Source organism: Streptomyces sp. BL1, from assembly GCF_057628045.1.
This window is the reverse complement of the sequence record NZ_JBXYWZ010000002.1, coordinates 5,871,597-5,929,267: the sequence shown is the minus strand read 5'-3', so window position 1 is coordinate 5,929,267 and position 57,671 is coordinate 5,871,597. Positions and strand designations below refer to the sequence as shown.

44 protein-coding genes, 1 tRNA gene and 1 pseudogene (1 of these 46 only partly in view) are annotated in these 57,671 nt (G+C 70.8%); 23 read left to right on the top strand and 23 right to left on the bottom strand.

Annotation, left to right across the window (positions count from 1 at the left end):
• Positions 1-316: 316 nt before the first annotated feature.
• A complete protein-coding gene (locus tag AC3AGO_RS26010) occupies positions 317-3,682 on the top strand; it encodes a phosphodiester glycosidase family protein (protein WP_487824821.1) in 3,366 nt (1,121 codons plus the stop codon).
• Between the two features lie 108 nt (positions 3,683-3,790).
• Here AC3AGO_RS26010 and AC3AGO_RS26005 read toward each other — a convergent pair whose 3' ends face one another.
• The 4 genes from AC3AGO_RS26005 to uvrB all read right to left on the bottom strand — a co-directional run bounded on the left by AC3AGO_RS26005 (position 3,791) and on the right by uvrB (position 9,957).
• A complete protein-coding gene (locus tag AC3AGO_RS26005; protein ID WP_487822655.1) occupies positions 3,791-4,780 on the bottom strand; it encodes a TerC family protein in 990 nt (329 codons plus the stop codon).
• 241 nt (positions 4,781-5,021) lie between these two features.
• Entirely contained in the window at positions 5,022-7,046 is a 2,025-nt protein-coding gene (locus tag AC3AGO_RS26000; RefSeq protein WP_487822654.1) for a TerD family protein, read from the bottom strand.
• 41 nt (positions 7,047-7,087) lie between these two features.
• The gene (locus AC3AGO_RS25995) at positions 7,088-7,666 is read right to left on the bottom strand and encodes a TerD family protein (protein ID WP_487822653.1); all 579 of its coding nucleotides are present in this window, start codon (positions 7,664-7,666) and stop codon (positions 7,088-7,090) included.
• 149 nt (positions 7,667-7,815) lie between these two features.
• Entirely contained in the window at positions 7,816-9,957 is a 2,142-nt protein-coding gene (gene uvrB, locus AC3AGO_RS25990) for an excinuclease ABC subunit UvrB (RefSeq protein ID WP_487822652.1), read from the bottom strand.
• Positions 9,958-10,126: 169 nt separating this feature from the next.
• Between uvrB and AC3AGO_RS25985 the strand changes: the two genes are divergently transcribed.
• Positions 10,127-11,017 carry a glycerophosphodiester phosphodiesterase gene (locus AC3AGO_RS25985; protein ID WP_487822651.1) on the top strand — a complete coding sequence of 297 codons (891 nt, stop codon included), beginning with the start codon at positions 10,127-10,129 and terminating at the stop codon, positions 11,015-11,017.
• A 64-nt stretch (positions 11,018-11,081) separates the two neighbouring features.
• Complete coding sequence (locus AC3AGO_RS25980) at positions 11,082-11,681, top strand: methylated-DNA--[protein]-cysteine S-methyltransferase (RefSeq protein WP_487822650.1); 600 nt, start codon at positions 11,082-11,084, stop codon at positions 11,679-11,681.
• 83 nt (positions 11,682-11,764) lie between these two features.
• On the opposite strand, the pseudogene AC3AGO_RS25975 reads toward AC3AGO_RS25980, so the two are convergent.
• From AC3AGO_RS25975 to AC3AGO_RS25960, 4 genes and pseudogenes are all read right to left on the bottom strand, one after another.
• Positions 11,765-13,029, bottom strand: a pseudogene (locus AC3AGO_RS25975) (amidohydrolase).
• Between the two features lie 159 nt (positions 13,030-13,188).
• The gene (locus AC3AGO_RS25970) at positions 13,189-13,956 is read right to left on the bottom strand and encodes a PIG-L deacetylase family protein (RefSeq protein WP_487824820.1); all 768 of its coding nucleotides are present in this window, start codon (positions 13,954-13,956) and stop codon (positions 13,189-13,191) included.
• A 70-nt stretch (positions 13,957-14,026) separates the two neighbouring features.
• Positions 14,027-14,854 (bottom strand): MHYT domain-containing protein, encoded by an 828-nt coding sequence (locus tag AC3AGO_RS25965; RefSeq protein ID WP_487822649.1) that lies wholly within the window; start codon positions 14,852-14,854, stop codon positions 14,027-14,029.
• A gap of 154 nt (positions 14,855-15,008) precedes the next feature.
• Complete coding sequence (locus AC3AGO_RS25960) at positions 15,009-15,455, bottom strand: type II toxin-antitoxin system PemK/MazF family toxin (protein WP_487822648.1); 447 nt, start codon at positions 15,453-15,455, stop codon at positions 15,009-15,011.
• A gap of 122 nt (positions 15,456-15,577) precedes the next feature.
• Between AC3AGO_RS25960 and AC3AGO_RS25955 the strand changes: the two genes are divergently transcribed.
• Positions 15,578-16,447, top strand: a complete 870-nt coding sequence (locus AC3AGO_RS25955; protein WP_487822647.1) for a class I SAM-dependent DNA methyltransferase — start codon at positions 15,578-15,580, stop codon at positions 16,445-16,447.
• Between the two features lie 24 nt (positions 16,448-16,471).
• Here the strand turns inward: AC3AGO_RS25955 and AC3AGO_RS25950 are convergent, their stop codons facing one another.
• Both AC3AGO_RS25950 and AC3AGO_RS25945 read right to left on the bottom strand, forming a co-directional pair.
• Positions 16,472-17,305, bottom strand: a complete 834-nt coding sequence (locus tag AC3AGO_RS25950; RefSeq protein WP_487822646.1) for a transporter substrate-binding domain-containing protein — start codon at positions 17,303-17,305, stop codon at positions 16,472-16,474.
• A 175-nt stretch (positions 17,306-17,480) separates the two neighbouring features.
• Positions 17,481-18,113 (bottom strand): nucleoside/nucleotide kinase family protein, encoded by a 633-nt coding sequence (locus AC3AGO_RS25945; protein WP_487822645.1) that lies wholly within the window; start codon positions 18,111-18,113, stop codon positions 17,481-17,483.
• A gap of 135 nt (positions 18,114-18,248) precedes the next feature.
• Here AC3AGO_RS25945 and AC3AGO_RS25940 point away from each other — a divergent pair, with 135 nt between their 5' ends.
• The gene (locus AC3AGO_RS25940) at positions 18,249-18,767 is read left to right on the top strand and encodes an excalibur calcium-binding domain-containing protein (RefSeq protein WP_487822644.1); all 519 of its coding nucleotides are present in this window, start codon (positions 18,249-18,251) and stop codon (positions 18,765-18,767) included.
• Positions 18,768-18,822: 55 nt separating this feature from the next.
• On the opposite strand, the gene AC3AGO_RS25935 is transcribed toward AC3AGO_RS25940, so the two are convergent.
• Entirely contained in the window at positions 18,823-19,785 is a 963-nt protein-coding gene (locus tag AC3AGO_RS25935; RefSeq protein ID WP_487822643.1) for a hypothetical protein, read from the bottom strand.
• A 116-nt stretch (positions 19,786-19,901) separates the two neighbouring features.
• Between AC3AGO_RS25935 and AC3AGO_RS25930 the strand changes: the two genes are divergently transcribed.
• A complete protein-coding gene (locus AC3AGO_RS25930) occupies positions 19,902-20,450 on the top strand; it encodes an HAD domain-containing protein (RefSeq protein WP_487822642.1) in 549 nt (182 codons plus the stop codon).
• A 295-nt stretch (positions 20,451-20,745) separates the two neighbouring features.
• Here the strand turns inward: AC3AGO_RS25930 and AC3AGO_RS25925 are convergent, their stop codons facing one another.
• The 4 genes from AC3AGO_RS25925 to rpsA all read right to left on the bottom strand — a co-directional run bounded on the left by AC3AGO_RS25925 (position 20,746) and on the right by rpsA (position 24,812).
• Positions 20,746-21,123 (bottom strand): tetratricopeptide repeat protein, encoded by a 378-nt coding sequence (locus tag AC3AGO_RS25925; RefSeq protein WP_487822641.1) that lies wholly within the window; start codon positions 21,121-21,123, stop codon positions 20,746-20,748.
• Positions 21,124-21,373: 250 nt separating this feature from the next.
• On the bottom strand, positions 21,374-21,967 hold the full coding sequence (coaE, locus tag AC3AGO_RS25920; RefSeq protein ID WP_487822640.1) for a dephospho-CoA kinase: 594 nt from the start codon (positions 21,965-21,967) through the stop codon (positions 21,374-21,376).
• 89 nt (positions 21,968-22,056) lie between these two features.
• Positions 22,057-23,031, bottom strand: a complete 975-nt coding sequence (locus tag AC3AGO_RS25915) for a PAC2 family protein (RefSeq protein ID WP_487824819.1) — start codon at positions 23,029-23,031, stop codon at positions 22,057-22,059.
• 242 nt (positions 23,032-23,273) lie between these two features.
• Positions 23,274-24,812: a 30S ribosomal protein S1 gene (gene rpsA, locus AC3AGO_RS25910; RefSeq protein WP_487822639.1), complete on the bottom strand. Its 1,539-nt coding sequence runs from the start codon at positions 24,810-24,812 to the stop codon at positions 23,274-23,276.
• Between the two features lie 363 nt (positions 24,813-25,175).
• Here rpsA and AC3AGO_RS25905 point away from each other — a divergent pair, with 363 nt between their 5' ends.
• Both AC3AGO_RS25905 and hrpB read left to right on the top strand, forming a co-directional pair.
• Positions 25,176-26,015 carry a class I SAM-dependent methyltransferase gene (locus AC3AGO_RS25905; RefSeq protein WP_487822638.1) on the top strand — a complete coding sequence of 280 codons (840 nt, stop codon included), beginning with the start codon at positions 25,176-25,178 and terminating at the stop codon, positions 26,013-26,015.
• 14 nt (positions 26,016-26,029) lie between these two features.
• A complete protein-coding gene (hrpB, locus tag AC3AGO_RS25900; RefSeq protein WP_487824818.1) occupies positions 26,030-28,678 on the top strand; it encodes an ATP-dependent helicase HrpB in 2,649 nt (882 codons plus the stop codon).
• A gap of 80 nt (positions 28,679-28,758) precedes the next feature.
• Here hrpB and pgfA read toward each other — a convergent pair whose 3' ends face one another.
• The 3 genes from pgfA to AC3AGO_RS25885 form a co-directional block, all read right to left on the bottom strand.
• Positions 28,759-29,769, bottom strand: a complete 1,011-nt coding sequence (gene pgfA / locus AC3AGO_RS25895) for a cell envelope lipid trafficking protein PgfA (RefSeq protein WP_487822637.1) — start codon at positions 29,767-29,769, stop codon at positions 28,759-28,761.
• 19 nt (positions 29,770-29,788) lie between these two features.
• On the bottom strand, positions 29,789-29,923 hold the full coding sequence (locus tag AC3AGO_RS25890; protein ID WP_487822636.1) for an SPW_0924 family protein: 135 nt from the start codon (positions 29,921-29,923) through the stop codon (positions 29,789-29,791).
• A 944-nt stretch (positions 29,924-30,867) separates the two neighbouring features.
• A complete protein-coding gene (locus AC3AGO_RS25885; RefSeq protein ID WP_487822635.1) occupies positions 30,868-32,586 on the bottom strand; it encodes a lytic transglycosylase domain-containing protein in 1,719 nt (572 codons plus the stop codon).
• A 361-nt stretch (positions 32,587-32,947) separates the two neighbouring features.
• Between AC3AGO_RS25885 and AC3AGO_RS25880 the strand changes: the two genes are divergently transcribed.
• Complete coding sequence (locus AC3AGO_RS25880; RefSeq protein ID WP_487822634.1) at positions 32,948-33,730, top strand: SDR family NAD(P)-dependent oxidoreductase; 783 nt, start codon at positions 32,948-32,950, stop codon at positions 33,728-33,730.
• A 62-nt stretch (positions 33,731-33,792) separates the two neighbouring features.
• Positions 33,793-35,154, top strand: a complete 1,362-nt coding sequence (locus AC3AGO_RS25875) for an MFS transporter (protein WP_487822633.1) — start codon at positions 33,793-33,795, stop codon at positions 35,152-35,154.
• 124 nt (positions 35,155-35,278) lie between these two features.
• Here the strand turns inward: AC3AGO_RS25875 and polA are convergent, their stop codons facing one another.
• Entirely contained in the window at positions 35,279-37,939 is a 2,661-nt protein-coding gene (gene polA, locus AC3AGO_RS25870) for a DNA polymerase I (protein WP_487824817.1), read from the bottom strand.
• A gap of 266 nt (positions 37,940-38,205) precedes the next feature.
• On the opposite strand from polA, the gene AC3AGO_RS25865 reads away from it, so the two are divergent.
• The 8 genes from AC3AGO_RS25865 (at position 38,206) to AC3AGO_RS25830 (ending at position 47,884) form a co-directional block, all read left to right on the top strand.
• Complete coding sequence (locus AC3AGO_RS25865; protein ID WP_487822632.1) at positions 38,206-40,479, top strand: FdhF/YdeP family oxidoreductase; 2,274 nt, start codon at positions 38,206-38,208, stop codon at positions 40,477-40,479.
• Positions 40,480-40,582: 103 nt separating this feature from the next.
• Positions 40,583-41,056: a PaaI family thioesterase gene (locus AC3AGO_RS25860; RefSeq protein WP_487822631.1), complete on the top strand. Its 474-nt coding sequence runs from the start codon at positions 40,583-40,585 to the stop codon at positions 41,054-41,056.
• A gap of 105 nt (positions 41,057-41,161) precedes the next feature.
• Positions 41,162-41,803 (top strand): hypothetical protein, encoded by a 642-nt coding sequence (locus tag AC3AGO_RS25855; protein ID WP_487822630.1) that lies wholly within the window; start codon positions 41,162-41,164, stop codon positions 41,801-41,803.
• Between the two features lie 297 nt (positions 41,804-42,100).
• Positions 42,101-43,345, top strand: coding sequence for a branched-chain amino acid ABC transporter substrate-binding protein (locus AC3AGO_RS25850; RefSeq protein ID WP_487822629.1), 1,245 nt, complete (start codon positions 42,101-42,103; stop codon positions 43,343-43,345).
• A gap of 171 nt (positions 43,346-43,516) precedes the next feature.
• Positions 43,517-44,446: a branched-chain amino acid ABC transporter permease gene (locus AC3AGO_RS25845; protein ID WP_487822628.1), complete on the top strand. Its 930-nt coding sequence runs from the start codon at positions 43,517-43,519 to the stop codon at positions 44,444-44,446.
• A 5-nt stretch (positions 44,447-44,451) separates the two neighbouring features.
• Positions 44,452-46,248 (top strand): branched-chain amino acid ABC transporter permease, encoded by a 1,797-nt coding sequence (locus tag AC3AGO_RS25840; RefSeq protein WP_487822627.1) that lies wholly within the window; start codon positions 44,452-44,454, stop codon positions 46,246-46,248.
• Positions 46,249-46,256: 8 nt separating this feature from the next.
• Positions 46,257-47,171, top strand: a complete 915-nt coding sequence (locus AC3AGO_RS25835; protein WP_487822626.1) for an ABC transporter ATP-binding protein — start codon at positions 46,257-46,259, stop codon at positions 47,169-47,171.
• Entirely contained in the window at positions 47,168-47,884 is a 717-nt protein-coding gene (locus tag AC3AGO_RS25830; protein ID WP_487824816.1) for an ABC transporter ATP-binding protein, read from the top strand. Before AC3AGO_RS25835 ends, AC3AGO_RS25830 begins: the two co-directional genes overlap by 4 nt.
• Before the next feature lie 126 nt (positions 47,885-48,010).
• On the opposite strand, the gene AC3AGO_RS25825 is transcribed toward AC3AGO_RS25830, so the two are convergent.
• The gene (locus AC3AGO_RS25825; RefSeq protein WP_487822625.1) at positions 48,011-48,676 is read right to left on the bottom strand and encodes an ANTAR domain-containing response regulator; all 666 of its coding nucleotides are present in this window, start codon (positions 48,674-48,676) and stop codon (positions 48,011-48,013) included.
• 97 nt (positions 48,677-48,773) lie between these two features.
• On the opposite strand from AC3AGO_RS25825, the gene AC3AGO_RS25820 reads away from it, so the two are divergent.
• The 5 genes from AC3AGO_RS25820 (at position 48,774) to AC3AGO_RS25800 (ending at position 54,385) form a co-directional block, all read left to right on the top strand.
• Positions 48,774-48,847: transfer RNA gene (locus AC3AGO_RS25820), tRNA-Leu, on the top strand.
• A 109-nt stretch (positions 48,848-48,956) separates the two neighbouring features.
• Positions 48,957-49,727 carry a transcriptional regulator gene (locus AC3AGO_RS25815; protein ID WP_487822624.1) on the top strand — a complete coding sequence of 257 codons (771 nt, stop codon included), beginning with the start codon at positions 48,957-48,959 and terminating at the stop codon, positions 49,725-49,727.
• Between the two features lie 71 nt (positions 49,728-49,798).
• Positions 49,799-52,906: an endo-alpha-N-acetylgalactosaminidase family protein gene (locus AC3AGO_RS25810; protein ID WP_487822623.1), complete on the top strand. Its 3,108-nt coding sequence runs from the start codon at positions 49,799-49,801 to the stop codon at positions 52,904-52,906.
• A gap of 160 nt (positions 52,907-53,066) precedes the next feature.
• On the top strand, positions 53,067-53,972 hold the full coding sequence (locus AC3AGO_RS25805) for a helix-turn-helix domain-containing protein (RefSeq protein WP_487822622.1): 906 nt from the start codon (positions 53,067-53,069) through the stop codon (positions 53,970-53,972).
• 74 nt (positions 53,973-54,046) lie between these two features.
• A complete protein-coding gene (locus AC3AGO_RS25800; RefSeq protein WP_487822621.1) occupies positions 54,047-54,385 on the top strand; it encodes a chorismate mutase in 339 nt (112 codons plus the stop codon).
• 119 nt (positions 54,386-54,504) lie between these two features.
• Here the strand turns inward: AC3AGO_RS25800 and pyk are convergent, their stop codons facing one another.
• The 3 genes from pyk to AC3AGO_RS25785 form a co-directional block, all read right to left on the bottom strand.
• Entirely contained in the window at positions 54,505-55,947 is a 1,443-nt protein-coding gene (gene pyk / locus AC3AGO_RS25795; protein ID WP_487822620.1) for a pyruvate kinase, read from the bottom strand.
• A 140-nt stretch (positions 55,948-56,087) separates the two neighbouring features.
• Positions 56,088-57,542, bottom strand: a complete 1,455-nt coding sequence (locus AC3AGO_RS25790; protein ID WP_487822619.1) for a lysine N(6)-hydroxylase/L-ornithine N(5)-oxygenase family protein — start codon at positions 57,540-57,542, stop codon at positions 56,088-56,090.
• On the bottom strand, positions 57,539-57,671 hold the 3' portion of the coding sequence (locus tag AC3AGO_RS25785; protein WP_487822618.1) for a pyridoxal phosphate-dependent decarboxylase family protein. Its footprint extends 1,280 nt past the window's final position; only the last 133 of its 1,413 coding nucleotides appear in the window; its start codon lies off the right edge, out of view — the gene reads right to left on this strand; the stop codon is at positions 57,539-57,541. The genes AC3AGO_RS25790 and AC3AGO_RS25785 overlap by 4 nt, the downstream gene beginning before the upstream one ends.

Below are 57,671 nucleotides of genomic sequence, written 5' to 3'. Positions count from 1 at the left end.
GGCTCACCTGCGTGGCTGGGTTTGCGCAGTTCCCCGCGCCCCTTATCTCGCGCAGTTCCCCGCGCCCCTCGGAGCGCGCGGTTCCCCCTGCCCCTGATTCGGGCCGTCAACTTGCGTCGTCGGTACCGGCGTTCTTCGCCTGTTCTTGTCGATTTGTCGCGGGACCCCTGGTGCACCGGCGTCCCCCTTGGGACTCTGTGGCCCACTGTGCGCAGGAGCGCGCGGAACTGACGCATTTGTGGGGGATGCCGTGCACAGACATCGCGCACGCAGACGTTTCCTCGTACGGCCGCTGCTTCCGGCAGTGGCCGTTTCCATGCTCGCCGGCGGTCTGGTGGCACCGGCCGGCGCCGTGCAGCAGGGGCCGCCCGGCCGGTCCGCCGCCGCACAGCGGGCTCCGGCGGCCATCGCCGACGGCGACGGGATGGACCTGTCGCGCACCACTCGGCCCGTCGCACCAGGCGCCACCCTGACGTCGTTCGACAGGCTGGAGTCCGACAAATGGCTGCGCGCCGACGCGCTCAGCGTCCAACTGGGCAGCGGTACGGGCGGAGTTCAGTCCGACTATCTGTCCTCGGGGAAGGTCTCCCAGCGCCGTACTGTGAGCGATCTGGTCAAACAGCACGACCCCGGCAAGGGCCGGCGTACTGTTGCCGCGCTCAACGCGGACTTCTTCGACATCAACGAGACCGGCGCCCCGCTCGGTCCCGGGCTGCGCGACGGGAAGCCGCCGCACTCCCCCGCCACCGGTACGTCGGAGGCCGTCGGCGTCGGCCCGCAGGCGGCGGGGCGGATACTCGATCTGTACTTCGAGGGCAGTCTGACGCTGCCCGGCGGCAAGGAGCCGCTCGCCGCTTACAACGCGGCCAATGTGCCCGACGACGGCATAGGTGCCTACAACTCCCAGTGGGGCGAGGCCGACCGGGCGCTGACCACCGACGGCGCCACGGACACGGCCGAGGTCGCGGTGCGGGACGGCAAGGTGGTGTCGGTCTCCGACGGTCCCGGGACGGGGCCGATAGCGGAGGGCACCACCGTGCTGGTGGGCCGGGATGTGGGGGCGAAGGCGCTGGACACGCTGACGGTGGGCGATCCGGTCTCGTGGGAGTACCGGGTGCGGACGGACGACGGAAGTGCCGTGCCCCGTACGGCAGTCGGCGGGCGCGGTCTGCTCGTCGTCGACGGCGAGGCGCAGAACTGGGAGGGCCGGCCGAACAACGCGACGGCGCCCCGTACGGCGGTCGGCTTCTCGCGGGACGGCAGCACCATGCACGTGCTGACGGTCGACGGGCGGCAGGCCACGTCGGGCGGTGTCACCCTCACCGAGCTCGCCCTGATGATGAAGCAGCTCGGGGCGTACAACGCGCTCAACCTCGACGGCGGCGGCTCGTCCACGCTGCTGGCACGTGAACCGGGCGCCGCCGAGCCGCAGTTGGAGAACTCGCCGTCCGACGGCGGCGAACGCGAGGTGCCGAACGGTCTGGCGCTGACCGCACCACAGGGCAGCGGCCGGCTGACGGGCTTCCATGTGGAGACGGCGGCCGATCCGGCGAAGGCGCCCACGGCGGACAACGTGCCGGGCGGTCATCCGGAGCGGGTCTTCCCGGGCCTGTCGCGGAAGCTGACCGCCGCCGGGTACGACGAGACGTACGGTCCTGCGCAGGGCACTCCGGCGTGGCGCACCGCGCGGCCGGACATCGGACGGGCGGACGGTGACGGCGTGTTCCACGCGCGGCGGTCCGGCAGTACGAAGGTGACGGCCGTACGGGGCGGGGCGCAGGGGTCCACCAGTCTGACCGTTGCCGGTGCGCTGGACCGCATCCGTCCGACCAGTGAACGCGTCGCCCTGGCCGACGGGGACGACAAGGGCACCTTCGGTGTGCTCGGTTTCGACGCACAGGGCACCAGTGCACCCGTCGAACCGTCCGACGTGCGCCTGCAGTACGACACTTCACGGTTCACCATCACGCCCGACCCGGCGACCGGGAGTTTCACTGTGCGGGCGCGCCCGGGCCAGGGCGACACGGCGGACATCGTCACCGTGTCGGCAGGCGGCCGTACGGCGCATCTGGCGGTCAGTGTCGGGCTGAAGGAGCAGCGGGTCGCCGGTTTCGACGACGCGGCGGACTGGAAGTTCAGCGCGGCACGCGCCACGGGCGCCCTCGCACCGGAGCCGGCGGGCCACACCGGGACCGGGCTGCGGATGACGTACGACTTCACCCAGTCGACCGCCACGCGTGCCGCCTACGCGACGCCGCCCGCCGAACTGCCGGTCCCCGGGCGGCCGCAGGAGTTCGGTCTGTGGGTGAAGGGCGACAAGCAGGGCGCCTGGCCGTCGCTCCAGGTGAAGGACGCGGCCGGGACGACGCACGTACTGCGCGGCCCGAACATCGACTGGGAGGGCTGGAGACACGTCACGTTCACGGTGCCGGAGGGCGTCGCCCATCCGCTGCGTGTCCAGCGTCTCTATCTGGCCGAGACCCGTCCGACGGCGCAGTACCGGGGTGATGTCGTACTGGACGAACTGTCCGCGCGTGTCCCGCCGGACGTCGAACTGCCGCCCGCACAGCGGGTCGAGGATCCGCTGATCTCCACGGCGGCCGACACGGCGGGCCGGGACTGGCGGTTCGCCGTCATGTCGGACGCACAGTTCGTGGCGCGCGACCCCGACAGTCCGCTGGTGCGGCAGGCGCGCCGTACGCTGCGCGAGATCCGGGCCGCACGGCCCGACTTCGTGATCGTCAACGGCGACCTCGTCGACGAGGGCTCGCCGGAGGACCTGCGGCTCGCGCGGCGCGTCCTGGAGGAGGAGCTGGGCGACGCGCTGCCCTGGTACTACGTGCCCGGCAATCACGAGGTGATGGGCGGCAGCATCGCGAACTTCGTCCGCGAATTCGGCCCGGCGCAGCGCACCTTCGACCACAAGGGCACGCGGTTCCTGACGCTCGACACCTCGTCGCTGACGGTACGCGGCGGCGGGTACGCCCAGTTCCAGGAGCTGCGCCGCCAGTTGGACGCGGCGGCGAAGGATCCCGCGGTCGGTTCCGTGGCGGTCCTGCAGCATGTGCCGCCCCGTGATCCGGCACCGGCCGGGCCGAGTCAGCTGACCGACCGGATGGAGGCCGACCTGCTGGAGGACTGGCTGGCCGGCTTCCGCTCGCGCACCGGGAAGGGCGCCGTGTTCGTCGGCGCGCACACCGGCGCGTTCCACGCCTCCCGGGTCGACGGGGTGCCGTACCTGATCAACGGCAACTCCGGGAAGGCGCCGTCCTCGCCCGCGGGCCAGGGCGGCTTCACCGGCTGGTCGATGCTGGGCGTGGACCGTACGGCGGGCAGCAGAGCACCTGACGACTGGGTCGCGGCGCAGACCCGCGCCCATGTGGACGGTCTGACCCTCGCACTGCCCGACCGGCTGCCGGCCGGCCAGAAGGCGAGCGCGTCGGCGACCGTACTGCAGGGTGAGGGCGCCAACGTACGGAAAATTCCCGTCGGCTGGCCGCTCAGCTCCGACTGGTCGGGCTCGGGCGGACTGTGCGTCACCGACCGCAAGCCCGCGCCGGGGCGCTGCATCGCCTCGTACGACCCGGGCAGCGGGACGCTCACCGCGCACCGGCCCGGCGAGGTCTCCCTGACGGTGGCGGTCAACGGGCAGCGGGCCACGCGCACGGTGACGGTCACGTAGGCGGCCGACGGGTGCGGCTCGCGTGGGGTGCGCGCGGTTCCCCGTACCCCTGACGGACAACGGCCCCGGCAGCGTGTGCTGCCGGGGCCGCTCCGTCGCAGAGGGGCGTCAGACGTCCGCGTCCTGCTTGCCCGCCTCGCGCTGCTCCACCTGGTTCTGCTTCCGGGAGGCGATGAGCGAGGTGATCGTGGTGACGATCAGGACCACGCAGATGACACCCAGCGAGACCGGGGTGGAGATCTCCGGCACGTGGACACCGGTCTCGTGCAGGGCGTGCAGCACCAGCTTCACGCCGATGAAGCCCAGGATGATCGACAGGCCGTACGAGAGGTGGACCAGCTTCTTGAGCAGTCCGCCGATGAGGAAGTACAGCTGCCGCAGACCCATCAGGGCGAAGGCGTTGGCGGTGAAGACGATGTACGGGTCCTGGGTCAGACCGAAGATCGCGGGAATGGAGTCCAGCGCGAACAGCACATCGGTGGTGCCGATCGCGAGCATCACGATCAGCATCGGCGTCATCAGCCGCTTGCCGTTCTCGACGATGAACAGCTTGGTGCCGTGGTACTTGTCGGTCGACGGGAAGCGCTTCTCGACCATCTTGAGGAAGCGGTTCTCCTCGTACGCCTCGTCCTCCTCGTCGGCGCGCGCCTCCTGGATCAGCTTCCAGGCGGTGTAGATGAGGAAAGCGCCGAAGATGAAGAAGACCCAGGAGAACGAGGCGATGATCGCGGCGCCCGCGGCGATGAACGCGGCACGCAGCACCAGCGCGATCAGCACGCCGATCATCAGCACACGCTGCTGATATATGGTCGGCACCGCGAACTTCGCCATGATGAGGACGAAGACGAAGAGGTTGTCGACGCTGAGCGACTTCTCCGTGATGAAGCCGGCGAAGAACTCGCCGCCGGCCTGGGCATTCCCGAACAGGAAGAGGCCGGCTCCGAAGAGTCCGGCGAGGACGATCCAGACCGTGGTCCAGATTCCGGCCTCCTTGATGGAGACCTCGTGCGGCTTGCGGCCGCCGATGAAGAAATCGGCGGCGATCAGGGCGCACAGACCAACGATGGTCAGCACCCACATGTTCATGGAGACATCCATTTACGCACCCTCCGGCTTGCATATTCGCATGCGCCGGAGGTCTCTTCCGCCCGGCGACAACCTGCCGGACCGACGCCCCGGGACCGGTCAGGTCGGTCCGTATTGACGGGGTCGCCGCGAGGCTGGGAATACTCCCCTCCGTGCAAGAAAGAGTAAAGCACTGCCAAGTAATAGTAAAGACGGCAGGTGGGGAGGGCCGTCCGACGGCGCGGAGGGCAGCCGGGAAGGGCAGGTCAGCGCGCTATGAGCCGGCCTGCGCCACCTGCCGCAGCACCGTGGAGAGCACCGCGCTGCCGTGTGGGACGAGCGGCGGCTCGTACGTCCAGGCGTGTCCCACCCACGGATCGGCGAGGTGCTCCTCGGGGACCGGGGTCAGCCGGAGCAGCGAGCGCCAGAGCGGGTCGAGCAGCGGACCGTACGCGGCGGCGTCCTCGCGGTCGGCGACCAGCATGACGTTGACGCCGACGGACGGGCCCTCGTCCGCGATGTATCTCAGCTGAGTGACCGCGCGGTCATCGAAGCCGTGCGGGAAGTCGTGGATCAGCACGACCTGTTCGGCCGGATCCAGGTCGGGCGGGAGCGAGGAGGTGGCGCCGCTGCGGACCGCCATCTGCATCAGGTCGATGCGCCGCGTCAGCCGCTCCAGCACCTCGCGCACCCCCGCGGCACCGGCCGCCGGCGGCACCCGCAGCACCCCGCTGTCGGTGAGCGGGGCGAGCGCGGAGGCGGCGGAACCCGCCGGGTCGATCACGCTGAGCGTGAACTCCCCCGCCGGGTGGGCGGCGACGAGCCGGGCCGCGATCGCCGTGGCCGTCACCGCCGCGCGGCGGCGCAGCTCGTCGGTGTCGGTGAGCGAGGGGTCGAGCGCGGTCCGCTCGCCGTGCCCCGCGTCGATCCACAGGCCGCGCGCGAGCGGCAGCCGGACGAGCAGCGGGATCCGCAGCTCGTCGCACTCGGGCAGGCTGAGGTCGCCCAGCCGCACCGCCATCGGGGAGTCCTCCGGCAGCTCGTACGCATGCCAGACGGGGTTGTCCCAGCGGGCGAACGCGGGTGGCAGCGCGGGCTCCACCACGTCCGACTCGGCCTCCAGCTGGCGCATGTCCCGGTCGAGCGCCGCCTCGGCCTGCTCGACCAGCACGGCGTGCTTCTCGTGCGCCGCGCCGCGCGCCGCGTCGGCGGCGGGTCCCGAGCGGGTGGCCGGGTCGGCGAGGACGGAGTCGAGCTCGCGCTCCAGCCGGGACTCGGCGAAGTCGACGGCGGAGCGGAAGGCGGCGACCGAGCGGGCCACGTCCTCGAACATGCCCCAGATCTGGTTGTACAGCCGCTCGTCCATGGACCAGCCGGAGGCGTCCCCGGCGACCGGACTGTGCTGGTCCCCCTGCCGCTCCCGCGGTGCGGGCTGCTCCCCGGCGCCGGGCGCCGCGGGAGGGCCGGTGGCGGGGGTGCGGCGGGGGTGACGGTAGTCGATGCCGCCGGAGGCGCCGCCGCTCTTGTCCGTGCTCTTGTCCGTGGAGGCTCCGGGCGCCGCGGGGGCCGGACCGGCGGCGGAGGAACCGTCCGTGGCCTCGGTGACGCCGGGCTCCGTGTCCGGACTGCCGGACGGATGCGCCGGCTTGACGCCGCCGGCGGTGCCGCCCGTGCCGCTGCCTCCGGCGTACGCGGTGCTGCGCGTGCGCTGCTGCGCGCCCGAGGGCGGGGCTTCGGGGGCGCGGGCCATGCCCTCTGCGACGGCCTCGTTGATGTGCGAGGCGAGCTCGTCGGCGCGCTCCAGGCCCTGGTCGTCGAGCATCGCCGCGAGGCCGCCCGCGTACCCCTGGCCGACGGCCCGCACCTTCCAGCCGCCGTCCGTGCGGTACAGCTCGACGGCCACGACCGCGGACTCGGCGCCGAGGCCCGTGATCGTGTAGCGGGCGACCTCGGCGCCGTCCAGCCCGGTCACGGCGACGAAGGGCGCAGTCAGCCCGCCGAAACTGGCGGGGCCCGCCACCCCGGTCGGCAGCGCCAGCAGCACATTCACCCGCTGCGCGCCGTCGGGCAGCGCGCCGAGATCCACCGCGAGCCGGTGATCGGCCGCGGCCTGCTGGGAGACCTCCAGCCCCGGCAGCCGGTGGTCGGCCGGATGCGCGATCCAGCCGGGTTCGCGCATGCGTCCGCGGTCGTCGGTGAGGGTGGCGCCGGCCACGACCGGCTCCCCCGCCGACACTCTGATCTCCACGCGGGCGCCCGGCAGTTGCCGGTTCTGTCCGCGGACCAGCTCGGCCGACATACCCTCCCCCTCCTTCGGCTCCTCGACTGCGCGCCGCCCCGCTACAGGTGCGGCAGGATCGACGGCATCAGGTCCTGGAACGTACGGCCGTTGGCCGCGTCGCCCACGGCGGTCATCTGCCAGCCGCTGCCCTGCCGTTGGACCTTCGCCATGATCTGCGCGGTGTACTGGCCGCCGCCGGTCAGGGTGTACCGCGCCATCTCCTCGCCGTTGGTCTCGTCGACCAGCCGGCAGAAGGCGTTCTCCACCTCGGCGAACGTCTGGCCGGTGAAGGAGTTCACGGTGAAGACGATCGCGTCGATGTGGACCGGGACGCGCTGCAGATCGACCATGATCGCCTCATCGTCGCCGCCCTGTCCGGCGCCGCCGACGAGATTGTCGCCGGTGTGCTTGACGGAGCCGTCGTCGCTCACGAGATGACGGAAGAACACGACGTCCACCGGCTGCTTGTCGGCGAACAGCACGGCGGAGGCGTCGAGGTCGATCTCCTTGCTGCGCTTGCCGAACAGCCCGCGGCGCGGGGCCGACTTCCATCCCAGCCCCATGCGCACGGCGGTCAGGGCTCCCCCGTCGCCCTTCTGCAGGCTGATCGCCTGACCCTTGGTCATATTGACCGTCATGTGCGTACCCCTCTGTCTCCGCGGCCGGCGGCCGCCGCCCGTGCTCCGGGCGACGGCTGTCACGCCCCGCACCCTACGCACGGAGGCGCGGGCACCGGCCTGCTCGCGGCGGCTTTGTGTCGTTCTTGCAACACTCCGCGCCACGTGGGCTATTTGAGCCCCGCCTCCCTCATCTGCCGCAGCTCCTTCTTCAACTCGCCCACCTCGTCCCGCAGCCGGGCCGCGACCTCGAACTGCAGCTCGGCCGCGGCGGCGCGCATCCGCTCGGTCATCTCCTCGATGGTCTCGGCCAGTTCGGCCGCGGGACGGTCGGTGAGCTCCGCGCTGTCCTTGCCCTTCTTGCCCTTGCCCGCGGACTTGGCCGGGGTGGGTGCCTTGCCCTTGGTGCCGCCGCCGTCCTTCGTGCCGCTCTTCTTCTCCTGGCGGTATCCGCTGCCGAGCAGCTGCTCGGTGTCCACGTCCTCGCGGGCGATGTCGGCGACGATGTCGCCGATCTTCTTGCGCAGCGGCTCCGGGTCGATGCCGTGCTCCGCGTTGTACGCGAGCTGCTTCTCCCGGCGGCGGTTGGTCTCGTCGATGGCCCGCTCCATCGCCGGTGTGGTCTTGTCCGCGTACATATGGACCTGGCCGGAGACGTTGCGCGCGGCGCGGCCGATCGTCTGGATCAGGGAGGTGCCGGAGCGCAGGAAGCCCTCCTTGTCCGCGTCGAGGATCGCCACCATCGACACCTCGGGCAGGTCGAGCCCCTCACGAAGCAGGTTGATCCCGACCAGCACGTCGAACTCGCCGCTGCGCAGCTCCCGCAGCAGCTCGATGCGGCGCAGCGTGTCGACGTCGCTGTGCAGATAGCGGACCTCGATGCCGAGTTCGAGGAAGTAGTCGGTGAGGTCCTCGGCCATCTTCTTGGTGAGGGTGGTGACCAGGACCCGCTCGTCCTTCTCGGTGCGCGTGCGGATCTCGTGCACCAGGTCGTCGATCTGGCCCTCGGTCGGCTTGACGACGACCTCCGGGTCGATCAGGCCGGTCGGGCGGATGACCTGCTCGACGTACCCGTCGGAACGGGAGAGCTCGTACGGCCCCGGGGTGGCGGACAGATAGACGGTCTGGCCGATCCGCTCGGTGAACTCCTCCCACTTCAGCGGCCTGTTGTCGATCGCGGAGGGCAGCCGGAAGCCGTGGTCGACCAGGGTGCCCTTGCGGGCCCTGTCGCCCTCGTACATCGCGCCGATCTGCGGGACCGTCTGGTGCGACTCGTCGATGACGAGGAGGAAGTCGTCCGGGAAGTAGTCGAGGAGGGTGTGCGGCGCGGAACCGGGCTCACGGCCGTCGATGTGCCGCGAGTAGTTCTCGATGCCGGAGCAGCTGCCGATCTGCCGCATCATCTCGATGTCGTACGTGGTGCGCATGCGCAGCCGCTGGGCCTCCAGCAGCTTGTTCTGCTTCTCCATCGCGGCCAGCTGCTCCTCCAGCTCGGCCTCGATCCCGGCGATGGCGCGCTCCATCCGCTCGGGGCCCGCCACATAGTGCGAGGCGGGGAAGACGTACAGCTCCTGGTCGTCGGTGATGACCTCGCCCGTGACCGGGTGCAGCGTGGAGAGCGCCTCGATCTCGTCGCCGAACATCTCGATGCGGACGGCCAGTTCCTCGTAGACCGGGAAGATCTCGATGGTGTCGCCGCGCACCCGGAAGGTGCCGCGGGTGAACGACACGTCGTTCCGCGTGTACTGCACCTCCACGAAGCGGCGGAGCAGCTGGTCCCTGTCCCACTCGTCGCCGACCTTGAGCGGCACCATGCGGTCCACATACTCCTGCGGGGTGCCCAGGCCGTAGATGCAGGAGACGGAGGCGACCACCACGACATCGCGGCGGGTCAGCAGCGAGTTGGTCGCGCTGTGCCGCAGCCGCTCGACCTCCTCGTTGACCGAGGAGTCCTTCTCGATGTACGTGTCCGTCTGCGGCACGTACGCCTCGGGCTGGTAATAGTCGTAGTACGAGACGAAATACTCGACGGCGTTGTTCGGCAGGAGCTCGCGGAACTCGTTGGCCAGCTGTGCGGCGAGCGTCTTGTTCGGCGCCATGACCAGCGTCGGACGCTGGAGCTTCTCGATCATCCACGCGGTGGTGGCCGACTTGCCCGTGCCGGTCGCGCCCAGCAGCACGACGTCCTTCTCCCCGCCGCTGACGCGCTGCGCCAGCTCGGCGATCGCGGTGGGCTGGTCACCGCTCGGCTGATATGGGCTGACGACCTCGAAGGGCGCCACCTTGCGTTCGATCTCGGTATGGGGCCGCATGCAGACCACCGTACGACTCCGCACTGACAACCCCTCGCGCCTCGGCCGGTGACCGGCATCGCGCCGACTCCACACGTTCACATCACGGCCACTCCGTTGCTGCGTGTGAGTAGTCCGTCACGGGAAGAGTCTCCTCTGTCAGTACATGGACAATCGTGAGGAGTTCCGTATGTCACTGCGTCCCGCCGCAGCTGCCACAACCGGCGCGCTCGTGGGTATATCGGCACTCATCCTCTCCGCGGCCCCCGCGCACGCGGACACTCAGCGGCAGACGGAACAGGCGGACCCGCCCCGGACGGTGGCGCACAGAGGGGCGTCGGGCCACGCGCCCGAGAACACGCTCGCGGCGGTCGACAAGGCGGACAAGCTCGGCATCGACTGGGTCGAGAACGACGTACAGCGCACCAAGGACGGCGAGTTGGTCGTCATCCACGACACGACGCTCGACCGGACGACGAACGTCGAGAAGGTGTTCCCGGACCGCGCGCCGTGGAACGTCTCCGACTTCACCGCGGCGGAGATCTCCCGGCTGGACGCGGGCAGTTGGTACGGCGACGCCTACAAGGGCGCGAAGGTCCCCACGCTCAAGCAGTATCTGAACCGGCTCACGCAGAACAACCAGAAGCTGCTGATGGAGCTCAAGTCCCCGGCGAAGTACCCGGGGATCGAGTCGCAGACGCTCAAGGAGCTCAGCAACGAGGGCTGGCTCGACAGCGGGCACGTCAACGGCAAGCTGGTCATCCAGAGCTTCGACGGCGACTCCGTCCGCAAGGTGCACGGCCTCGCTCCCGCCGTGAAGACCGGCTACCTGGGCACCCCGAAGGTGTCCGAGCTGAAGACGTACGCGCAGTTCAGCGATCAGATCAACCCGACGTACAGCACCGCGTCGAAGGACTACGTGGACGCCATTCACAAGGTGAAGGGCGCGCACGGCAAGCCGCTGGAGGCCTACACCTGGACCGTCAACGACGCGGCGACGGCCCGCAAGGTCGCCGACGCCGGGGTCGACGGGATCATCTCCAACTACCCCGACGTGGTACGGGAGGAGACCGGCGGCTGACGCCCGCCGGCACGGGACCGGCCGCGGGGGGCCGTTGTCAGTGGGCGCGCCTAGGCTGCCCGACATGACGCAGACACACTCCTGCACCTGGACGGTCCGGGAGACCACGGTCGGTCCGCTGCTGCTCGCCGCCACCGGCGAGGGCCTGGTGTATGTCGTGTTCCACGCCGACGAGGCGACGACGGACCGGGCCCTCACCCGGCTCGCCGGCGCGCTCGACGGCGAGCCGGCGCACGCGGGGGAAGCGCCCGCCGGGAGAGCCCCGGAGGGCGAGGGGGATGCCGCGGACGGCGCTCCCGGCGCGGAAGTGCTCCGCGCCGCCGGGGAGCAGCTCGACGCGTACTTCCGGGGCGGGCTGCGGGAGTTCACCGTGCCGCTGGACTGGTCGCTGTCCGGCGGGTTCAACGCCCGCGTGCTGCACGCGCTGTACGAATCGGTGCCGTACGGGAGGACCGTCGGCTACCAGGACCTGGCCGACCGGGTGGGCGAGCCGGGCGCGGCGCGCGCGGTCGGCGCTGCCATGGGCTCCAACCCGCTGCCGGTCGTCGTCCCGTGTCACCGCGTGGTCGAACGGGGCGGCGGGATAGGCGGGTTCGGCGGCGGGCTGGAGACCAAACGGGCACTGCTCGCCCTGGAGGGCGTGCTGCCGCAGCCGCTGTTCTGACAGCCGGCAGGGGCAGGGGCAGGGCGGCGTCGGCGGGCGGGCCGGCGGCGGGCGTCAGCGGGCGGGCAGCGAGCGGGCCGGCCTCAGCGGGCGGGGCCCAGCCAGCTGAAGGCGGCGGCGGTCAGCGCGCTGACGCCGGTGTCGATGGCGGGCTCGACGACGGGCGCGAAGTACGGCGAGTGGTTGGCGGGGATGTCCTTGTCGTACGTGCCCGCCTTCCGTGCCGCGGCGACCTTCTCCGGGTCGCCCCCGCCGAACAGCCAGTAGCAGACCGGCGCTCCGGAGGCCGTGCCGAAGATTCCCACGTCCTCGCTGCCGCTCACCGGACCCGGGTCGATGATCTTGTCGTCGCCGAGGACCGCGCCGACGGCCGCCTTCGTACGCTCCACGGCGTCGGCGTCGTTGACGACCAGGGGAAGGCGGTGATCTCCGTGATCTCCGGTTCCCGCTCGGCGCCGGAGGCGGCGGCCTCCGCCTTGACGATCCGTTCGACGGCCGCCCGCACGGTGGCACGTACGTCTTCGCTGTACGTCCGGATGTTCAGGGTGAGTTCGGCCTGGTCCGGGATGATGTTCTCCTGCGTCCCGGCGTTCAGCGTGCCGACGGTCAGCACTGCCGTCTCGTCGCCCGCGACCTCGCGGGAGACGACCGTCTGCAGCCGCATCACCGTGGACGCGGCCATCACCACCGGGTCGACGGCCGCCTCGGGGCGCGAGCCGTGGCCGCCCTTGCCGAACATCCGCACCCGCAGCGAGTCGGTCGCCGCGAACGACGGGCCGGCGTGGAAGGCGGCCATGTCGGAGGGCAGCGGCATGACGTGCTGGCCGAGCACCACGTCGGGCGTGCCGAAGCGGGTGGTGAAGCCGTCGTCGATCATGGCCTGGGCGCCCTGGCCGAGTTCCTCGGCCGGCTGGAAGACCCCGAGCACGGTGCCGGACCAGTCGGCGCGGTGCTCCGCGAGCAGCCGCAGCGTGCCCAACAGGCAGGTGGCGTGCATGTCGTGACCGCAGGCGTGCATGACGGGCACGTCGTTGCCGTTCCGGTCGGTGCCCGTGTCGGCCGAGGCGTACGGCAGGCCGGTGCGCTCCCGTACGGGCAGTGCGTCGAAGTCGGCGCGCAGCAGCACGGTGGGGCCCTCGCCGTTGCGCAGGACGGCGACCACGCCGGTGCGGCCGACGCCGGTGGTGACCTCATAGCCGTACGACTCGGCGCGGCGGGCGGCCTCGGCGGCGGTGCGGTGCTCGGCGAAGGAGAGCTCCGGATGGGCGTGCAGATCGCGGTAGAGGTCCGCCAGGTCGTCGCGGATTGCGCCGAGTCCGCCGAGGGCGGCGGCCGGTTGTGCGGTCATGGGGATGCGCTCCTTCGTCGAATCGCCGGCCCGCTTGCGGGCGACACCGCGAACAAGCTAACAACTCGCGGATATTCGCGACATTTCGCCCCCACTCTTTCGTTCGACTCCCCGCTGAAAGCGGCCGCCCGGCGGTTTCGCACCGCTGCGCGACCGCCCTCAGCGGGGGTACAGCTGGAAGGCGACGCAGGGGCGCCCGGCGTAGCGGTCCGCGCCCATCTCCACGCCGCGGGACACGATCGCGCGCGCGTACGCCTCCGGCTCCTCGTCGCTCAGTGCCGTGATGTACGCGCGGTGTTCGGCCAGTGAGGCCACGGCCCGTTCCACGGCGCGCTCCCCGACCGGCGCCGCGTGCGTCACGTACGGGGAGGCGGCGACGGCCACCCAGCGCACGCCGCTCCACGGGCGCAGTCCGCTGCCGACGACCTCGCCCTCGCCCTCGCCCTCGCCCTCCACAGCCTCGCCGCTGTCGGACAGCTGCTCCGTGAAGATCCACTGGTTGCCGGCGTCGCCGACCGCGTCCAGCACGGCCCGGCCGACGGCGCGGTGGTCGGGGGTGTTCCAGTAGTCGCCGCCCCAGGTGTCGTGGTGGTTGATGGTGATCACCAGCTCGGGGCGGTGCCTGCGGACGGCGGCGGCGATGTCGCGGCGCAGCGCGACGCTCTCCTCGATGACGCCGTCGCGGTGGTCGAGGAACTCCACGGTGGAGACGCCCACGGCACCGGCGCTCGCCCGCTGTTCGCCCTCGCGGACGCGCGCGCACTCGCCGGGCTCCAGCCCGTCGATGCCCGCCTCGCCCCGGGTCACCAGGAGATAGCCGATCTCCTTGCCCGCCTGGACCCATTCGGCGACGGCGGCCGCCGCGCCGTACTCCAGATCGTCGGGGTGCGCGACGACTGCCAGCGCACGCTGCCAGTCGCCGGGCATGGTCTCCAGTACCTGTTCACCTGTGCCCAGCACGCCGAATCCCCTCGCCCTCGCGGAGTCTCACGGACCGTCACCGCCGTTCGAACGGTGTCCACTCCAGCTTGTCACCGACCCGCTCGCCGCGCCGGGCACCCCACGCGCGCCGCTCGTCGCGCTCCATCATCGGGTCGAGGCTGACGAACAGGGCGACGAACAGCAGCAGGAGCACCGGCCCGATGAGGATCGGCGTGAGCGTGCCGATGGCGGACGAGCCGCCGTCGGCGGGCGATCCGGGACCGTGCGCGTGGACGCTCATGGCCTGCATGGCGGTGTAGTGCATGCCGCACACCGCGACGCCCATGATCAGGGCCGCACCGAGCGCCGCACCGAAGAACCGCACCGACATCGCGAACCAGAGCGCGGCCGTCGCGGCGACGACCGCGATGGCCACCGAGAGCACGACGGGGCCCGCGTCGTACGCGACGTCGCCCGCGAGCCGCATCCCTGCCATGCCCAGATAGTGCATGGCCGCGACGCCCAGCCCGGTGACCGCGCCGCCCGCGAGCAGCGCCCCCGGCGTACGGCCCAGCCTGCCGACGAGGAACAGTCCGGCGCCGACGACGAGCACCGCGACGCCGAGGCTCGCGTACGTCGTCAGCAGGTCGTACCCGATGTTCACGCCCTCGGCGGTGAAGCCCGTCATCGCGATGAAGTGCATCGTGAAGATGCCGGTGCCGATCGCGACCGCGCCGAGCGCCAGCCATCCCGGCCGGTCCCCGCGCTCGGAGCTCATCGCCCGCACAGTGCACCGGAGCCCCAGTGCGCTGCCCAGACAGGCCATCACGAACGCGGCGACCGGCGTCACCAGTCCGTACGTGAATCCGTCGACCGGCACCCCCGCCGCGGTCTGCAACGTCATCCCCAACCCCACCCGCCCCGTAGACGTCCCTGGTCGAGGAACGTTCACATTGTCACCACATGTGTGGCGTCTTCATGTTAGGGAGCAAGAGGGGGCAATGGCCGCTTCCCGGGCCTCCGTTGGGAGAATGAGCGGGACAGCTACGCCGGGTGGCTCACCGCCAGCCGTACAACTGCTGGAGGCGGTGTACGACACGGTTGAAGCGCGCACGGTCCAGTGCGCACGCCTCCCGTCGCATACCCGCCGGGCGGACGCGGAACACGCGTGCGGTTCCCACCCACGAGTCGCGCCCCTCGCGGTCCCACGGCCCTGTGCCCAGCGGCAGCCAGTCGGCATCGCCGTCGTCCCGGCCGCGCGAGGTCAACTGCACGGCCAGCAGGGTGCCTTGATCCTCGCGGGCCACGACCAGCACCGGGCGGTCCTTGCCGCGCCCGTCGGCCTCCCGGTAGGGCACCCACGTCCACACGATCTCGCCCGGGTCGGGGTCCCCGTCCGGGTCGGGCGCGTACTCCGTACGTACCCGCCCCACCGCCGCCGCGGCGACCTCCTCGGTCGCGGACACGCCGCCGGTCACCACAGTTTCATCGCCCACATGTGCCATGCGCGGCAAACTATCGTCCAGGCACCCGCGGCACACACGGGGTACCGGACAGCCGACACGAGTGAACGCGTCAGTGAACGCCGCCGGAATCCTCCGGGCGACACGAAGGGCACAGCACCGTCATGTCTAGACCACGGCAGCAGTCAGGGCAGCAGCCACCGGAGCGGTCACGGCCCGGGCCGGGCAGTGCCGTCTCCCGCAAGCGCACGGCCCACAACCGCGCCGCGCTCCTCCACCGCGCCCGTTACGGCGTACGGCATCCGGGGCGCGTCGCGCCGTACCTGCGCCGGCTGGTCCGCGACTGGCGGCTCCGGCGCGCCGCGGGCGGCGACCACATCGCGTACTACCGGTCCGTCATGCGGGACGACACGGCGCGCAATCCGCTCGGCGCGGTCGGCACGCCGACCGAGGAGCGGTGGAACGCGCTGGGCGAGATGCAGTACCGGTATCTGCGCGGGCACGGGCTCTCCGAGCGGCACAGGCTGCTGGAGATCGGCTGCGGGAACCTGCGGGCGGGACGGCACTTCATCTCGCACCTCGGCACCGGCAACTACTACGGCATCGACATCTCCCCGGACATCCTGATCGCGGCGCAGCGCACCCTCGTCGACCACAAGCTGCAGGCCAAACTGCCGTACCTCACGCTGGTGAACGATCTGCGGCTGGAGCACCTGCCGGACGGCGCCTTCGACGTCGTCCACGCGCACAGTGTCTTCTCCCACTCGCCGCGGCACGTCATCGAGGAGTGCTTCGCGCATGTGGCGCGGGTGCTCGCGCCGGGCGGCTTCTTCGACTTCACGTACAACCGGACGGAGGGCGAGGAACACCAGGTCCTGCACGAGGACTTCTACTACCGCCCGGAAACGCTCATCACGCTGGCGGAGGCGCACGGTCTGGCGGCCCGCACGATGGACGACTGGGACGAACTGCCGCACAAACAGTCGAAGATCAGGGTGACGGTGGCGGGCGACGCGGCGGCCGCCACACGCTGACGGGCCGCACCACGCCGCCGGGGCTCAGCCCATCCAGGCGTCCTCGTACTTCTTGTACGTGCCGTCGTGGGTGGCGAGGTGCACGAACTGGTCCACGTACTCCTTGAATTCGGCGTCCCCGCGCGGCAGCGCGTACGCCTTCTCGGAGAAGGTGAACGGCTTGTCGGGGTGCACGGAGCACAGTTCGGGGTGGAGCTTCGCCTGGTACCGGGTCTCGCTCGCGTCCGTCATCATCACGTCGGCGCGGCCCTCGATGATCTCGTTGAAGATCGTGGTGTTGTCGGGGTGCTCCTTGAGCGTCGCCTTCTTGATGTTCTCCCGGGCGAACTCCTCGTTCGTTCCTCCCGGGTTGACGACCACGGTGGTGCCGGCGCGGTCGATCTGCCGGAGGGTGCGGTACTTGTCCTTGTCCTCGCACCTCACGACGGGCGTCTTGCCGTCCGTACGGGTCGGCTCGCTGAAGGCCACCTTGCGGGCCCGCTCCAGCGTGACGGAGACCCCACCCATGCCGATGTCGCAGCGCCCGGCCGAGAGGTCGGAGACCATCCCCTCCCACGTCGTCCTCACGTAACGCGGCTCGGCGTCCAGGCTCTTCGCCAGATCGCGCGCCATGCTGATGTCCACCCCGCGGTACGTGTCCGAACCGGCGTCGCGATGGCTGAACGGCGGGTAGTCGCCCGTCGTGCACACGCGCAGCACACCGCGCTGCGGGACGGAGTCCAGCAGCGAACCCGCGGCCTCGTGTACGCGTGTCGTCTGTACTTCCTGTGCCGCCTGTTGAGGCGCGGAGGCCGACGGGGCGGCGCCGGTGACGGCCAGCAGACAGGCGAGGGCGGACAGCGTCCCGGCGCGCTTCATACGGACTCCCGTTCACTTGTTCCGAGGATGATCAAAGCGAACAGAATGGCACGGTCCGCGGCTGCGCAGAACCCTTTTGGGCCGGGGCCGGGGCTGGGGCTGGGGGCTGGAGCTGGGGCCGGCGGTCCGGGGCTTGCGGGAGCCGAACTCCGGCCGCTCCGGGCAGCCGTGCGGGTCAGCCGCTCCAGGCGGGGCGGGCGGGCCGGTCCACGCCGACGACGATGTCGGCCGCGCTCTCCGGCGCGGCCTCGGCCTCGTACCGCGCGAACGCGGGCAGCGTCCACTGCGCGTCCTCCGGCGTGCGCCGCGCCAACGCGCCCGCGGACAGCCGCAGATGGACCGACAGATCGAACGGGAACCAGTGCCCCAGCAGGAACCGGCCGTGCACCAGCAGTACACCCCCTTCCGCCAGCCGCACGCGCGCGCTGCGGGTCGCCCGGTCCTGTTCGGCGTCCCACAGATCGGGCAACACGCGGCCACTGCCGCCCGGTTCGAGCGGGGCGAAGACCTCACGCCAAAGCGCGCCGGTGTCGTGCCACAGGTCGAAGTACGCGTCGGGGTCCTGCTTCCCGTACTCCAGCCGCAGCGAAGCGGGCCGCAGGAAGCCCTCCGCTGCGACGGTCAGCGTGTCCCTCCCCCGTACCCGCAGTGCTTCGGCGAGCCGTCCCGCGAACTCCCCGGCCTCCGCCGCCGGCGCGCCGTCGACGGCCACCCGCAGCCACGGGCTCCCGTCCGCGGGCACCGTCCCGTCGACCCGTTCGGCCACCCGCTCGCCGAGCTTCTCCCACGTGATCGCTTCCAACCGCACACCCCCATGATGCGGACTCCGCCCCATGGCGGCCTCTTCCACTTCAGACAACACTTCGGTCACATGTCATGGCGGTATTCACCACTTTCCCTCCCCTGGTCGCACACTTCAGTCACACCTTGACAAGGGGGGATCATGAATGCGAATTGGTACCAGACGCAGCCCATGCCGCAGGCCCAGCCGCCCCGCAGGACCCCGCGCTGGGCACGCAAGCGCTTCGTCCTGCCGGCGCTCGCCTTCACAGGGCTGATCGGGATCGGCATAGGGGGCGCCGGGGCGACGGGCGAGACGTCACAGGCCGCCGGCGCACCCGAAGCCCGCGCCACCACAACCGCCACCGCCACCGCCACCGCCACGGTGACGGCCACGGTGTCGGCGGCCCCGGAGGCGAAGCCGAAGGCCGTGCCGAAGCCGACGGTCACGAAGACCGTGAAGGTTCCCGTACGGACCACGGTCACCGCGACCGCCGAGGCACCGGCCGATGTTCCGGCCGCCGAGTCCGGTACGGAGCCGGGAACCGACGAGGACGCCTCGGTGTCCTACGGCAACTGCTCCGAGGCCCGCGCCGCGAACGCCGCCCCCGTCCACCAGGGCGATCCGGGATACGGACGCCACCTGGACCGGGACGGCGACGGCGTGGGCTGCGACTCGTGAGCTGAGCGCACGCGCCCCTTGTGCCCGGCGCCGGGCGACGATCCCCGACGGAGTGTCAGCCCGCGTACGGGTTCTGGCCGTTGGTGGGGGTGTTCTGGTGGGGGTGGGGTGTGGCGAGTTGTTCGCGCGGGTCCGGGACCTGCGGGTCGGGCTGCGGGGGCTGCTGTTGCTGCTGCACCGGCCGGAGCATCTGGGTCTCCGCGGCCTGCTGCTGTTCCGGCTGCTGCACCGGGCGCAGCATCTGGGTCGCCTCCGCCTGCTGTTCCTGCGGCTGGTGCTGTGCGGGCTGCGACTGCGGGGGCTGGAGCGCGCTGTAGTCGGCGGCCTGGCGCGGGTCCTGCGGGGGTGCGGCCTGCTGGGGCGACGGCTGCGGTACGTGCGCGCCCGGCTGGGCGTACGGCTGCTGCGGGCCGCCGAACTGCCCGCCCTGCGCCGGGCCCTGGGGCTGCCCGTACGGCTGCTGGGCATGGGGCTGCTGGGCGTACGGATCCTGCCCGTACGGCTGCTGCGCGAACTGCTGCGGCGGCGGCTGCTGCGCGTACTGCGGGGCGTACGGCTGCTGCTGTGCGTACTGCTGCTGGGGGTCGAACTGCTGCTGCGGGCCCGGGGCGCCGCCCAGCATGCCCAGCATCTGCTCCAGTTCGCCGCGCCACATGCGGTGCACGTTGATGCGTACCGGCTTGTCGCTGCCCGGCAGGGCGATGCGGAAGACGCTCCACAGCGGGTTCAACTGCACCTCGCCGAAGAGCGCCTGGGCCTGTGCGCGCGGCACCGCGTGCACGATCTCCCCGGGCCGCTGCGTGAACCGTGCCATGCGGTGTACGACGAGGCCCTGTTCGGTCAGCGAGAGGAAGTAGTACTTCGTCACGATCTGCACGATCAGCGCGATGATGCCGAAGTTCAGCCACGGGGTCGGGCCCGCGACGGTCGCCACCGTCACCAACGGCCGCTCCCCGGGCGATGTTCGGGCGAAGGCCTCCTCCACCTGCTTTTTCATCGTCGCCTTACGGAAGGCCATCCGTCCGCTCCCTCGTTGAAGTCCGTACATCCCGGCGAGTGGGGTCGCCGGTCGGCGCAGCGTACCGGCCGCCGGAAGGGGCTCCGGGAAGCGGGGCGCGCCGGTAGCCTCCCCGCATGAGCGCACGCCCTCTCCTGCTGATCGACGTCGACGGGCCGCTCAATCCGTTCGCCGCCAAATGGCCCTGGCAGACCCGCGGTTACACGGCGCACCGCCTCAAGCCCGCGGACTGGGTCGCCCGGCACGCCCCCGCGCCGCCGGAACAAGTGCCCGCACTCCGCGTGCGGTTGAAGCCCGCGCACGGTCCGCTGCTGACCGCGCTCCCGTACGACCTGGTGTGGGCGACTACGTGGATGCACGACGCGAACACCTGCGTCGGCCCCGTGCTGGGTCTGCCCGCGCTGCCCGTCATCGAGTGGCCTGAACTGTTCAGACGAGACCCGGAAGGCCTGTACTGGAAGACGCGCGACATAGTCGACTGGGCCGACGGGCGGCCCTTCGCGTGGATCGACGATCACATCACGGACCGGGACCGCGAGTTCGTCTCGGCGCACCACCGGGGCCCGGCCCTCCTGCACCGCGTGAGCCCCCGACGCGGGCTGCGCGCGGCGGACTTCGCCGCGCTCGCCGCCTGGGCCCGCGACCCGTCCGTACACAGCGGATAGCGGTACGGACACGCACGCTCCAACACGGGCGGGGCTGCTGCGGCGGCCGGCCCGTGAAGCAGAAGCGGACCCGGGGGGCTTGGCCGCGCCCCCGGGTCCGGCAGGGTCTGCGGGAGAGGCGTCGGCCCGTATCCGGAGGCAGAGCCTTCAAGGCCGCGACGGGGGCCCTCGCCCGCGTCGCTCCGTCACGACATACCTCTGAATCGGCTGTGCGCCTCTCGCGCACCCTGGAAATCACCGGTCAACACCCCGTGCTGCCCGGGAAGTTCACAGCATACCGCGTCCCGGGGAGGGGTCACCCGCTCCAGCGCGGGTCGTCGAAGCCGGCCTTCTCCACGAAGTCGGGGCGCGGGTCGAGGGCCGCGGCCAGCCGGAAATGACGGCGTGCCTCGTCCCCGCGGTCGGCCCGCTGCAGGGTGCGCCCGAGGGCGAAGTGCGCGAACGCGTTGTCCGGCTCGCGCTCCAGGACGGTCTGGAACTCCTGCTCCGCGGAGCGCAGTTGTGCCCGCATGAAGAAGGCACGGGCCCGCAGCAGACGGGCCGCGGTGTTCTCCGGGTGGGCGGTGATCACGGCGTCCAGCAGCTGCACCGCGCCGCGCGGGTCGCGGGCGTCCAGCAGGTGCTCGGCCGCACGGAACTCGATGACATGGGTTTCGGGAGTGGCCTCGGGCACGGCTGCTGCCTCCTCACTGCGGTGAACATACCGACGGCCCGCCTTCTCTCCGGCGGGCCCACGGCAGACGTGGTTACGGACACGCCAACGCACCGCTGCCCGGCACTATTCCCCCGTGTCCCGGGGCTCACGCCCCTGCGCGTCCGTGCGCCCCGACACGCTCACGCACGTACGCGGACGCGCACCGTGACACGCTCACGCCGGAGCGTACGAGGGGCGTGCGGGGACGCGGCCGCGCGTACGGGAGGGCTCAGGCGCGCTCGCTCAGCGCTTCCCACACCTTCCGGACCCGCGGTTCCAGCTCCGCCAGCGGACCGTCGTTGCCGATCACGACGTCGGCCACCGCGAGCCGCTCCTCGCGCGTCGCCTGCGCGGCCATCCGCGCGCGGGCCTCGCCCTCGTCCATGCCGCGCAGCCGCACCAGCCGGTCCAGCTGGGTCTCCGGGGCCGCGTCGACGACGATCACCTGGTCGTACAGCGGGGCGAGCCCGTTCTCGGCGAGCAGCGGCACGTCGTGCACGACGACCGCGTCGTCGCCCGCGGCGCGTTCCAGCTCGGCGGAGCGCTCACCGACCAGCGGGTGCACGATGGCGTTCAGGGCGGCCAGCCTGTCCGTGTCGTTGAACACCACGGAGCCGAGTTTCGGCCGGTCCAGGGTGCCGTCCGGGGCGAGGATCTCCTCGCCGAACTCCGCGACGACCGCCGCCAGACCCGGGGTGCCCGGCTCCACGACCTCCCGCGCGATCCGGTCCGCGTCGACGATCACCGCACCGTACGACGCCAGCAGCCGCGACACCTCGCTCTTGCCCGCGCCGATCCCGCCCGTCAGTCCCACCTTGACCATGCGGCCACGCTATACGGTGCGCTCCCGCGCCCCGGCACCCGGCACCGGCAACACAGCCGGGCGGAGACTCCCCGGGCCGGGCCGTCCCGCTACGGCGTGCCCGTGCTGCCGCCGCTGCCGCCGGGGTCGTCGCCGCTGTTGCCCGTTTCGCCCTCGCGCTCGGCGAGGAACTGCTCGAAGACGGCGCCCAGTTCGTCCGCGGAGGGCAGCTCGGTGGGCTCGGCGACCAGACTGCCGCGGCTCTCGGCGCCGGCCAGCGCGTCGTACTGCTGCTCCAGGCCGCGCACCACGGAGACGAGTTCCTCGTCGCCCTCGGCGAGCTGGCGCTCGATCTCGTTCTGCGTCTTGAGGGCCTCGCTGCGCAGCGCGTGCGCCACGTCGGGCAGTACGAGCCCGGTCGCGGAGGTCACGGCCTCGATGACGACGAGCGCCGCGTCCGGGTAGGTGGAGCGCGCGATGTAGTGCGGTACGTGCGCGACGACGCCGAGCACGTCGTGTCCGGCCTCGGCCAGCCGCAGTTCGGTCAGCGCCGCCGCGCTGCCCGGCACCTGCGCCTCGTCGAACACGTTGCGCTGCGCCGGCACCAGCTCGGTGCGGTTGCCGTGCGGGGTGAGGCCGACGGGGCGGGTGTGCGGCACGCCCATGGGGATGCCGTGGAAGTTCACCGCGAGCCGCACGCCGAGCCGTTCCACGATCTCGCGGACCGCCGCGGTGAACCGCTCCCACGCCACGTCCGGTTCGGGCCCGGCAAGCAGCAGGAACGGCGCGCCCGTCGCGTCCCGTACGAGCAGCAGCTCCAGCCGGGGCGGGTCGTACGCGACCCAGGCGTCCCGGCGGAACGTCATCTCCGGACGCCGCGCGCGGTAGTCGATGAGCCGGTCCGCGTCGAAGCGGGCGACTGTCTGGTGGGACTGGCTGTCCAGCAGCCGCTCCACGATCTGCTCGCCGGTGTCACCGGCGTCCATGAAGCCCTCGAAGTAATAGAGCATCACCAGCCCGGCGCCGTCCGACCCGTCGATGATGGCGTCGACGGCCTCGAGCCCGCTCGCGTCCCAGGTGTACATGGTCTGCGGTTCCAGCACTGCTGCCGCCCCTCCTCGTCGCTTGCTCTGTGCACAACGCCCGTGCCGGCGTGTGCATTCCGGCCGGGCGGACCCGGCACCGGAAAGATCATCAGCGGGGAGGACGCTACCCGTCCCGGCATGCCAGTGGGCCCGCCCCCCGAAGGGGACGGGCCCACTGTGTGCTATCTGCCCTCCGCGTCAGCGGAGAGCGTCAGCTTTGGCAGACGCCTCGGCGCCCGGCCTCAGCTCTGGCCGCCGGCCAGCTTCTCGCGCAGCGCGGCAAGCGCCTCGTCCGACGCCAGCGCGCCGGAGTCCTCGTCCGAACCCTCGGACGAGTACGAACCGCCGCCGCCGCCCTGGCCGCCGCCGCTGCTCTGGCCGCCGCCCTGCGGAGCCGGAGCGGCGCCGCCCTGGGTGGCACCCTCGGCAGCCGCCTGCTCGTCGGCCTCGCGGGACTTGATGACCTGCGCCTGGTGCTGCTCGAAGCGAGCCTGCGCCTCGGCGTACTGGTTCTCCCAGGCCTCGCGCTGGGCCTCGAAGCCCTCCAGCCAGTCGTTGGTCTCCGGGTCGAAGCCCTCGGGGTAGATGTAGTTCCCCTGGTCGTCGTACGACGCCGCCATGCCGTAGAGCGTCGGGTCGAACTCGACCGCGGTCGGGTCACCGCCGAAGGACTCGTTGGCCTGCTTCAGCGAGAGGCTGATGCGGCGGCGCTCCAGGTCGATGTCGATGACCTTGACGAAGATCTCGTCGTTGACCTGGACGACCTGCTCCGGGATCTCCACGTGGCGCTCGGCCAGCTCGGAGATGTGGACCAGGCCCTCGATGCCCTCGTCGACGCGGACGAACGCACCGAACGGCACCAGCTTGGTGACCTTGCCCGGGACGACCTGCCCGATCTGGTGGGTGCGGGCGAACTGCTGCCACGGGTCTTCCTGGGTCGCCTTGAGCGACAGGGACACGCGCTCGCGGTCCATGTCGACGTCGAGGACCTCGACCGTGACCTCCTGGCCGACCTCGACGACCTCGGAGGGGTGGTCGATGTGCTTCCAGGACAGCTCGGAGACGTGCACGAGACCGTCCACGCCGCCCAGGTCCACGAAGGCACCGAAGTTGACGATGGAGGAGACGACGCCGGAGCGCACCTGGCCCTTCTGCAGGGTGGTGAGGAAGGTCTGGCGGACCTCGCTCTGCGTCTGCTCCAGCCAGGCGCGGCGGGACAGAACCACGTTGTTGCGGTTCTTGTCGAGCTCGATGATCTTCGCCTCGAGCTCCTTGCCGACGTACGGCTGCAGGTCGCGGACGCGGCGCATCTCGACGAGGGAAGCCGGCAGGAAGCCACGGAGGCCGATGTCGAGGATGAGTCCACCCTTGACGACCTCGATGACGGTGCCGGTGACGATCCCGTCCTCTTCCTTGATCTTCTCGATGGTGCCCCAGGCGCGCTCGTACTGTGCGCGCTTCTTCGAGAGGATCAGGCGGCCTTCCTTGTCCTCCTTCTGGAGAACCAGGGCCTCGATCTCGTCGCCTACGGCGACGACCTCGTTCGGGTCGACGTCGTGCTTGATCGACAGCTCACGGGAAGGGATGACGCCTTCGGTCTTGTAACCGATGTCGAGCAGGACCTCGTCCCGGTCGACCTTCACGATGACGCCGTCGACGATGTCGCCGTCGTTGAAGTACTTGATCGTCTCGTCGATCGCGGCGAGGAATTCTTCCTCGGAACCGATGTCGTTTACCGCAACCTGCGGGGTGGTGGCGGTGGTCTCGGTGCTGCTCGTCATGTGGGTAAAGGTCTCCGGTACGGACATTGAGTCGTAGGTACTGCCACGCCGAGAGCCCTTGTCGCACCGCATGCAAGCCAGCCGGACACGGCCTTGAGAGCCACTAACCGAGGGGACAAACAAAAGATGCGAGCGCGGCCTGCTCCGTCTGAGGCGCGCAGGCCCGCAGCGCAACTTGTAGCATACGGGCGCCGCTGGGCATGGTCAATGCGCGAAAGAGCACACCGCGGAAGGAACTTCCCATACCCGGCACGGTCCGTTTCACGGCACGTGCCGCGGACCGTTCGCAGGGGGCCGGCGAAGACCGCGTACGGTGCAGCTTCGCAGCTATGGAGCCGACAGCGAGGGTACGGCACGGACGCGATGACGCACGAAGAAGACGACGAGGCGCAGGCGGTACGGCGACGGGCCGGCGGCCGCGAGAGCAGCCGGGCGAACCGCGGCTGGTGGGACCGGAACGCGGACGAGTACCAGAACGACCACGGCGCCTTCCTGGGCGACGACCGGTTCGTCTGGTGTCCGGAAGGGCTGGACGAGGCCGACGCGCGGCTGCTCGGCCCGGCGGAGGCGCTGCCCGGGCGGCGCGTGCTGGAGATCGGCGCGGGGGCGGCGCAGTGCTCGCGCTGGCTGGCCGCGCAGGGGGCGCTCCCGGTGGCCCTGGATCTGTCGCACCGTCAGCTCCAGCACGCGCTGCGGATCGACGACGCGGCGGGCGGAGAGGGAGAGGACGGCGGGGGCTTCCCCCTCGTACAGGCCGACGCGGGGGCGCTGCCCTTCGCCGACGGCTCCTTCGACCTGGCGTGCTCGGCGTACGGGGCGCTGCCCTTCGTGGCCGACCCGGGGCAGGTGCTGCGGGAGGTGCGGCGGGTGCTGCGGCCCGGCGGGCGCTGGGTGTTCTCCGTGACCCATCCGCTCCGCTGGGCGCTGCCGGACGAGCCGGGGTCCGAGGGGCTCGTGGTCTTCTCCTCCTACTTCGACCGCACGCCGTACGTCGAGCAGGACGAGCGGGGGCACGCGGTGTACGTCGAGCACCACAGGACGCTGGGCGACCGGGTGCGAGACGTGGTCGGCGCGGGCTTCCGGCTGGTGGACCTGGTGGAGCCGGAGTGGCCCGACTGGAACCGGCAGGAGTGGGGCGGCTGGTCGCCGCTGCGCGGCCGGCTGATCCCCGGGACGGCGATCTTCGTGTGCGAGCGGGAGTAGAGGGGCGGAAGGGCATGGTGCGGCGGCTGCGCACGGAGGCGCTGGAGGGGCTGCCCGTCCGTGAGGCGCTGCCCGGGCTGCGGGAGGCGCTGGAGTCGCGCGGGGCCGCGGTGCTGTACGCGCCGCCCGGTACGGGCAAGACGACGCTGGTGCCGCTCGCGCTGGCGGGGCTGCTGGACGACGGGGCTCCGGAACGGCGGGTGCTCGTCGCGGAGCCGCGCAGAATGGCGGCCCGGTCGGCGGCGCGCCGGATGGCGTGGCTGCTGGGGCAGCGTGTCGGTGAGGACGTGGGATTCACCGTGCGCGGCGAGCGGCGGGCGGGGGCGCGTACGCGGGTGGAAGTCGTGACCACGGGCGTGCTCCTGCAACGGCTGCAGCGGGACCAGGAGTTGCCCGGGGTCGACGTGGTGCTGATGGACGAGTGCCACGAGCGGCATCTGGACGCGGACACGGCGACGGCGTTCCTCACCGACGTACGGGCGGCGCTGCGGCCGGAGTTGCGGCTGGTCGCGGCGTCGGCGACGCAGGACAGCGACGCCTGGTCGCGGCTGCTCGGCGCGGCGGACGAGGAGGGGACGCCGGTGCCCGTGGTGTCCTCGCGCGGCGAGAGCCATCCGGTCGCCGTACGGCACGCGCCGCCGCGCGGGGCGGTACGGCCCGCGCACGGTACGTGGGTGGATCCGGCGCTGCTGCGGCACGTCGCCGCGACGGTACGGCGTGCGCTGGCGGAGGTACCGGAGGGGGATGTGCTGTGCTTCCTGCCGGGAGTCGGGGAGATCTCGCGGGTGGCCGGACTGCTGGAGGGGGACGCGGACGTCCCCGCCGAGGTGCTGCGGCTGCACGGGCAGGCACCCGCGGAGACGCAGGACGCGGTGCTGCGGGGACACGGCGGCGCTGGAGCCGCGGACGACGGGAGCGTCAACGGGCCGCGGCGGATCATCCTTTCGACTTCCGTCGCGGAGTCCAGCTTGACGGTTCCCGGCGTACGGGCTGTCGTCGATTCCGGGCTCGCCCGGGAGCCGCGGACGGACCACGCGCGGGGGCTGGGGTCGCTGACGACGGTACGGGTGTCGGTGGCGGCCGCCGCGCAACGGGCCGGCCGCGCGGGGCGGGAGGCGCCGGGCACCGTGTACCGGTGCTGGGCCGAGGGCGAGGACGCGGCACGGCCCCGCTGGCCCTCGCCCGAGATCGCGGTGGCCGACCTGACGGCGTTCGCCCTCCAGGCCGCGTGCTGGGGTGCGCCCGGTGCGCGGGGGCTCGCGCTGCTCGACGCGCCGCCGGACGGTGCGATGGCCGCGGCCGACGGCGTGCTGCGCGCGATCGGCGCGGTGGACCCGGCCGGTCAAGTGACGCCGCGCGGCACGCGGTTGGCGCGGCTGGGCCTGCATCCGCGGCTGGCCAGGGCCCTGCTGGACGGCGCGGAGGCGGTGGGTCCGGAACGCGCGGCGGAGATCGTGGCCCTGCTGAGCGAGGAACCGCCGCGCGCCTACGGGGACGATGCGGGGGAAGCGCTGCGCAGCGCGCGGCGCGCCCGTGACGGCTACGGCGCGCGCTGGCGCGCGGAGGTCCGGCGCCTGCGCGGCGCGCTCACGGCGCAGGGCCCGCAGACCCCGCAGGACCCGTCGGCGTACGGGGATTTGGCCCGACAGGACGCTTCGGCTGCGGGTGCCGGTGTGGAGAGCGAGGACCGGGGCGTGGGGTACGTCGTCGCACTGGCCCACCCCGAACGGGTGGGCCGGCTGCGGGGCGGCGGGACCTGCCTGATGCTCTCCGGCACCCGCGGGGAACTGCGGGAGGGGTCCGTGCTGCGCAGCGCGGAATGGGTGGCCGTCGCCGTGGCGGACCGGCCCGCCGGTGCCGCCTCCGCTCGGGTGCGGCTCGCCGCCGTACTCGACGGGGAGGAGGCGCGCGCCGCGGCCGGACCGCTGCACGGCGTACGGCAGGAGATCCGCTGGGACGAGGGGCGCGGCGACGTCGTCGCCCGCGAAGTGGAGACGCTGGGCGCCGTCGAACTGGCGGAACGGACCCTCGCCGAGCCCGACCCGGCCCTCGTACGGGAGGCCCTTCTGGACGGACTGCGCCGCGACGGGCTCGGGCTGCTGCGCTGGCCGGAGGGCGCCGTGTCGCTGCGCCGCCGGATGGCCTTTCTCCACCGTGAACTGGGCGCGCCCTGGCCCGATGTGTCGGACGAGGCGCTGCTCGGGCGGGCGGAGGAATGGCTGGGCCGTGCCCGCTCACGCGCCGGGCTCGCGAAGACCGACGCGGGGAACGTACTGAACGGGCTGCTGCCCTGGGCCACCGGTGACGCCGCCCGGCTCGACGAGCTCGCGCCCGAGCGGATCGAGGTGCCCTCGGGGTCGCGGATCCGGGTCGACTACGAGCACGAACAGCCCGTACTCGCCGCCAAATTGCAGGAGTTGTTCGGCTGGCAGGAGGCGCCCCGGATCGCGGGAGGGCGCGTACCGCTGCTCGTGCATCTGCTGTCGCCCGCGGGGCGGCCCGCCGCCGTGACGGCCGACCTCGCCTCCTTCTGGCGGGACGGCTACCGCGGGGTGCGGGCCGAACTGCGCGGCCGGTACCCGAAGCACCCCTGGCCCGAGGACCCCGCGTCCGCCGCGCCCACCCGGCGCACGAACCGGGCGGGCGGCGGGCGCACGCGCTGAGAGCCCGAGCGCGTTCCGCCTGCGGGGGCCGGACTGCTGCGGGATCGCGGCCTGTTGGGGGATCCCGGTCTGTTGCGGGGTCAGGCGCCCACCGGTTCAGGGTCCGGGTCTCGGGCCCGGTCCCGGTCGTCCTCCGCGGGGTCGGCGGGCCGCCGGGAACGGGCCTCCAGCAGCAGCGACAGGGTGAGCAGGCCGCCGCCCAGGGCGAGGAAGCCCCACGGGAGGTACGTGGTGAGCAGCAGGACCAGCTGCCGCTGCGACTTCACCATGTCGACCGTGGAGTCCAGGAAGTCCGGGCGGATCTTCACATGCCCCGCGAACGCGGTGAGCGGCTTCTTGTCCGGCTTGCCCTTCCAGCGCATCTCCTCCTTGTGCTGCTCCTCGCCGTTGACGGGCGCGCCGGTCGTCGGGTCGACCCAGAACATCCGCTTCGTGCTGTACCAGCGCTCCATGCCCATCTGCTGGACGACGGCGGGCGTCGCGCCCATGGGGAGCTTCCGCGGTACGGGGACCTTCGTCCACGGGATGTCCTGTTCGAAGTAGTAGACCTCCAGGCCGTGGAACGTACGGGTGCCCTTGTAGTGGATGGGGGCCGACGTACGGGTCTGGAAGTCGAAATACTCGTAGTCCCGCTTCTCCGTCATGAACGGCCACTTGTACTCGATGCCCTCGCGCCGCACCGGCTGCCCGTCCACGCTCTCGCCGCCCTTGCCCGTGGTGTGCACGGGCTCCTGCGAATGCGCGTCGAACACGTACCGTTCGGGGATCTGCGACACCAGCTTGCCGTCCGGGTCCGCGACATGGCTGAGGGTGTCCCAGACGACGACGTCCCGCCCTGTGCGCTTCTTGACCTTCTCGGCCTCCGGCACGTTGCCCCTGAGGGACTGCACGATGGAGACCTTGTCGACCTTCTTCGGCTGCATGGTGGCGTAGTCGAGGAGAGTGGCGTCCTTCGCCTCCAGCACCATGGCCTGGTACTGGCTGGGCGGGATCTTCGCCAGCCGCGGGAACGCGTACCAGCGCATCAGCGGCGCGAGCGCGGCGAAGAACACGGCGAAGGCGAGCAGGACGAGGCTGGCTCGGCGGCGCATGACGGTAACGGCCCTCCTGCTACGGGTGCTTGGGGACGGTTGTGTGCAGCGGCTGCTTCGACGTTTCGCCGGGCGGCGCGCCCACGGCCGTCATCGCGAAGACGAGGGCGAGGGCGGCGGCCAGGCCGATACCGGCGGCGATGAGGGCGCGCATGGGGGCACCTCCCGGGGGCGGGCACCTGACGGTGTGTCAGGCGGGGCAAGGTAGCAAGGGGGTGCGGAGAAGAGAACACCTTTGCGGCGGGGTGGGGCGGCAGCTTCTGCGCGGGCCCCGCGCCGGTGGGGGCCGCGCCCCGCGCCCCGGGTGGGGCCGACGCCCCGCCGAAGTGTGGGCCTGCGCCCACACCCCCGGTGTGGGACCGGCGCTCCGCCGAAGTGTGGGCCCGCGCCCACGCCCCGGGTGAGGACCGGTGTCCCGGCGAGGTGCGAGCCTGCGCCCACGCCCCGGTGTGGGCACGCGGTCCGCCCAAGGGGCGGAACGGGTGGGCACACCGGACCGCCAGCCGCGAGGCCACGTCCCCCCGCACGCAACGTCCGCGCCGCGGTGAGGGGTTGGCCCCAGACCCGCCCCTACCCGTTTCTTCCGGGGCTGCCGCCCCGGGCCCCAGCCCGCCGGGGGGGGAGGAGGAGGAACCGGGGCTACGCCCCGGACCCCAGCGGGGCTCCGCCCCTGCACCCCGGAGCCCGCTCAGGACTGCGCCCCGGACCCGGCTCCGGGGGGAGGAGGAACCGGGGCTACGCCCCCCGACCCCGGCGAGGCTCCGCCCCTGCACCCCGGAGCCCGCTCAGGGCTGCGCCCCGGGCCCCGCTCCGGGTGGGGAGGGGGAACGGGGGCTTCGCCCCCGACCCCGGCGGGGCTCCGCCCCTGCACCCCGTTCGGGGCTGCGCCCCGGACCCGCTCCAGGTTCGGGAGGGGAACCGCGGGGCTACGCCCCTGGACCCCAGCGCGGGGCGCGAAGCCCGGCCGAGGGGAGCCGGAGCTGCGCCCCTACATCCGCGCCCATGCCCGCGCACGGGCAGGCCGGGGCTCCCGTCGCGGGGGCAGGGGAGGCAGGGGAACCGGGGCCGCGCCCCGGACCCTCACCCGCCCCGGGAGGGTCAGGAACCCGTGACCTTCAGGGGGATGGTGAGGGTTTTGCCTTGGGGGGTAATGAGGCGGAGGGGGAATTCTCCTGTGGCCGCGTCGGTGTGGATCCGCGGCAACCGCAGCACACCCTCCGCGTTCGTCGTCAGCGAGGTGAGCGTGCGGAGCTTCGCCGCGTCCTCGTCGCCGGAAGGCTTGAAGTAGGGCCCCTTCGTGGCCTCTTCCGGCTTCGCCGCACCCGCATCGTTGATCATCTGGGCGGTGATGCGGAGCCCCGCGGCGGGCTTGCCCTTGTAGGTGGCCTTGATCTCGACGGGGTCGGCGAAGCTGGAGCCGGTCTTCGCCTCCAGGGCCTTGGTGCTCGTACGGACGAGCCGGTCGGCCGTCGGCTTGACCGTGGCCTTGAACTCGGCCGCCTTCAGGTCGCGTCCGGCGACGGTGGCGCGGACGGTGAAGGTGCCCGCCGTGTCACCGGCGGTGAGCCGGGGCGCCGTGGCGATGCCGTCGGCGCCCGTCGTGGCCGTGGCGGTCTTCTTGCCGACGGGGAAGCGGGCGCCGGTGCTGCCGGTGATCTCGAAGCGGATGTCGGTGCCGCGTACGGCCTTTCCGGCCTTGTCCACGGCGCGCACCCGGAGCTTGTCGGCGAACTCGCGGCCCGCCGTGGCGGATATCTCCGCGTCGCCCTGCCGCTGGAGGGAAGCGGCGGCGGGCTTCGACGGCTGGGAGGGACCGGGCTTGGACGGCCCCGGCTTCGAAGGGGCCGGCTTCGAAGGGGCCGGCTCGGACGTACCGGGCTTGGACGTACCGGGCTTGGAGGAACCGGGCTTGGAGGAGCCCGGCTTGGACGGGGACGGCTTCGAGGGCGAGGACGACGGGCCGCCCGGCGACGGCTTGCCGCTCGAACTGCCGCCCTTCCCGGGCGACTTCGCACCGCCGCCAGGCCGTGCGTGCTTGCCGTCCCCGCCGCCGCGGGCGTCACGCTCGCCGGGCGCTGGTGAGGGGTTCGCCGGGAGGACGCCGCGGCCGTCGGGCACCTCGTGGGTGCCCTTGCGGTAGAACTCGTACCAGGCGAGGACCGTGCGCAGGTAGTCCGACGAGTTGTTGTAGCTGAGGATCGCCTCGTCCAGGCCGTCCTGCGTCGTCAAGTCCCGGCCGTCCGCGCACAGATAGCCGCCGGCGGCCAGCGCGGCGTCGAAGATGTTGTTGGGGTCCTCGCGTCCGTCGCCGTTGCCGTCCGCGGCCCAGTCGGCCCAGGTCGAGGGGATGAACTGCAGGGGGCCGACGGCCTTGTCGTACGTCGCGTCCCCGTCGAGGCTCCCGCCGTCGGTGTCCTTGATCTCGGCGAACTGCTTGCCGTCGAGGGTGGGTCCGAGGATCGGCTCGGTGGTGGTGCCGTCCGCGTCGACGGCACCGCCCCGGGCCTGTCCGGACTCCACCTTGCCGATGGCGGCGAGGAGTTCCCAGCGCAGCCCGCAGCCCGGCTGGGACGTGCCCAGCTTGTCCGCTGCCTTCTTGTAGGCGCTGAGCACCGTCGCAGGGATGCCCGCGTCGTCCTTGCCGCCGGGCGCCGGAGTGCTGCGGCCGGGCGGGGCCGGTGATTCCAGGGGCGGGAGTTCGGTGAAGTACGAGTCGTCGCCGGGCTGTCCGCCGCCGTTCTGCGTACGGCCGCCGTCGCCCGCGGCACCTTGGCCGAAATCGGCACCCGGCGCCTGCGAGGCGGTGAGCGCTGCCATCGCCGCCGCGGCCACGGCCGCGCTGGCTGCGCCTCTGCGCAACGTACGCGGCCCGCGGCGAGCTCCGCCCCCGCCCGCGTCCGCTTTCCTCGCCGCCGCGTGCCTGCCCCGGTACCGCGCCATGAGTCCGCCCCGTCCTCTCCCCTGCGCCACCAACAGCGATGAGCACTTGTGACCCTACGACACCTGTGCGGCTCAAGTCAGCGTTCAGCCCGGTCAGTCGGAGATGTCCCGCCCGTTTGCCGCCATCCCTGCGCACCCTCTTGTCAGCCGGGGTGCGGAGCTCTAGGTTCCGTCAGCACCCCATATAGGATCTACGATTTTCCGTCTCGCGGGACGGTGAACGGAACTGGAGCCGCACATGAGCAGCAGCCGCACGCGTGCCTTCCCCGCGCAGCGCACCGCGGTCGTCACCGGAGGCGGATCGCCGCGCGGCATCGGGAAGGCGCTGGGTGCCCGGCTCGCGCGGGCCGGGTGGTCGGTCGCGGTCCTGGACGTGGACGGTGAGGCGGCGCACGGAACGGCCGAACAGATCGCCAAGGAGCACGGGGTGGCGGCTCTCGGTCTCGGCGCGGACATCTCCGACGAGCAGCAGGTGGAGGCGGCCGTCGCCCGTATCGAGGAGACGCTGCCGCCCGTCGTCGGCCTGGCCAACGTCGCCGGGATCTCCTCCCCGACGCCCTTCCTGGAACTCACCACCGCCGAGTGGGACCGCGTCTTCGACGTCAACATCCGCGGCCAGTTCCTCGTCATCCGGCACGTGCTGCCCGGCATGGTCGAGCGCGGACTCGGCCGGATCGTCAACGTGTCGTCCTGCTCGGCGCAGCGCGGCGGCGGCACGTACAGCAAGGTGCCCTACTCCGCGGCGAAGGCCGCCGTCCTCGGCCTGACCCGTTCGCTGGCCCGCGAGGTGGGCCACGACGGTGTGACCGTCAACGCCGTCTCCCCCGGCCCCATCGACACCGACATCATGGGCGGCACCCTCAGCGAAGAACGCCGCGCGGAACTCGTCGAGTCGCTCGTCGTCGACCGGCTCGGCACCGTCGACGACGTCGCGGCCCTCATGGAGTTCCTGCTGGGCCAGGACTCCGGCTACATCACCGGCGCCACCTACAACGTCAACGGCGGCCTCATCATCGACTGACCGCGCGTCCCCGTCTCCCCGGCCACCGCCGGGAGATGCCCGCTCACACGAAAGGACGCGCCATGGCGAAGTCAGTGCCGACCCCGCCCGACGCTCCACTCCCCGATGCTCCGCTCCAGCAGGCCGTGCGCCTCGTCCTGCTGCGCCTCGTACCGTTCCTGCTGTTCATGTACGTCATCGCGTTCCTCGACCGGGCCAACGTGGGCTTCGCCGAGGCCGAACTGCACGCCGATCTGGGCCTGTCGACGGCCGTGTACGCGTTCGGCGCGGGCCTGTTCTTCGTCGGCTACGCGGTGCTGGAAGTGCCCAGCAATCTGATCCTGCACCGCGTCGGCGCCCGCCGCTGGATGTGCCGGATCATGGTCAGCTGGGGGCTGATCTCCGCCGCCATGATGTTCGTCCAGGGCGCGACGAGCTTCTACGTGCTGCGGCTGCTGCTCGGCATGGCCGAGGCCGGGTTCTTCCCCGGCGTGATCCTCTATCTGACGTACTGGGTGCCGGCCACGCACCGCGGCCGCGCCATGGGGCTGTTCTATCTCGGCCTGCCGCTGGCGCAGACCGTGGGCGGGCCGCTGTCGGGCTGGCTGCTCGGCTGGGACGGGCTCGGCGGACTGCACGGCTGGCAGTGGATGTTCCTCGTCGAGGGCGGGATCGCCGTCGTCGTCGGCGTCCTCGCGTTCTTCGTCCTCACCGACCGTCCCGAGGACGCCCGTTGGCTGTCCCCCGCACAGCAGCGGAGCCTCACGGACGCCATCGAGCGGGACAACGAGGCCAAGACCCAGAGCCCGCACCGGGCCTTGTCCACGCTCTTCGACCGGCGCGTCCTGTACTTCACCGCGCTGTACTTCTGCATCCAGATCGCCGTGTACGGGGTGACGTTCTTCCTGCCCACGCAGGTCGCCGACCTCACGGGCGAGGACGTCGGCCTGTACGTGGGGCTGGTCACCGCCATCCCCTGGACGTGCGCGCTGATCACCGCGGTGCTGGCGACGCGGCTGTCCGATCTGTACCCGCGGGTGCGGGTGCCGCTCGCCACGGGGCTGCTCGTCGTCTCGTCCGCCGGCATCGCCGCGTCCGCGGCGCTGTCCAGTCCCGTGCTCGGGCTGATCGCGCTGACGCTCGCGGCGAGCGGATTCGTCGCCGTACAGCCGGTGTTCTGGACCTTCCCCGTCGGCTACCTCAGCGGGGTCGCGGCCGCCGCCGGCATCGGACTGATCAACAGCATCGGCAATCTGGGCGGGTTCCTCGCGCCCAACCTCAGGGAGTGGGCGGAGCACGCCATCGGGGTGCCGCACAGCGGCCTGTACGCGCTGGGCGTCGCGCCGCTGCTGGCGGCGGCGCTCGTCGTGGGCCTCCCCGCGTTCCAGCGGGCGGGCGGCCGCACGGAGAACCCCATACAGCCGGCGACGCCCGTGCGGCACTGACGCACGCGGCACCCCCGACAGACGGCCGGCCCGGCCGGAAACTGCGGAGGCGGCGTGCACACCCTCGCGCGAGGGTGTGCACGCCGCCTCCGTCGTACGAACCGGGCCGCCGGGCCCGGCGCGGTCAGTGCGCGGCGGAGTCCCAGTCGGGGCCCGAACCCACCGACACATCGAGGGGCGCCCGGAGTTGGGCGGCGCCGGCCATCTCGCGGCGCAGCAGCTCCTCCAGCCGGTCGCGCTCGCCGGGCGACACCTCCAGCACGATTTCGTCGTGCACCTGGAGCAGCATCCGCGAGGACAGCTTCTCCTTGCGCAGCGCCTCGTCGACGCGCAGCATCGCCACCTTCACGATGTCCGCGGCGGTGCCCTGGATCGGCGCGTTCAGCGCCATCCGCTCGGCCATTTCGCGGCGCTGCCGGTTGTCGCTGTTCAGGTCGGGGAGGTAGCGGCGGCGGCCGAGGATCGTCTCGGTGTAGCCGACGGCGCGGGCCTCCTCCACGACGCGCTGCAGATAGTCGCGGACGCCGCCGAACCGCTCGAAGAAGGTGTCCATCAGCCGGCGCGCCTCCCCCGCGTCGATGCCCAGCTGCTGCGACAGGCCGAACGCGGACAGCCCGTACGCCAGGCCGTACGACATCGCCTTGATCTTGCGGCGCATCTCCGGGTCGACGGCGTCCTTCTCCACGCCGAACACCTGCGAGGCGACCGTGGTGTGCAGGTCCTCACCGGAGGTGAACGCCTCGATGAGGCCCTCGTCCTCCGACAGGTGGGCCATGACGCGCAGTTCGATCTGGCTGTAGTCGGCGGTGAGCAGCGATTCGTAGTCCCCGCCGACCTTGAAGCCCTTGCGGATGGCGCGGCCCTCGTCCGTACGCACCGGCACGTTCTGCAAGTTGGGCTCGGTCGAGGACAGCCGGCCCGTGGCCGCGACGGTCTGGCTGAAGCTCGTGTGGATCCGGCCGTCCTCGGCGATCGTCTTGATCAGGCCCTCGACGGTGGTCCGCAGCTTCTGCTGCTCTCTGTACCGCAGCATCAGCACCGGCAGTTCGTGCTCGGTCTGCCCGGCGAGCCACGCCAGCGCGTCCGCGTCCGTGGTGTAACCCGTCTTGGTCTTCTTCGTCTTGGGCAGGCCCAGCTCGCCGAAGAGCACCTCCTGCAGCTGCTTGGGCGAGCCCAGATTGAACTCGTGGCCCACCGCGGCGTGCGCCTCCTCGACGGCCTGCTGCACCGCGTCGGCGAACTGCTGCTCCATGCGGCTCAGCCACTCGCGGTCCGCGGCGATGCCCGCGCGCTCCATCTTCGCCAGCAGCGCCGACGTGGGCAGCTCCATGTCGCGCAGCAGCTCCGCCGCGCCGACCTGTGCCAGCCGGCCCTCGAAGACCTCGCCGAGGTCGAGGATCGTCCGCGCCTTGGTCATCAGCGCGTCGGCCTCGGCCTGCTCGTCCATGCCGAACGCCAGCTGCCCGCCGCCCTCGGCGGCGGGGCCCAGCTCACGGCCCAGATACTCGACGGAGAGGGCGTCCAGGGCGAAGGAGCGGCGGCCGGGCTTGTCCAGGTAGGCGGCCAGCGCGGTGTCCATCGTGACGCTGCCGGTCTCCACGCTCCAGCCGTGCTCGCCGAAGACCCGCATGATGCCCTTCGCGTCGTGCACCACCTTCTGCTTCGACGCGTCGGCGCACCAGGCGGCGAACGCCTTCTCGTCCGCCTCGTCCAGCTGCGCCGGGTCGAACCAGGCCGCGGGGCCTTCCGCCGTGGCGAGCGCGACCTCGCTGACGCTGCCCGTGCCCAGCTTCCACACGTCGACGGTGGCCAGCCCGAGCACGCCGCCGGCGTGCTCCTCCAGCCACGGGGCGAGCTCGCCCGCGGCGAGCACCGTGCCGTCGACCTGCACACCGTCCGCGGGCGCGGTCTCCTCCTCCGCCTTGCCCGGGTCGACGGCGAACAGCCGCTCCCGGAAGTTCGGATTGCGGAACTCCAGCGCGTCCAGCACGACGGCGAGCGCGTCCCTGTCGTACGCCGCGCGCTTCAAGTCCTCGGGGCGGCTCGGCAGATCGACGTCCCGCACCAGCTCGGTCAGATGGCGGTTGAGCTTGATGCTGTCCAGGTGCTCGCGGAGATTCTGGCCGGCCTTGCCCTTCACCTCGTCGGCCCGCTCGATCAGATCCGCGAGGGAACCGAACTGCGTGATCCACTTCGTGGCCGTCTTCTCACCGACACCGGGGATGCCCGGCAGATTGTCGGACGGGTCGCCGCGCAGCGCCGCGAAGTCCGGATACTGGGCCGGCGACAGGCCGTACTTCTCCGCCACCTTGTCCGGGGTGAAACGCGTCAGCTCCGAGACACCCTTCGTCGGATACAGCACCGTCACCGCGTCCGACACCAGCTGGAACGAGTCCCGGTCGCCGGTGACGACGGAGACCTCGAAGCCCTCGGCCTCCGCCTGCGTGGCCAGCGTGGCGATGACGTCGTCCGCCTCGAAGCCGTCCACGGCGAAGCGGCGCACCTGCATCGCGTCCAGCAGCTCGCCGATCAGCTCGACCTGGCCCTTGAACTCGTCGGGAGTCTTCGAGCGGTTCGCCTTGTAGTCCGCGAACTCCTCGGAGCGCCAGGTCTTCCGCGACACGTCGAAGGCGACGGCGAAGTGCGTGGGCGCCTCGTCGCGCAAGGTGTTCGCCAGCATCGAGGCGAAGCCGTAGATGGCATTCGTCGGCTGGCCCGTCACGGTGGAGAAATTCTCCGCGGGCAGCGCGAAGAACGCGCGGTACGCAAGGGAGTGCCCGTCCATGAGGAGCAGGCGCGGGGTGCTGTCTTTCGATGCCGTCTTAGCCACGGGACGATCCTCGCACGGGGCACTGACAACGCGTGTCACCATGCGGTGCGGAGCACCGTGGCCGGTGCGTGTCGGGGCGCGTACTGCTTGTGAGCTGCGGTCCGGTGTGCCCACCCTCCCCCAGCTACCGCTGGGAGGTGCCCCCTCCGCCCCAGGGCGGACCAGCTGCCCACACCTTGTGCCCCTCCCTCCTCAGGGCCTTCGCGTGCGAAGATCGGCGTATGCGCAAACCGCCTGCCCAGGACCCTGTTCAGGACGCGCCCGACGTGGCCGCGCCGAAGCACTCCGCGGCCGGAGCGCCCGCCGTCGCACACTCGCTCCGCATGGCACAGCAGCAGATGGGAGTGAAGCGGACCGCGCTCACCCTGCTGCGGGTCAACCAGAAGGACGGCTTCGACTGCCCCGGCTGCGCCTGGCCCGAGCCGGACAAACGGCACGCCGCCGAGTTCTGCGAGAACGGCGCGAAGGCCGTCGCCGAGGAGGCGACGCTGCGCCGCGTGACGCCCGGGTTCTTCGCCGCGCACCCCGTCGCCGACCTCGCAGGCCGCTCCGGGTACTGGCTGGGGCAGCAGGGCCGGCTCACCCGCCCGATGTACCTCCCCGAGGGCGGCACGGCGTACGAACCGGTCGCCTGGGAGCGCGCGTTCGACATCATCGGCGAGGAACTCGCCGCGCTGGACTCCCCCGACGAGTCCGTCTTCTACACCTCGGGCCGCACCAGCAACGAGGCCGCGTTCCTCTACCAGCTGTTCGCCCGCGAGTTCGGCACGAACAACCTGCCGGACTGCTCCAACATGTGCCACGAGTCGTCCGGTTCGGCCCTCACCGAGACCCTCGGTGTCGGCAAGGGCAGCGTCCTCCTCGACGATCTGCACCAGGCCGACCTGATCATCGTCGCCGGCCAGAACCCGGGCACCAACCACCCGCGGATGCTGTCCGCGCTGGAGCAGGCCAAGGCCGGCGGCGCGAAGATCATCACGGTGAATCCGCTGCCCGAGGCCGGCCTGGAGCGGTTCAGGAACCCGCAGCACGCGCGCGGTGTCGTCGGCGGCGGCACCGCACTGACCGACCTGTTCCTGCAGATCCGCCTCGGCGGCGACCAGGCACTCTTCCGCCTCCTCAACAAACTGATCCTGGAGCGCGAAGGCGCCGTCGACGAGGAATTCGTCCGCGAACACACCCACGGCTACGAGGACTTCGCGCGCGCGGCCCGCGACGCCGACTGGGACGACACCCTCGCCGCCACCGGCCTCGCCCGCGACGAGATCGAGGAAGCACTGCGACTGGTCCTCGCCTCCGAGCGCACCGTCGTCTGCTGGGCCATGGGCCTCACCCAGCACAAACACTCCGTGCCGACCATCCGCGAAGTCGTCAACTTCCTGCTGCTGCGCGGCAACATCGGCCGCCCCGGCGCCGGCGTGTGCCCCGTCCGCGGACACAGCAACGTGCAGGGCGACCGCACCATGGGCATCTTCGAACGGCCCGCGCCCGCCTTCCTCGACGCGCTGGAGCGGGAGTTCGGCTTCGCACCGCCCCGCGAACACGGCCTCGACGTCGTACGCGCCATCCGGGCACTCCGCGACGGACAGGCGAAAGTGTTCTTCGCCATGGGCGGCAACTTCGTGTCCGCCTCCCCCGACACCGCCGCCACCGAGGACGCGATGCGCCGCGCCCGGCTCACCGTGCACGTGTCCACGAAACTCAACCGCTCGCACTGCGTCACCGGCGCACACGCCCTCATCCTGCCGACCCTCGGCCGTACGGAACGCGATCTGCAGGGCAGCGGCGAACAGTTCGTCACCGTCGAGGACTCCATGGGCATGGTGCACGCCTCCCGCGGACGCCTCGACCCGGCGAGCGGCGACCTGCTGTCCGAACCGGCCATCGTGTGCCGCCTCGCACGGCGCGTCCTGGGCGAGGAATCCCCAACCCCCTGGGAGGAGTTCGAGAAGGACTACGCGACGGTCCGCGACCGCATCGGCCGCGTCGTCCCCGGCTTCGAGGACTTCAACGCGAAACTGGAAGCGGACAGCGGCGGCTTCGCCCTGCCGCACGCCCCGCGGGACAGCCGCACCTTCCCCACCACGACGGGCAAGGCCAACTTCACCGCGGCCCCCGTCGAACACCCCCACCTCCCCGAAGGGCGCCTGCTGCTGCAGACCCTCCGCTCCCACGACCAGTACAACACCACCATCTACGGCCTCGACGACCGCTACCGCGGCATCACAAACGGCCGCCGCGTCGTCCTCGTCCACCCCGACGACGCCACCGCACTGGGCCTCCCCGACGGCACGTACGCGGACCTCACCAGCGAATGGCAGGACGGCAGCGAACGCACCGCGAAAGGCTTCCGCGTCGTGCACTACCCGACCGCACGCGGCTGCGCCGCCGCCTACTACCCGGAGACCAACGTCCTCGTCCCCCTCGACGCCACCGCAGACACCAGCAACACGCCCGCGAGCAAGTCCGTGGTGATCCGCCTCACCCCCGCATGACACTGAGCGTCGGCTTAGGATCGGCCCGTACGCGGCGGCGCGGACAGCGCACAGGCCCCCGTACGGACCACCGAGCAGCGACAACGAGCGGAGCCTGCGACCCATGGGCGAGCACACCACCACGAAGTTCCCCCAGGAGATCCTCGACCAGTGGTCCGGGCTCGGACTCGACCTGCCCGCCCTGTTCTCCGCCGGACACCTCGGCGAACGCATGGGCCTCCACGTCGCCGAAGCCTCCCCCGACAAGGTCGTCGGCACCCTCCCCGTCGAAGGCAACACCCAGCCGTACGGGCTCCTCCACGGCGGCGCCTCCGCCGTCCTCGCCGAAACCCTCGGCTCCGTCGGCGCCATGCTGCACGGCGGCCCCGGCAAACTCGCCGTCGGCGTCGACCTCAACTGCACCCACCACAGAAGCCTGCGCTCCGGCCTCGTCACCGGCGTCGCCACCCCCGTACACCAGGGCCGCTCCACCGCCACCTACGAGATCGCCGTCAGCGACGAGGAACAGCGCCGCGTCTGCACCGCCCGCCTGACCTGCATGCTCAAGGACGCCTCCGCAAACGGCGCCACAGGCTGACACCCGCCCGCCGGAAGCCCGACAGCCCCCCGCACCACCGCACTTCACACAGCAGGACCCCGCACGGCAGCAGCCCGCCGCGCCGGGTCCTGCTTCAATGCGGACATGGGGGAACCGCAGCAGCCACCGGAACGCAACGGCCACCCGGAACCACCCGCCGGGACGGACATCCTCGACAGCGGACGCGACACCCCGCGGCTGGCCGAACGCTGGACCGCACTGCCCCGCCGCACCCGCCGCAGACTCCTCGCCGCCGCCACCGCGGCCCTGCTCGCCGCCGGCACCGGCTACGCACTCGCCGCACGCCCCCGCGAACCCGCCCCGCCACCCGTCGCCTACCCGGCACAGACCACCGACGTCACCTACCTGTGGATCACCCACCCCGCGCCCCAACCCGCCCCGCGCGAACCCACGTTCCTCATCACCCTCCGCGCCACCTCCTCCAGCCCCGTCACCGTCGAACACATCGCCCAGGGCTACGAAGGACTCCACCTCACCCTCACCCCGCGGCCCCCCGTCCAGGTCACCCCCGCACGCCCCCGTACGCTCACACTGCTCGCCGAAGTCACCCGCTGCGCCGGCCTCCCCAGAGAAGCCCGCCTGCCCTTCCTCGACGTGACCCTCCGTAACTCCCGCGCCCGGCAGAAGCTCAGCGTCATCCCGGGCGACCGCTACGCACACGACCTCACACAGGTTTTCCGTACGGTATGCGGACCCCCCGAACCCGCCCGCACAGCCACTCCCTGACCCAACTGCTGCTTCAACGCGCGTCACGTGTCCGCCATTTCGGCGAAACATGCGGAACCTCCCCCGCCGCTCCCCGCGCCGCCCCACGGCCTCCGCGCACCGGCCGGGGTCAATAACAAGAGAGTCACATCCTCGTCTGCACCTCTGCCCGTCTTCAGGTAACCGCCTTAGAGTCACGGCCAGTCACCGCGCCGCCGGGCGTGCGACAAGCACCGATCTGTACCACCCCAGTACTGCCCGGCGCGCTATCGGGGCCATCCGTCTCCGCGATGGCCGCGCCAGGGGAAAGGACTGATCGTGCGTCATCGTTCCTTGCTCATACTCACCACCGCCGCCACAGCGGGAGCACTCACGCTGTCCGCGTGCGGCTCGCGCGACGGCGGCGGAGGCAGCAGCGACAGCGACGGCAAGCAGCAGACCGTCGTCATCGGGCTCGACGCTCCGCTCACCGGCGACCTGTCCGCACTCGGCCAGGGCATCAAGAACTCGGCGGACCTCGCCGTGAAAACGGCCAACAAGAACAAGACCGTCAAGGGTGTCACCTTCAAACTCGAACCCCTCGACGACGCCGCACAGCCCTCCGCAGGACAGCAGAACGCCAACAAACTCGTCGCCGACGACACCGTCGTCGGCGCCGTCGGCCCCCTCAACTCCAACGTCGGCCAGTCGATGCAGAAAGTCTTCGACAAGGCCAACATGGTCGAGGTCTCCCCCGCCAACACCGCCCCGGAACTCTCCCAGGGCAACAACTGGCGCTCCGGCGACAAGAAGCGGCCCTTCAAGACGTACTTCCGCACCTCCACGACGGACGCCATCCAGGGCCCCTTCGCCGCGCAGTACATGTACAACAAGAAGAAGCTCAAGAAGGTCTACGTCATCGACGACAAGAAGACCTACGGCAAGGGCCTCGCCGGCACCTTCAAGGAAGAGTTCACCAAACTCGGCGGCAAGGTCGTCGGCACCGACCATGTCGACCCCAAGGAAAAGGACTTCACCGCGGTCGTCAACAAGATCGCCCAGGCGAAGCCCGACTTCGTCTACTACGGCGGCGAGTACCCCGCCGGCGCACCCCTCGCCGACCAGGCCAAACAGGCCGGCCTCAAAGGCCCCGTCGTCGGCGGCGACGCACTCTTCAGCGCCGAATACGTGAAGCTCGCCAAGAAGAACTCCGAAGGCGACATCGCCTCCTCCGTCGGGGCACCCCTGGAGACCCTCGACACCGCCAAGACCTTCATGAAGAACTACAAGGCAGCCGGCTACAAGCTGCCCTACGAGGCCTACGGCGGCTACGCCTACGACTCCACCTGGGCCATCGTCGAAGCAGTCAAGGCCGTCGCCGAGAAGAACGACGGCAAACTCCCCGACGACATGGCACAGACCCGCGAAGACGTCGTCGACGCCATGCAGAAGGTCAAGTTCCAGGGCGTCAGCGGCAACGTCTCCTTCGACGAATACGGCGACACCACCAACAAGCAACTGTCGCTGTACCAGGTCAAGAAGGGCGTCCACAAGCCGATCGAAACCGGCACCTTCAACGACTGACCGGGCTCAACGGCCCGACTGACCGGGCCCACCGGCCGGCACCCCACCTCTGCCGGCCGGACCCCCGCACCAACGGGCCCACGCCCGCGATCCGCTGCACGCCCACAGACCGCGCGGGGACACCACCCATGCCCCCGCGCGGTCAAACCTGACACCTCCGGAGGCCCAGCGGTGAACGACCTGCCGCAGCAACTGGCCAGTGGACTCGTACTCGGCGCGATGTACGGCCTCATCGCGATCGGCTACACCATGGTCTACGGCATAGTTCAGCTCATCAACTTCGCCCACGGCGAGATCGTCATGATCGGCGCGTTCGCCGCGCTGACCGCATGGATATGGCTGCCCAGCGGCACCTCGCTGCTCCTCGCCCTGCCCCTCATGCTGCTCATGGCGATCGTCTGCTCCACCCTCGTCGGCATCGGAGCCGAACGCTTCGCCTACCGGCCACTGCGCGGAGCACCCCGGCTCGCACCCCTCATCACCGCGATCGGCCTGTCCATCGCCCTCCAGCAGGCCGTCTGGACCTTCTACCCCGACGCCAAAAAGGCCCGCGCCTTCCCGCAGTTCAGCGGCAGCAGCATCGACATCCTCGGCGCCAACGTGCAACGCGGCGAACTGTTCCTCCTCATCGCCGCCCCCGTCTGCATGATCGCCCTCGGCTTCTTCGTCGCCAAGACCCGCACCGGCCGCGCCATGCAGGCCACCTCGCAGGACCCCGACACCGCGAAGCTGATGGGCATCAACACCGACCGCATCATCGTCACCGCCTTCGCCATCGGCGCCGCCTTCGGAGCCGTCGCAGCCGTCGCCTACGGCCTCAAATACGGCAACATCGACTTCAAAATGGGCTTCATCCTCGGCCTCAAAGCCTTCACCGCAGCCGTCCTCGGCGGCATCGGCAACATCTACGGAGCGATGATCGGCGGACTCGTCCTCGGCCTCGCCGAATCCCTCGCCACCGCCTACATCGAGAACATCCCCGGCATGGAACTCCTCGGCGGCGGCGCCTGGAAGAACGTCTGGGCCTTCGTCCTCCTCATCCTCGTACTGCTGGTACGGCCACAAGGCCTGCTCGGCGAACGCGTCTCGGACAGGGCGTGATCCCCATGACCGACACCACCACCCCGCAGGCCGGCACCACACCCGGCACCCTGACCCTCCCCGCCGGCACCGCACGCCTCATCACCGCCGCCGGCACCCTCATCACCTTCGCCAGCACCCTCCTCGCCTGGACCTGGACCGACGAATTCCCCGGCGACCTCACCTACTACTTCTCCCCCATCGACCTCCAACTCATCACCCTCGTCGGCTCCCTCCTCACCCTCGCCTTCCTCCTCAGCGGCACCTACCGCCTCCGCGGACTCCGCTGGCTCACCCCCGGCGGCACCCACAGCCCCGTCCTCCTCACCGCACTCGGCACCCTCGCCACCACCTGGTACACCGCAGGCGCCATCGCCACCACCCTCGGCGGCATCGCCAACTGGGACCCCGGCATGTGGATCGGCGTCCTCGGCGCCCTCACCACCACCCTCGGCGCCCTCGCCCTCCCCGCCGACACCACCTGGGAACCCCTCCCCGGCCAGGAAACCCCCACCACCTGGCAACGCTTCCGGCACTCCCTCAAAGCACCAGCCCCCGCCAACCCCACCACCACACTCCCCGGCTGGGCCGAAATCCTCGTCATCGCCGCCGCCTTCGGCATCGGACTCGGCCTCTTCACCTACGGCATCGACACCGAATACGGCGAACTCTTCGTCGGCTACCTGCTCCTCGTCGCCTTCTCCGCCGCAGCCGCAGGACGCGCCGGAATCACCCGACGCCTCTCAGGACTCACCGCCAAACACCGCAACATCTCACTCACCGCGGCCTTCGTCGCCGCAGCCGCCTTCCCCCTCACCCAGAGCAGCGACCAGTACACCTCCGTCGCCGCCAACATCCTCATCTTCGCCACCGTCGCCCTCGGCCTGAACGTCGTCGTCGGCCTCGCCGGACTCCTCGACCTCGGCTACGTCGCCTTCCTCGGCGTCGGCGCCTACGCCGCGGCCCTCGTCTCCGGCAGCGAAACCTCCGTATTCGGCGTCCACTTCCCCTTCTGGGCCGCCGTCCTCACCGGCGCCGGCGCCTCCCTCGTCTTCGGCGTCCTCATCGGCGCACCCACCCTCCGCCTCCGCGGCGACTACCTCGCCATCGTCACCCTCGGCTTCGGCGAAATCTTCCGCATCGGCATGGAAAACCTCGACGGATCCTCCGGACCCTCCGTCACCAACGGCGCCAACGGCATCGCCAACATCCCCGACCTGGAAATCCTCGGCTTCAACCTCGGAGAAGACCACACCCTCCTCGGCTACGAACTCGGCCCCTTCTCCAACTACTACCTGCTCATGCTGCTGTTCACGGTCATCGTCGTCACCGTCTTCCGCCGCTCCGACCAGTCCCGCATCGGCCGCGCCTGGGTCGCCGTACGCGAAGACGAAACCGCCGCACGCGCCATGGGCATCAACGGATTCCGCGTCAAACTCATCGCCTTCGCCCTCGGCGCCACCCTCGCCGGAATGGCCGGCACCGTACAGGCACACGTCACCTCATCCGTGACACCCGAGCAGTACCAATTCGTCGAAGTCGTACCGCCCAACTCCGCGTTCCTCCTCGCCGCCGTCATCCTCGGCGGCATGGGAACCGTCACCGGACCCCTCATCGGCGCCGCACTGCTCTACCTCATCCCCGCCAAACTCCAGTTCATCGGCGACTACCAACTGCTGCTCTTCGGCATCGCCCTCGTCCTCCTCATGCGCTTCCGCCCCGAAGGACTCATCGCCGACCGCCGCAAGCAGCTCGAATTCCACGACACAGGCCAGCTCGACACGCCGGCGGGCAGCCCCGGCCTGAGCAAGACGGGGGCGTGACACCACACATGAGCACCACGACGACCACCCCGGACACCACCCGCACGACCGTCCTCGACGCATCCGGCGTCACCATGCGCTTCGGCGGCCTCACCGCCGTACAGAACGTCGACCTCACCGTCGACAGCGGCGAAATCCTCGGCCTCATCGGCCCCAACGGCGCCGGAAAAACCACCTTCTTCAACTGCCTCACCGGGCTCTACATGCCCACCGAAGGACACGTCACCTACAAAGGCAAAGTCCTCCCCCACCGCTCCCACCTCGTCACCCAGGCCGGCATCGCCCGCACCTTCCAGAACATCCGGCTCTTCGCCAACATGACCGTCCTCGAAAACGTCCTCGTCGGACGGCACACCCGCACCCGCGAAGGCCTCTGGTCCGCACTCCTGCGCGGCCCCGGATTCCGCAGAGCAGAACGCGAATCCGAACAACGCGCCATGGAACTCCTCGAGTTCACCGGACTCGAAGCCAAACGCGACCACCTCGCACGCAACCTCCCGTACGGCGAACAGCGCAAACTCGAAATCGCCCGCGCCCTCGCCAGCGAACCCGGCCTCCTCCTGCTCGACGAACCCACAGCAGGCATGACAGCGGTCGAGACCAGCGCCACCCGCGACCTCGTCCTCTCCATCCGCGAAAAAGGCACAGCCGTCCTCGTCATCGAGCACGACATGCGCTTCATCTTCAACCTCTGCGACCGCGTCGCCGTCCTCGTCCAGGGCGAAAAACTCGTCGAAGGCACACCCGAACAAGTACAGAGCGACGAACGCGTCGTCGCCGCCTACCTCGGCACCCCGTACGAAGGCGCACCCGGAGACGCCGAAGCAGCCGAAGTCCACGCCGCCGAACAACGCGAAGCCGACAACCGCGACGCCGGCAACCGCGACGCACAGGCCGGAGAAACAGAAGGAGGCGGCAACTGATGCCCCTGCTCGAAGTCGAGGACCTGCGCGTCGCCTACGGCAAAATCGAAGCCGTCAAAGGCATCTCGTTCAGCGTCGAAGCCGGCCAGGTCACCACCCTCATCGGCACCAACGGCGCCGGCAAGACCACCACCCTGCGCACCCTCTCCGGACTCCTCAAACCCCTCGCCGGAAAAATCAGCTTCGACGGCGAAGTCATCAACGGCGTCCCCGCACACAAGATCGTCGCCATGGGCCTCGCCCACTCCCCCGAAGGCCGGCGCATCTTCCCCCGCCTCACCATCCAGGAGAACCTCCAACTCGGAGCATTCCTCCGCAAAGACCCCTCAGGCATCGAATCCGACATCCAGCGCGCCTACACCCTCTTCCCCATCCTCGGAGAACGCCGCCGCCAAGCCGCCGGCACCCTCTCCGGCGGCGAACAGCAAATGCTCGCCATGGGCCGCGCCCTGATGTCCCGCCCCAAACTCCTCATGCTCGACGAACCCTCCATGGGCCTCTCACCGATCATGATGCAGAAAATCATGGAAACCATCACCGAACTCAAGGCCCAGGGCACCACCATCCTGCTCGTCGAACAGAACGCCCAGGCCGCCCTCTCCCTCGCCGACCACGGACACGTCATGGAGATCGGCACCATCGCCCTCTCCGGAACGGGCGAACACCTCCTGCACGACGAATCCGTCCGCAAGGCCTACCTCGGCGAGGACTGACACCCTTACCGGTACGTCCCGCTGACACACCCTCAGCACGCTCAGCACACACGCCGGGAGGGGCCGTCCCCATCAGGACGGCCCCTCCCGGCGTACTCCCGGACTGCTGCTCCGGGCTGCTGCGGACTACTTCTGCTTCTTCTCCTCGGCGTCCGCGATCACAGCCTCCGCGACCTGCTGCATCGACAGCCTGCGATCCATCGACGTCTTCTGGATCCACCGGAACGCCGCCGGCTCCGTCAGCCCGTACTGCGTCTGCAGCACGCTCTTCGCCCGGTCCACCAGCTTCCGCGTCTCCAGCCGCTGCGAGAGGTCCGCGACCTCCTTCTCCAGCTCCCTCAACTCCGTGAAGCGGGACACGGCCATCTCGATCGCCGGCACCACATCCGTCTTGCTGAACGGCTTCACCAGATACGCCATCGCACCCGCGTCCCGCGCCCGCTCCACCAGCTCACGCTGCGAGAAAGCAGTCAGCATCAGAACCGGCGCGATGCTCTCCTCCGCGATCTTCTCCGCGGCCGAGATGCCGTCCAGCACGGGCATCTTCACATCGAGAATGCACAGATCCGGCCGGTGCTCCCGGGCCAGATCGATCGCGGTCTGCCCGTCACCGGCCTCGCCGACGACGGTGTAACCCTCCTCCTCCAGCATCTCTTTCAGATCCATCCGGATCAGCGCCTCGTCCTCCGCGATCACGACCCGCGTGGTCTGCGGCGGCACGTGCGCGCTCGCCTCCTCGGCGGCTGCCTCGGTCTCTGGGGTGTTGGGCTCGGGGACGTCCGCGGTGCTCACTGGGCTCCTCGTTTCCGCACAGGTGGGACCCCCGAGCCTAACCGGGTCCTGTATGGTGGGCACACAGCGGGTCGGGGTTGAACCTTCGATTCGCAGGGCCCCGGTAGCCCAACTGGTAGAGGCCATGGATTCAAAACCCATCCAGTGTCGGTTCGAACCCGACCCGGGGCACTTTTCCTTCGATTCGAAGGTCGCCAGCGATATCGGGTTTCTTCCCCGATAAGAGGGAATGCGGATCCAAGCCCCGGCGAGTTTCGCGGGATGCGAACAAACTCGCGGAATGTATGGCCTCTCCGCGCGAAAGCGCGCTCTCGCTCTCGTGGCTCAGGGCTGCAGCCTGAACTCCGTCAGCAAGCAGACCGGGATCTCCCGCTCGTCAATCCGGTCCTGGCAGCGGCGGATCGAGCCGTCCCCTCGCATACGTTCGACATGTCCGCAGTGCGACGAACCCAGCCGCCCTCCGGACGATCCGGCGTCCTACGCCTACCTGTTGGGCCTCTACCTCGGTGACGGCTGCGTGAGCAGACTTGCCCGCACCTACTTCCTGCGAGTCGCCTGCGCCGACACCTGGCCGGGCCTGATCCGCGAGTGCGAGCGGGCCATGCACGCCGTCCGCCCGGACAACAGCGTGTTCCGCGTCCAGCGGCAGGGCTGCGTCAACGTCACCGCGTACAGCATCCACTGGCCCTGTCTGTTCCCGCAGCACGGCCCCGGCCGCAAGCACGACCGGAAGATCGCACTCGAACCGTGGCAGCAGACGATCGTGGACGCGCATCCCTGGGAGTTCGTCCGCGGGCTGATCCATTCCGACGGCTGCCGGATCACCAACTGGACGACACGCATGGTCGCCGGCGAGCGAAAGCGCTATGAGTACCCGCGCTACTTCTTCACCAACAAGTCCGAGGACATCGTGCGCCTCTATTGCCGCACGCTCGATGCCCTCGGCGTCGAATGGAAAACGGCGCGGCAGGCCAGCGGAGCGCACAACGTCTCGGTCGCCCGCAAGGCCTCCGTCGCGCTCATGGACGCGCATGTCGGTGCGAAGTACTGAGCGCGGAAGTCCAACCCCTCGCTCCGCTTTGTCCATGGGCCCGGCGTCAGCCATATCGCACGCTGGCGCGCATGGTCGACAACGCGCACGCGCAGCACGAGACGCACATGGGACGCCGTACGGTCGTGGCCCTCGCGGGGGCCGCCGGGGTCGGGGCCGCGTTCGGGGCGGGGGCGCCGGTCGCGTACGGGGCGGCCGCGGAGGATGAAGTGGTGCTCCGCAGCGAGGTGTTGGACGTTCACGTGGACAGGGCGTTCCCGCGTGTCACGGGGTACACCCATCGCGCGTCGGGGGCGCGCCTGCACGGGCAGGCGGAGCCGGTCACGGAGGTGCGGGTCGACGGGAAGCCGTACACGCCGGAGGTGACGTGTGAGGTGTCGGCGGACCGGGTGGCGTACTCACTGGCGTTGCCCGGGGGCACGGAGCTGGGGGTGGAGATCCGTGCTGTGGGGGATCAAGTGCGGTGGCGGATCACGCGTGTTGACGATTCCACGCCCGGGGCCCTGAAGGTGGGGACGCTGGAGTTCCCGGGGCTGGCGTTCCTATCGGTGCGCTCCGACCAGGCCGGGGCCGTGCTGTACGCGGCGCGGGTGGAGCTGGACAAGGCGAAGAGCGGCGATACGTATGTGGAGTTGACGGACAGCACGCCCGTGGAACCGGAGCCGGTCGGGTGTGCGTACGCGGTGGTGTCGACGGACGCGCTCGCAGCGGCTGTCGAGACGAATACGTCGTATGACAAGCCGGCGGACACGAAGGGTGCTTCGTGGGACAACGGGCGGCTGTGGCGGCAGGTGCGCGCTGACGGTGCGGGGCGGCGTACGGCGCGGTTGTGCTGCGGTCAGTGGACGTATCGTGCGGCGACGGCGGCGGAGGGGGATACGGAGCCGTTGCCGTACGCGACGGTGGTGGTGACGCGGGACCGGAACGGGGACGGCCGGGTCGACTGGCAGGACGCGGCGATCGCGATGCGGGACATCATGGTGGTGCCGCTGGGTGCGGACGATCAGCATCTGCGGGTGGTGCCGCATATTCCGTTCAACTTCGCGAGTCAGGCGACGAATCCGTTTCTGGCGACGCTGGACGAGGTGAAGCGGGTTTCTCTGGCGACGGACGGGCTGCGGCAGTATGCGTTGTTGAAGGGGTATCAGTCGGAAGGACATGATTCGGCGCATCCGGATTATGCGGGGAATTACAACCGGCGGGCCGGGGGTCTGGCGGATCTGAACACGTTGTTGCGCGCCGGGAAGTCGTGGAATGTCGACTTCGGTGTGCATGTGAACTGTACGGAGTCGTATCCGGTGGCGAACGCGTTCTCCGCGGAGTTGGTCGATGAGAAGGATGAGCAGTGGGACTGGCTGGATCAGTCGTACCGGATCGATCAGCGGCGGGATCTGGTGTCGGGTGATGTGGTGCGGCGGTTCCGGGATCTGCGGGAGGAGACGGGCGGGGGTCTGAACTCGTTGTATATCGATGTGTTCAGGGAGTCGGGGTGGACGTCGGACCGGTTGCAGCGGGAGTTGCGGGCGCAGGGCTGGCGGGTGACGACGGAGTGGGGGCACGGGTTCGAGCGGTCGTCGGTGTGGTCGCACTGGGCGACGGAGACGGATTACGGTCCTGATTCCTCGCGGGGGATCAATTCGCGGTTGATCCGGTTCATCCGGAATCATCAGAAGGATGTGTTCGCGGACAAGTGGCCGTCGTTGTTGGGGATTCCGCGGACGGGGAATTATGAGGGCTGGGTCGGGAAGACGGACTGGCACGCTTTCTACGAGTTGATCTGGTCGGAGAGTCTGCCGGCGAAGTATCTGCAGGCGTGGCCGGTGAAGTCGTGGGCGGAGCACGAGGTGGCGTTTTCGGGTGGTCCGGGGACGTCGGTGTCGGATGCGGGCGGGGTGCGGCGGATCACCACGGACGGTCGGGTGGTGCTGGACGGCGACGCGTATCTGTTGCCGTGGGAGCCGCGGAAGGCGGCGGATCCGGAGAAGCTGTATCACTGGAATGCGCGGGGTGGGCGCAGCAGTTGGCGGTTGCCGCGGGGCTGGGCGGGTGCGCGGTCGGTGGTGGTGTACCGGTTGACGCCGACGGGGCGGGTGGAGCCGGTCGAGGTGCCGGTGCGGGGTGGTGAGGTGTCGTTGTCGGCGCGGGCGAGGCAGCCGTATGTGGTGTTCCGGGCGGCGCAGCCGGCGCAGGGGTGGCCGGGTTGGGGTGAGGGGACGCCGGTGTCGGATCCGGCGTTCTTGTCGGGGTCGCTCGCTGCGTGGCGGGTGCGGGGGCGTGCGGAGGTGCGGGAGAACGCGCTGGGTGACCCGGAGTTGGTGGTGGCGGGTGCGGGTGAGGCGGCGGTGAGTCAGCGGCTGGGGCGGCTGGCGCCGGGTGAGTATGTGGCGTCGGTGCAGGTGGAGGTGGGGGTGAAGGCGGGTGAGCGGCGGCGTGCGGAGTTGTCGGTGCGGACGGCGGACGGGGTGGCGGCGTCGAACTGGACGGATGTGTCGACGGCGGTGAACTACGTGGCGGCGGACCGTAAGCACGGTTCGCGGTTCCAGCGGATGTTCACGTATTTCACGGTGCCGGAGGCGGGTGGTGCGGTGACGTTGACGTTGGGCGCGGGGAAGGGTGCGGCGCGGGTCCGGTTCGACAACGTTCGGGTGGTGGCGGCGCGGCGTCCCGACGCGGGAAAGGCCCTGGTCCATGAGGAGTTCGAGCATGTGCCGCAGGGGTGGGGGCCGTTCGTGAAGGGTGACGCGGGGAAGGCGAACGATCCGCGGACGCATGTCGCGCAGCGGCATGCTCCGTTCACGCAGCGGGGGTGGAACGGGAAGGCGGTGGACGATGTGCTGGAGGGTTCGGAGTCGCTGAAGTCCCGTGGGGAGAATGCGGGGTTGGTGTACCGGACGGTGCCGCATGCGGTGCGTTTCCGGCCGGGCCGGCGGTATGAGGTGCGCTTCCGGTACGTGAACGAGGCGGCCGGGCAGTACGCCTGGGTGACGGCGGTGGATGATCCGGAGGCGCGGGAGCTGGAGCGTACGGCGTTGCCGGTGGCGCATGATCTGGCGGAGCACCGTTACGAGTTCACGGCTCCGGCCGGTGGCGATGTGTGGGTGGGGTTGCGGAAGACGGGCGATGACGGCAAGGCGGAGTTCGTTCTCGATTCCTTCACGGTGACCGAGGTGGACCGGTGACCGAAGTGGAGTAGACCTCGTACCCTGCTCCTCGCGGACATGTCAGCGTCGGCGTCACGGCGTCAGCGGCACCCGGGGAGCAGGGAGCGGACGGTTGCAGGAGCCCAACAGACCCGTGGCACCGGCCGGCAGCGCGGAGGGTGCGGGGTATCGGACGTGGATGCGGTATTTCTCGCCGGGGCCTGTGCATCATCGGCTGGGGCTGGTGTGTCTGGGTGTGGGGTTGCAGTACGGGGTGTTGCCGCCGGTGGGTCCGCGGACGCTGGATCACCATGTGGCGGTGGTGGTGAGTGCGGGGCACGGCTGGTTCCGGGGTGCGGACAGGCGGGTGCTGGAGGTGCGGGCGCCGGCGTTGTTGTGGCTGACGCCGGGGACGGAGCATCACTACGGGCCGGATCCGGGGTGCGGGTGGGATGAGAGTTTCGTGTGTTTCACGGGGTCGGCGGTGGCGGCGTACACGGAGTTGGGGTGTGTGGAGCCGGAGCGGCCGGTGGTGCCGTTGGGGGACACGGGGGCCGCGCGGGCGGCGATCGGGCGGATAGCGCGGGCGGCGCGGCAGGGGAATCCGCTGCTGGAGATCGAATCGGCGGCTGCGGTGCACGAGTTGCTGGTGGCGTTGCGGCGGGCCCGGGTGGATACGACGGCCGGGGGTGCGCCGGTGTTGCAGGCGTTGGCGCGTGAGGCGTTTGTGCCGTTGTCGGTGGCGGAGCATGCGGCGCGGCTGGGGATGACGGCGGCGTCGTTGCGTGCGGCGGTGCGGCGGAGTGCGGGGTGCAGTCCGAAGGATTTCCTGCTGGGGATCCGGCTGGGGCGGGCGAAGGAGCTGCTGGCGGCGACGGATCTGCCGGTGTCGGCGGTGGCGCGGCGGGTGGGGTATGACGATCCGGCGTATTTTTCGCGGCTGTTCACGCGGCGGGTGGGGGCGCCGCCGGTGCGTTTCCGGGATCAGCAGGCGCGTTCGGTGCCGGGTGGCTGGAGCGGGCGGGTGCCGGATCCGGAGGATCCGCCGGTGATCGGGCCGGTGTCGGGGCGCCTGGTCGATTCGTTCGGGGAGAGCGCGTCATAGGGTTCGTGGTGGCCCGCCTTCGGGGACGGCGGGCTGTTGTGTGAATCGGCGATCAGGGTGACGGGAACGGCAGCATGGCAGCGAAGAGCGGGATGGACGGCGTGGAGGAGTCGGTGCGGGAGGAGTTGGGGGCGCTCCGGGACAGCATCGACAACATCGACGCGGCGGTGGTGCACATGCTCGCCGAGCGGTTCAAGTGCACGCAGCGGGTGGGCCGGCTGAAGGCGGAGCACGAGCTGCCGCCGGCGGATCCGGCGCGGGAGGCGCGGCAGATCGAGCGGCTGCGGGAGTTGGCGTTGAGCGCGAAGCTGGATCCCGCTTTCGCGGAGAAGCTGCTGAACTTCATTATCGCCGAGGTGATCCGGCATCACGAGACCATCAAGAGCGAGGCGGTGGGCGGCACCGGGGTGTGAGGGGCGCATGCGCTGGGTGCGGGGTGCGTTCCCTGCGCGGCCGGCGGTCCGGTGTGCCCACCCGTTCCGCCCCTTGGCGGACCGCGTGCCCACACCTCGCGGGGGTGCACCCCGCGCGACTACGTGTGGGGGGCGTCGTCTTCGCCGATGTGGTGGATGCGGACGAGGTTGGTGGAGCCGGGGACGCCGGGGGGTGAGCCGGCGGTGATGACGACGAGGTCGCCCTTGTCGCAGCGGCCGAGCTTCAGGAGCTGTTCGTCGACCTGGTTCACCATTTCGTCGGTGGTCTGGACGGTGGGGCCGAGGAAGGTCTCGACGCCCCAGCTGAGGTTGAGCTGGGCGCGGGTGGCCTGGTCGGGGGTGAAGGCCAGGACGGGGATGGGTGAGCGGTAGCGCGAGAGGCGGCGCACGGTGTCGCCGGACTGGGTGAAGGCGACGAGGAACTTGGCGCCGAGGAAGTCGCCCATCTCGGCGGCGGCGCGGGCGACGGCGCCGCCCTGGGTGCGGGGCTTGCTGCTCTCGGTGAGGGCGGGGAGTCCCTTGGCGAGGACGTCCTCCTCGGCTGCCTCCACGATGCGGCTCATGGTGCGGACCGTCTCGATGGGGTATTTGCCGACGCTGGTCTCGCCGGAGAGCATCACGGCGTCGGTGCCGTCCATGACGGCGTTGGCGACGTCGGAGGCTTCGGCGCGGGTGGGCCGGGAGGCGTCGATCATCGAGTCGAGCATCTGGGTGGCGACGATGACCGGTTTGGCGTTCCGCCGGCACAGTTTGATGGCGCGCTTCTGCACCAACGGCACGGTTTCCAGCGGCATTTCGACGCCGAGGTCGCCGCGCGCGACCATGATGCCGTCGAACGCGTCGATGATCGATTCCAGTTGCTGTACGGCCTGGGGCTTTTCGAGTTTGGCGATGACGGGGAGGCGGACGCCTTCCTCGCCCATGATGCGGTGCACTTCCTTCACGTCGTGGCCGCTGCGGACGAAGGACAGGGCGATCACGTCGGCGCCGCTGCGCAGCGCCCAGCGCAGATCGTCGACGTCCTTCTCGGAGAGCGCGGGCACGGACACGGCGACGCCGGGCAGGTTGAGGCCCTTGTGGTCGGAGACCATGCCGCCCTCGATGACCTCGGTGTGCACGACGGGGCCTTCGACGGAGCGTACTTCCAGGGTGACGCGGCCGTCGTCGACGAGGATCCGTTCGCCGGGTGTGACGTCGCCGGCGAGGCCGTCGTAGGTGGTGCCGCAGCGGGTGCGGTCGCCGCCTTCGGGCAAGTGCTCCACGGTGATGGCGAATTCGTCACCGGTTTCGAGAAGCACCGGGCCTTCGCGGAATCGGCCCAGGCGGATCTTCGGGCCTTGAAGATCCGCGAGAATGCCGACGCTGCGGCCGGTTTCCTCCGCAGCTCCCCTGACGTGGTGGAAACGCTCCTCGTGTTCGGCGTGCGTACCGTGGCTCATATTGAACCGGGCCACGTCCATACCGGCGTCGACGAGCGCTTTGATCTGCTCGTACGAGTGGGTTGCGGGCCCGAGAGTGCTGACGATCTTTGCGCGGCGCATGTCTCCGAGCCTACGACTTACCGATGGGTAGAGAACACGGGTCCGGTGACAATCCAACGGCCATCAAGGAAAAGGCCGTTGACAACTTATAAATTGCGCGAGGCTCTGCTCTGATGAGCGGATCCGGTTTATCGAAAGATTCAGTTTGTATGCAGCGGCCTGATCTCGGAACGGGCCACTTCCGCCGTTCCGGCGCCCGAGGGCCGCAGCCCGAACGAGGTGAACGCCGTGCGCGAGGGCAGCGGGAAGTGCTCCTCCCCCGTGAGCGCGTTGAGGATCGTCGCGCTGCGGTGGGCGGCGAGGCCGAGGTCGGGTGCGCCCACGCCGTGCGTGTGCCGTTCGGCGTTCTGCACGAACACGCTGCCGGTGACGGACGGGTCCATCGTCAGCCGGTACGAACCGTCCACCCGGAGCCGCTCGGAGGCGTCGCGCCGGATGTACGGGTCGAGTGCGGCGAGCATGCCGTCGAGCGGCCGCTCCCGGTATCCGGTGGCGAGGACGACGGCGTCGGTGGTCAGCCGGGTGCGTTCGTTCTGTTCGGCGTGTTCGAGGTGGAGTTCCAGCTGGGAGGCGCCGATCCGGCCCGCGGTGCGGACGGCGACGCCGGGGGTGAGGACGGCGTCGGGCCAGCCGCCGTCGAGGGTGCGGTGGTAGAGCTCGTCGTGGATCTCGGCGAGGGTGCCGTGGTCGACGGCCTTGTGCAGCTGCCACTGCTGCGGCACGAGGCGGTCCCGGACCTGTTCGGGCAGGCCGTGGAAGTAGCGGGTGTAGTCGGGGGTGAAGTGCTCCAGGCCGAGCTTGCTGTACTCCATGGGCGCGAAGGCGCCGGAGCGGGTGATCCAGTGCAGCCCCTCGCGGCCCTTGGGGCGGTGGCGCAGCAGGTCGAGGAAGACTTCGGCGCCGGACTGGCCGGAGCCGACGACGGTGACGTGGCCGGCGGCGAGGAGCCGTTCCCTGTGGTCGAGGTATTCGGCGGAGTGGAGGACGGGGACGGCGGGGGTGGCGGCGAGGGGGCGCAGCGGTTCGGGGATGTGCGGTGCGGTGCCGACGCCGAGGACGAGGTTGCGGGTGTGGGAGCGGCCGAGGGCCTCGGCTTCGCCGTGGGGGTCGACCTGGGTGAAGTCGACCTCGAAGAGGGCGCGTTCGGGGTTCCAGCGGACGGCGTCGACCTGGTGGCCGAAGTGCGGTCCTGTGCCGGGGGTTTCGCGGGCGTGGTCGGCGAGTCCGTCGCTGACCCAGCGGCAGTACGTGTCGTACTCGGCGCGTTCGATGTGGAAGCGCTCGGCGAAGTAGAAGGGGAACAGCCGTTCCCGGTCGCGGAGGTAGCTGAGGAAGGACCAGGGGCTGGCGGGGTCGGCGAGGGTGACGAGGTCGGCGAGGAAGGGCACTTGGAGGGTGGCGCCCTCGATGAGCAGGCCGGGGTGCCAGCGGAAGTCGGGGCGCTGGTCGAAGAGGGCGGTGCGCAGTCCCGGTACGCCGTGGGCGAGGGCGGCGAGTGACAGGTTGGCCGGTCCGATGCCGATCCCGGCGATGTCGAGCGGCGGTGCGGAGGCCCGGGGGTCGCGGGGTGCGGTGGGCGCGGCGGGTGCCGTCATCGTGCGGGGGTTCCTTCCAGGGCGGCGTCGTGGACGAGCTTGAGGAGGCCCGCGAAGTCGCCTGCGCGGACGCGGGGGTTGAGGAGGGTGGCCTTGAGCCAGAGGCGGCCGTCGGCTTCGGCGCGGCCG

Coding starts and splice junctions, on each gene's coding strand:
- AC3AGO_RS26010 (WP_487824821.1), top strand. CDS start 317: ATGCTCGCCGGCGGTCTGGTGGCACCGGCCGGCGCCGTGCAGCAGGGG.
- AC3AGO_RS26005 (WP_487822655.1), bottom strand. CDS start 4,780: ATGGATGTCTCCATGAACATGTGGGTGCTGACCATCGTTGGTCTGTGC.
- AC3AGO_RS26000 (WP_487822654.1), bottom strand. CDS start 7,046: ATGTCGGCCGAGCTGGTCCGCGGACAGAACCGGCAACTGCCGGGCGCC.
- AC3AGO_RS25995 (WP_487822653.1), bottom strand. CDS start 7,666: ATGACGGTCAATATGACCAAGGGTCAGGCGATCAGCCTGCAGAAGGGC.
- uvrB (WP_487822652.1), bottom strand. CDS start 9,957: ATGCGGCCCCATACCGAGATCGAACGCAAGGTGGCGCCCTTCGAGGTC.
- AC3AGO_RS25985 (WP_487822651.1), top strand. CDS start 10,127: ATGTCACTGCGTCCCGCCGCAGCTGCCACAACCGGCGCGCTCGTGGGT.
- AC3AGO_RS25980 (WP_487822650.1), top strand. CDS start 11,082: ATGACGCAGACACACTCCTGCACCTGGACGGTCCGGGAGACCACGGTC.
- AC3AGO_RS25970 (WP_487824820.1), bottom strand. CDS start 13,956: ATGCCCGGCGACTGGCAGCGTGCGCTGGCAGTCGTCGCGCACCCCGAC.
- AC3AGO_RS25965 (WP_487822649.1), bottom strand. CDS start 14,854: ATGACGTTGCAGACCGCGGCGGGGGTGCCGGTCGACGGATTCACGTAC.
- AC3AGO_RS25960 (WP_487822648.1), bottom strand. CDS start 15,455: ATGGCACATGTGGGCGATGAAACTGTGGTGACCGGCGGCGTGTCCGCG.
- AC3AGO_RS25955 (WP_487822647.1), top strand. CDS start 15,578: ATGTCTAGACCACGGCAGCAGTCAGGGCAGCAGCCACCGGAGCGGTCA.
- AC3AGO_RS25950 (WP_487822646.1), bottom strand. CDS start 17,305: ATGAAGCGCGCCGGGACGCTGTCCGCCCTCGCCTGTCTGCTGGCCGTC.
- AC3AGO_RS25940 (WP_487822644.1), top strand. CDS start 18,249: ATGAATGCGAATTGGTACCAGACGCAGCCCATGCCGCAGGCCCAGCCG.
- AC3AGO_RS25935 (WP_487822643.1), bottom strand. CDS start 19,785: ATGGCCTTCCGTAAGGCGACGATGAAAAAGCAGGTGGAGGAGGCCTTC.
- AC3AGO_RS25930 (WP_487822642.1), top strand. CDS start 19,902: ATGAGCGCACGCCCTCTCCTGCTGATCGACGTCGACGGGCCGCTCAAT.
- coaE (WP_487822640.1), bottom strand. CDS start 21,967: ATGGTCAAGGTGGGACTGACGGGCGGGATCGGCGCGGGCAAGAGCGAG.
- AC3AGO_RS25915 (WP_487824819.1), bottom strand. CDS start 23,031: ATGTACACCTGGGACGCGAGCGGGCTCGAGGCCGTCGACGCCATCATC.
- rpsA (WP_487822639.1), bottom strand. CDS start 24,812: ATGACGAGCAGCACCGAGACCACCGCCACCACCCCGCAGGTTGCGGTA.
- AC3AGO_RS25905 (WP_487822638.1), top strand. CDS start 25,176: ATGACGCACGAAGAAGACGACGAGGCGCAGGCGGTACGGCGACGGGCC.
- hrpB (WP_487824818.1), top strand. CDS start 26,030: ATGGTGCGGCGGCTGCGCACGGAGGCGCTGGAGGGGCTGCCCGTCCGT.
- pgfA (WP_487822637.1), bottom strand. CDS start 29,769: ATGCGCCGCCGAGCCAGCCTCGTCCTGCTCGCCTTCGCCGTGTTCTTC.
- AC3AGO_RS25890 (WP_487822636.1), bottom strand. CDS start 29,923: ATGCGCGCCCTCATCGCCGCCGGTATCGGCCTGGCCGCCGCCCTCGCC.
- AC3AGO_RS25885 (WP_487822635.1), bottom strand. CDS start 32,586: ATGGCAGCGCTCACCGCCTCGCAGGCGCCGGGTGCCGATTTCGGCCAA.
- AC3AGO_RS25880 (WP_487822634.1), top strand. CDS start 32,948: ATGAGCAGCAGCCGCACGCGTGCCTTCCCCGCGCAGCGCACCGCGGTC.
- AC3AGO_RS25875 (WP_487822633.1), top strand. CDS start 33,793: ATGGCGAAGTCAGTGCCGACCCCGCCCGACGCTCCACTCCCCGATGCT.
- polA (WP_487824817.1), bottom strand. CDS start 37,939: ATGGACGGGCACTCCCTTGCGTACCGCGCGTTCTTCGCGCTGCCCGCG.
- AC3AGO_RS25865 (WP_487822632.1), top strand. CDS start 38,206: ATGCGCAAACCGCCTGCCCAGGACCCTGTTCAGGACGCGCCCGACGTG.
- AC3AGO_RS25860 (WP_487822631.1), top strand. CDS start 40,583: ATGGGCGAGCACACCACCACGAAGTTCCCCCAGGAGATCCTCGACCAG.
- AC3AGO_RS25855 (WP_487822630.1), top strand. CDS start 41,162: ATGGGGGAACCGCAGCAGCCACCGGAACGCAACGGCCACCCGGAACCA.
- AC3AGO_RS25840 (WP_487822627.1), top strand. CDS start 44,452: ATGACCGACACCACCACCCCGCAGGCCGGCACCACACCCGGCACCCTG.
- AC3AGO_RS25835 (WP_487822626.1), top strand. CDS start 46,257: ATGAGCACCACGACGACCACCCCGGACACCACCCGCACGACCGTCCTC.
- AC3AGO_RS25815 (WP_487822624.1), top strand. CDS start 48,957: ATGTATGGCCTCTCCGCGCGAAAGCGCGCTCTCGCTCTCGTGGCTCAG.
- AC3AGO_RS25810 (WP_487822623.1), top strand. CDS start 49,799: ATGGTCGACAACGCGCACGCGCAGCACGAGACGCACATGGGACGCCGT.
- AC3AGO_RS25805 (WP_487822622.1), top strand. CDS start 53,067: ATGCGGTATTTCTCGCCGGGGCCTGTGCATCATCGGCTGGGGCTGGTG.
- AC3AGO_RS25800 (WP_487822621.1), top strand. CDS start 54,047: ATGGCAGCGAAGAGCGGGATGGACGGCGTGGAGGAGTCGGTGCGGGAG.
- pyk (WP_487822620.1), bottom strand. CDS start 55,947: ATGCGCCGCGCAAAGATCGTCAGCACTCTCGGGCCCGCAACCCACTCG.
- AC3AGO_RS25790 (WP_487822619.1), bottom strand. CDS start 57,542: ATGACGGCACCCGCCGCGCCCACCGCACCCCGCGACCCCCGGGCCTCC.